47 protein-coding genes, 1 tRNA gene, 3 pseudogenes and 1 riboswitch (2 of these 52 running past the window's edge) are annotated in these 57,671 nt (G+C 64.7%); of the genes and pseudogenes, 25 read left to right on the forward strand and 26 right to left on the reverse strand.

Features of this window, described 5'->3' with window-relative positions; all coding sequences use genetic code 11:
- From PSAL_RS12195 to PSAL_RS12210, 4 genes and pseudogenes are all read left to right on the forward strand, one after another.
- Positions 1–958, forward strand: partial view of a methyl-accepting chemotaxis protein gene (locus PSAL_RS12195; RefSeq protein ID WP_196222741.1) — the final stretch only. 1,331 nt of this gene lie to the left of the window's left edge; only the last 958 of its 2,289 coding nucleotides appear in the window; the start codon falls outside the window, past its left edge; its stop codon occupies positions 956–958.
- Between the two features lie 71 nt (positions 959–1,029).
- Positions 1,030–2,180, forward strand: a pseudogene (locus tag PSAL_RS12200) (IS3 family transposase).
- A 217-nt stretch (positions 2,181–2,397) separates the two neighbouring features.
- Complete coding sequence (locus PSAL_RS12205; RefSeq protein ID WP_119838504.1) at positions 2,398–3,423, forward strand: LacI family DNA-binding transcriptional regulator; 1,026 nt, start codon at positions 2,398–2,400, stop codon at positions 3,421–3,423.
- A 41-nt stretch (positions 3,424–3,464) separates the two neighbouring features.
- Positions 3,465–4,670: a winged helix-turn-helix domain-containing protein gene (locus PSAL_RS12210; RefSeq protein WP_119838505.1), complete on the forward strand. Its 1,206-nt coding sequence runs from the start codon at positions 3,465–3,467 to the stop codon at positions 4,668–4,670.
- Here PSAL_RS12210 and PSAL_RS12215 read toward each other — a convergent pair.
- The 3 genes from PSAL_RS12215 to PSAL_RS12225 all read right to left on the reverse strand — a co-directional run bounded on the left by PSAL_RS12215 (position 4,667) and on the right by PSAL_RS12225 (position 7,817).
- Complete coding sequence (locus tag PSAL_RS12215; protein ID WP_119838506.1) at positions 4,667–5,452, reverse strand: FAD binding domain-containing protein; 786 nt, start codon at positions 5,450–5,452, stop codon at positions 4,667–4,669. The genes PSAL_RS12210 and PSAL_RS12215 overlap by 4 nt on opposite strands.
- A 153-nt stretch (positions 5,453–5,605) precedes the next feature.
- Complete coding sequence (locus PSAL_RS12220; RefSeq protein WP_196222742.1) at positions 5,606–6,871, reverse strand: glycosyltransferase family 4 protein; 1,266 nt, start codon at positions 6,869–6,871, stop codon at positions 5,606–5,608.
- Between the two features lie 31 nt (positions 6,872–6,902).
- Positions 6,903–7,817, reverse strand: coding sequence for a glycosyltransferase (locus PSAL_RS12225; RefSeq protein WP_119838508.1), 915 nt, complete (start codon positions 7,815–7,817; stop codon positions 6,903–6,905).
- A 263-nt stretch (positions 7,818–8,080) separates the two neighbouring features.
- On the opposite strand from PSAL_RS12225, the gene PSAL_RS12230 reads away from it, so the two are divergent.
- Together PSAL_RS12230 and PSAL_RS12235 are read left to right on the forward strand one after the other, a co-directional pair.
- Entirely contained in the window at positions 8,081–9,328 is a 1,248-nt protein-coding gene (locus tag PSAL_RS12230) for a glycosyltransferase (protein ID WP_196222743.1), read from the forward strand.
- Positions 9,325–10,617 carry a glycosyltransferase gene (locus tag PSAL_RS12235; RefSeq protein ID WP_119838510.1) on the forward strand — a complete coding sequence of 431 codons (1,293 nt, stop codon included), beginning with the start codon at positions 9,325–9,327 and terminating at the stop codon, positions 10,615–10,617. The genes PSAL_RS12230 and PSAL_RS12235 overlap by 4 nt, the downstream gene beginning before the upstream one ends.
- A 369-nt stretch (positions 10,618–10,986) precedes the next feature.
- On the opposite strand, the gene PSAL_RS12240 is transcribed toward PSAL_RS12235, so the two are convergent.
- Entirely contained in the window at positions 10,987–11,892 is a 906-nt protein-coding gene (locus PSAL_RS12240; RefSeq protein WP_119838511.1) for a sulfotransferase family protein, read from the reverse strand.
- Positions 11,893–12,163: 271 nt separating this feature from the next.
- Between PSAL_RS12240 and PSAL_RS12245 the strand changes: the two genes are divergently transcribed.
- Positions 12,164–14,704 carry a S8 family serine peptidase gene (locus PSAL_RS12245; protein ID WP_196222744.1) on the forward strand — a complete coding sequence of 847 codons (2,541 nt, stop codon included), beginning with the start codon at positions 12,164–12,166 and terminating at the stop codon, positions 14,702–14,704.
- Between the two features lie 329 nt (positions 14,705–15,033).
- Positions 15,034–16,653 carry a hypothetical protein gene (locus PSAL_RS12250; RefSeq protein ID WP_119838513.1) on the forward strand — a complete coding sequence of 540 codons (1,620 nt, stop codon included), beginning with the start codon at positions 15,034–15,036 and terminating at the stop codon, positions 16,651–16,653.
- A 48-nt stretch (positions 16,654–16,701) separates the two neighbouring features.
- On the opposite strand, the gene PSAL_RS12255 is transcribed toward PSAL_RS12250, so the two are convergent.
- Entirely contained in the window at positions 16,702–19,314 is a 2,613-nt protein-coding gene (locus PSAL_RS12255; protein WP_119838514.1) for a CheR family methyltransferase, read from the reverse strand.
- Positions 19,315–19,401: 87 nt separating this feature from the next.
- On the opposite strand from PSAL_RS12255, the gene PSAL_RS12260 reads away from it, so the two are divergent.
- A complete protein-coding gene (locus tag PSAL_RS12260) occupies positions 19,402–19,764 on the forward strand; it encodes a response regulator (protein WP_119838515.1) in 363 nt (120 codons plus the stop codon).
- Positions 19,761–22,157, forward strand: coding sequence for a hybrid sensor histidine kinase/response regulator (locus PSAL_RS12265; protein WP_119838516.1), 2,397 nt, complete (start codon positions 19,761–19,763; stop codon positions 22,155–22,157). Before PSAL_RS12260 ends, PSAL_RS12265 begins: the two co-directional genes overlap by 4 nt.
- A gap of 45 nt (positions 22,158–22,202) precedes the next feature.
- Here PSAL_RS12265 and PSAL_RS12270 read toward each other — a convergent pair whose 3' ends face one another.
- The 6 genes from PSAL_RS12270 to PSAL_RS12295 all read right to left on the reverse strand — a co-directional run bounded on the left by PSAL_RS12270 (position 22,203) and on the right by PSAL_RS12295 (position 29,697).
- Positions 22,203–24,161, reverse strand: coding sequence for a putative bifunctional diguanylate cyclase/phosphodiesterase (locus tag PSAL_RS12270; RefSeq protein WP_119838517.1), 1,959 nt, complete (start codon positions 24,159–24,161; stop codon positions 22,203–22,205).
- 355 nt (positions 24,162–24,516) lie between these two features.
- Positions 24,517–25,200, reverse strand: a complete 684-nt coding sequence (locus tag PSAL_RS12275) for an adenosylcobinamide amidohydrolase (protein WP_119838518.1) — start codon at positions 25,198–25,200, stop codon at positions 24,517–24,519.
- The gene (locus PSAL_RS12280; protein ID WP_119838519.1) at positions 25,197–25,949 is read right to left on the reverse strand and encodes an ABC transporter ATP-binding protein; all 753 of its coding nucleotides are present in this window, start codon (positions 25,947–25,949) and stop codon (positions 25,197–25,199) included. The genes PSAL_RS12275 and PSAL_RS12280 overlap by 4 nt, the downstream gene beginning before the upstream one ends.
- Positions 25,946–26,929 (reverse strand): FecCD family ABC transporter permease, encoded by a 984-nt coding sequence (locus PSAL_RS12285; RefSeq protein ID WP_119838520.1) that lies wholly within the window; start codon positions 26,927–26,929, stop codon positions 25,946–25,948. The genes PSAL_RS12280 and PSAL_RS12285 overlap by 4 nt, the downstream gene beginning before the upstream one ends.
- 31 nt (positions 26,930–26,960) lie before the next feature.
- Entirely contained in the window at positions 26,961–27,830 is an 870-nt protein-coding gene (locus tag PSAL_RS12290; RefSeq protein ID WP_119838521.1) for an ABC transporter substrate-binding protein, read from the reverse strand.
- Positions 27,805–29,697, reverse strand: a complete 1,893-nt coding sequence (locus PSAL_RS12295) for a TonB-dependent receptor plug domain-containing protein (RefSeq protein WP_119838522.1) — start codon at positions 29,695–29,697, stop codon at positions 27,805–27,807. Before PSAL_RS12295 ends, PSAL_RS12290 begins: the two co-directional genes overlap by 26 nt.
- 126 nt (positions 29,698–29,823) lie before the next feature.
- Positions 29,824–30,029: riboswitch (cobalamin riboswitch) on the reverse strand.
- 266 nt (positions 30,030–30,295) lie between these two features.
- Between PSAL_RS12295 and PSAL_RS12300 the strand changes: the two genes are divergently transcribed.
- The 4 genes from PSAL_RS12300 to PSAL_RS12315 all read left to right on the forward strand — a co-directional run bounded on the left by PSAL_RS12300 (position 30,296) and on the right by PSAL_RS12315 (position 33,811).
- Entirely contained in the window at positions 30,296–30,673 is a 378-nt protein-coding gene (locus PSAL_RS12300) for a hypothetical protein (RefSeq protein WP_119838523.1), read from the forward strand.
- Positions 30,674–30,760: 87 nt separating this feature from the next.
- Positions 30,761–31,741, forward strand: coding sequence for a DUF1775 domain-containing protein (locus PSAL_RS12305; protein ID WP_119838524.1), 981 nt, complete (start codon positions 30,761–30,763; stop codon positions 31,739–31,741).
- 31 nt (positions 31,742–31,772) lie between these two features.
- Complete coding sequence (locus tag PSAL_RS12310; protein ID WP_231388506.1) at positions 31,773–32,348, forward strand: SCO family protein; 576 nt, start codon at positions 31,773–31,775, stop codon at positions 32,346–32,348.
- Positions 32,349–32,857: 509 nt separating this feature from the next.
- Positions 32,858–33,811 (forward strand): isopenicillin N synthase family dioxygenase, encoded by a 954-nt coding sequence (locus PSAL_RS12315; protein WP_119838526.1) that lies wholly within the window; start codon positions 32,858–32,860, stop codon positions 33,809–33,811.
- A 24-nt stretch (positions 33,812–33,835) separates the two neighbouring features.
- On the opposite strand, the gene PSAL_RS12320 is transcribed toward PSAL_RS12315, so the two are convergent.
- The 5 genes from PSAL_RS12320 to PSAL_RS12340 all read right to left on the reverse strand — a co-directional run bounded on the left by PSAL_RS12320 (position 33,836) and on the right by PSAL_RS12340 (position 37,885).
- Entirely contained in the window at positions 33,836–34,036 is a 201-nt protein-coding gene (locus PSAL_RS12320; RefSeq protein WP_119838527.1) for a cyanase, read from the reverse strand.
- A 22-nt stretch (positions 34,037–34,058) separates the two neighbouring features.
- Positions 34,059–35,783 (reverse strand): bifunctional protein-serine/threonine kinase/phosphatase, encoded by a 1,725-nt coding sequence (locus PSAL_RS12325; RefSeq protein WP_119838528.1) that lies wholly within the window; start codon positions 35,781–35,783, stop codon positions 34,059–34,061.
- Positions 35,784–35,845: 62 nt separating this feature from the next.
- A complete protein-coding gene (locus tag PSAL_RS12330; protein WP_119838529.1) occupies positions 35,846–36,694 on the reverse strand; it encodes a formate/nitrite transporter family protein in 849 nt (282 codons plus the stop codon).
- 695 nt (positions 36,695–37,389) lie between these two features.
- Positions 37,390–37,465: transfer RNA gene (locus PSAL_RS12335), tRNA-Ala, on the reverse strand.
- A 99-nt stretch (positions 37,466–37,564) separates the two neighbouring features.
- Positions 37,565–37,885, reverse strand: coding sequence for a TIGR02300 family protein (locus PSAL_RS12340; protein ID WP_119838530.1), 321 nt, complete (start codon positions 37,883–37,885; stop codon positions 37,565–37,567).
- 136 nt (positions 37,886–38,021) lie between these two features.
- Between PSAL_RS12340 and PSAL_RS12345 the strand changes: the two genes are divergently transcribed.
- Positions 38,022–38,714 carry a M48 family metallopeptidase gene (locus PSAL_RS12345; RefSeq protein ID WP_119838531.1) on the forward strand — a complete coding sequence of 231 codons (693 nt, stop codon included), beginning with the start codon at positions 38,022–38,024 and terminating at the stop codon, positions 38,712–38,714.
- Between the two features lie 63 nt (positions 38,715–38,777).
- The gene (locus PSAL_RS12350; protein ID WP_119838532.1) at positions 38,778–39,425 is read left to right on the forward strand and encodes a GntR family transcriptional regulator; all 648 of its coding nucleotides are present in this window, start codon (positions 38,778–38,780) and stop codon (positions 39,423–39,425) included.
- On the opposite strand, the gene PSAL_RS12355 is transcribed toward PSAL_RS12350, so the two are convergent.
- The 6 genes and pseudogenes from PSAL_RS12355 to PSAL_RS12375 all read right to left on the reverse strand — a co-directional run bounded on the left by PSAL_RS12355 (position 39,422) and on the right by PSAL_RS12375 (position 43,524).
- Positions 39,422–40,069 carry an MFS transporter gene (locus tag PSAL_RS12355; RefSeq protein WP_119838533.1) on the reverse strand — a complete coding sequence of 216 codons (648 nt, stop codon included), beginning with the start codon at positions 40,067–40,069 and terminating at the stop codon, positions 39,422–39,424. The genes PSAL_RS12350 and PSAL_RS12355 overlap by 4 nt on opposite strands.
- A 244-nt stretch (positions 40,070–40,313) precedes the next feature.
- Positions 40,314–40,481: pseudogene (locus PSAL_RS19375) on the reverse strand (MFS transporter); the annotation flags it as partial.
- 16 nt (positions 40,482–40,497) lie between these two features.
- Positions 40,498–40,899 (reverse strand): annotated as a pseudogene (locus PSAL_RS19380) (MFS transporter); the annotation flags it as partial.
- A gap of 168 nt (positions 40,900–41,067) precedes the next feature.
- A complete protein-coding gene (locus PSAL_RS12365) occupies positions 41,068–42,342 on the reverse strand; it encodes a glycerate kinase type-2 family protein (protein ID WP_119840945.1) in 1,275 nt (424 codons plus the stop codon).
- A gap of 269 nt (positions 42,343–42,611) precedes the next feature.
- The gene (locus PSAL_RS12370; RefSeq protein WP_119840946.1) at positions 42,612–43,229 is read right to left on the reverse strand and encodes a DUF1523 family protein; all 618 of its coding nucleotides are present in this window, start codon (positions 43,227–43,229) and stop codon (positions 42,612–42,614) included.
- 13 nt (positions 43,230–43,242) lie between these two features.
- The gene (locus tag PSAL_RS12375) at positions 43,243–43,524 is read right to left on the reverse strand and encodes a hypothetical protein (RefSeq protein ID WP_231388507.1); all 282 of its coding nucleotides are present in this window, start codon (positions 43,522–43,524) and stop codon (positions 43,243–43,245) included.
- 303 nt (positions 43,525–43,827) lie between these two features.
- Between PSAL_RS12375 and PSAL_RS12380 the strand changes: the two genes are divergently transcribed.
- The gene (locus tag PSAL_RS12380; protein WP_231388508.1) at positions 43,828–44,397 is read left to right on the forward strand and encodes a hypothetical protein; all 570 of its coding nucleotides are present in this window, start codon (positions 43,828–43,830) and stop codon (positions 44,395–44,397) included.
- A gap of 129 nt (positions 44,398–44,526) precedes the next feature.
- On the opposite strand, the gene PSAL_RS12385 is transcribed toward PSAL_RS12380, so the two are convergent.
- Positions 44,527–45,744 (reverse strand): aminopeptidase P family protein, encoded by a 1,218-nt coding sequence (locus PSAL_RS12385; protein WP_119840947.1) that lies wholly within the window; start codon positions 45,742–45,744, stop codon positions 44,527–44,529.
- Positions 45,745–45,933: 189 nt separating this feature from the next.
- Between PSAL_RS12385 and PSAL_RS12390 the strand changes: the two genes are divergently transcribed.
- Both PSAL_RS12390 and PSAL_RS12395 read left to right on the forward strand, forming a co-directional pair.
- Positions 45,934–46,965, forward strand: a complete 1,032-nt coding sequence (locus tag PSAL_RS12390; protein ID WP_119840948.1) for a P1 family peptidase — start codon at positions 45,934–45,936, stop codon at positions 46,963–46,965.
- A 108-nt stretch (positions 46,966–47,073) separates the two neighbouring features.
- Entirely contained in the window at positions 47,074–48,549 is a 1,476-nt protein-coding gene (locus PSAL_RS12395; RefSeq protein WP_119840949.1) for an NAD-dependent succinate-semialdehyde dehydrogenase, read from the forward strand.
- Between the two features lie 194 nt (positions 48,550–48,743).
- Here PSAL_RS12395 and PSAL_RS12400 read toward each other — a convergent pair whose 3' ends face one another.
- Together PSAL_RS12400 and dapD are read right to left on the reverse strand one after the other, a co-directional pair.
- Positions 48,744–48,995 (reverse strand): GlsB/YeaQ/YmgE family stress response membrane protein, encoded by a 252-nt coding sequence (locus PSAL_RS12400; RefSeq protein WP_119840950.1) that lies wholly within the window; start codon positions 48,993–48,995, stop codon positions 48,744–48,746.
- 118 nt (positions 48,996–49,113) lie between these two features.
- Positions 49,114–49,941, reverse strand: coding sequence for a 2,3,4,5-tetrahydropyridine-2,6-dicarboxylate N-succinyltransferase (gene dapD, locus PSAL_RS12405; protein WP_119841188.1), 828 nt, complete (start codon positions 49,939–49,941; stop codon positions 49,114–49,116).
- Between the two features lie 156 nt (positions 49,942–50,097).
- Between dapD and PSAL_RS12410 the strand changes: the two genes are divergently transcribed.
- Both PSAL_RS12410 and PSAL_RS12415 read left to right on the forward strand, forming a co-directional pair.
- Complete coding sequence (locus PSAL_RS12410) at positions 50,098–50,934, forward strand: LOG family protein (protein WP_119841189.1); 837 nt, start codon at positions 50,098–50,100, stop codon at positions 50,932–50,934.
- On the forward strand, positions 50,934–52,127 hold the full coding sequence (locus PSAL_RS12415; RefSeq protein ID WP_231388509.1) for an MFS transporter: 1,194 nt from the start codon (positions 50,934–50,936) through the stop codon (positions 52,125–52,127). The genes PSAL_RS12410 and PSAL_RS12415 overlap by 1 nt, the downstream gene beginning before the upstream one ends.
- A gap of 82 nt (positions 52,128–52,209) precedes the next feature.
- Here PSAL_RS12415 and PSAL_RS12420 read toward each other — a convergent pair whose 3' ends face one another.
- Positions 52,210–53,430, reverse strand: a complete 1,221-nt coding sequence (locus PSAL_RS12420; RefSeq protein WP_119840952.1) for a DUF2235 domain-containing protein — start codon at positions 53,428–53,430, stop codon at positions 52,210–52,212.
- A 171-nt stretch (positions 53,431–53,601) separates the two neighbouring features.
- On the opposite strand from PSAL_RS12420, the gene PSAL_RS12425 reads away from it, so the two are divergent.
- The 4 genes from PSAL_RS12425 to rnr form a co-directional block, all read left to right on the forward strand.
- Positions 53,602–53,991 carry a hypothetical protein gene (locus PSAL_RS12425; RefSeq protein WP_119840953.1) on the forward strand — a complete coding sequence of 130 codons (390 nt, stop codon included), beginning with the start codon at positions 53,602–53,604 and terminating at the stop codon, positions 53,989–53,991.
- A 140-nt stretch (positions 53,992–54,131) separates the two neighbouring features.
- Entirely contained in the window at positions 54,132–55,367 is a 1,236-nt protein-coding gene (gene dapE, locus PSAL_RS12430) for a succinyl-diaminopimelate desuccinylase (RefSeq protein WP_119840954.1), read from the forward strand.
- Positions 55,348–55,776 (forward strand): GNAT family N-acetyltransferase, encoded by a 429-nt coding sequence (locus tag PSAL_RS12435; protein ID WP_119840955.1) that lies wholly within the window; start codon positions 55,348–55,350, stop codon positions 55,774–55,776. The genes dapE and PSAL_RS12435 overlap by 20 nt, the downstream gene beginning before the upstream one ends.
- Positions 55,777–55,862: 86 nt before the next feature.
- Positions 55,863–57,671 carry the 5' portion of a ribonuclease R gene (gene rnr / locus PSAL_RS12440; protein WP_119840956.1) on the forward strand. Its footprint extends 522 nt past the window's final position, so only the first 1,809 of its 2,331 coding nucleotides appear in the window; its start codon is at positions 55,863–55,865; its stop codon lies beyond the right edge, outside the window.

Genomic DNA, 57,671 nt, shown 5'->3' on the forward strand with positions numbered 1-57,671 from the left:
AATCCAGACCCAGTTTGCCAGTGACTACGAGGAACTGCGCAACGGGTTCAATGTTGCCTTGATGAAACTCAACGATACGATATCGGAGCTTGTCTCTTCGGCGCAGGAAATCGACAACAATGCCCATGACGTCGAAAACGCCTCCAACGACCTCAGCCAGCGTGCGATCGAACAGGCCGCCAGCCTGGAAGAAACCGCTGCCGCGATCACCCAGCTTTCCGCATCGGTGAAGTCCACGGCAGATTCGGCCGGCGAAGCCGACAATGTGGTGCGCAAGGCCAAGGAAGATGCTACGCGAAGCGGGGCGGTCGTCGATCAGGCCATGGTCGCAATGGACAAGATCTCGACCTCGTCCCAAAAGATCACGCAGGTAACCAGCGTGATCGAAGACCTTGCCTTCCAGACCAACCTCCTTGCGCTGAATGCCGGTGTCGAAGCGGCCAGGGCGGGCGAGGCAGGACGCGGTTTTGCAGTCGTCGCCTCAGAGGTCCGCGCCCTTGCGCAGCGCAGCTCCGAAGCCGCGAAGGAGATTAACGGACTGATCGAGGAAGCCGCCCAGAACGTGTCGGGTGGGGTCGAACTGGTTGAACGCACCGGAAAATCCTTCCAAAGCATTATCGGCGAGTTCGACAAGGTCGCCGCCTCGGTCACCTCCATAGCAACAGCCGCGCGCGAACAATCGGTTGGCCTGGAAGAGATCAATACGGCGGTCGATCAGCTTGATGGCGTGACGCAGAAAAATGCGGCGGTGGCGTCGCAAGTCCACGGCACGGGCAAGGTCATGGTCAGCGAGGCCTCCAAGCTCAGCAGGATCTCGCAAAGCTTCCATTGCGACAACAGCAAGGTCCGCCGCGCCATCGAATCCGCCCCTGCCAAGGAACAACCCGCCCGTGCCGTCGTCAACGCCCCGCCGATCGGCGGAGCGGACAATAGCTCTGACGATTGGGCCGAATTCTAAGGCGCGGTGACCTGCTCCCCTGAAAAGTCCGCAGTTTGGGGTTAGTCTGTTCCTATTGAAGGAGACAGACGATGAAGCGATCAAGGTTCACGGAGGAACAGATCATCGCTATTCTAAAGGAGCACGAGGCAGGGCTTGGCGCGAAGGATCTGTGTCGCAAGCACGGTTTCAGCGATGCGACCTTTTATAAATGGCGTGCCCGGTTTGGCGGCATGGAAGTGTCGGATGCGAAGAAGCCGAAGGCGCTGGAGGCTGAGAACGCGAAGCTCAAGAAGCTGCTGGCCGAACAGATGATGGATGTCTCGACGCTGAAGGAAATGTTGGGAATGGAGGCAGGTGAACGCCATCGGTCCGAGAGAGCCTGCCGGCCCTTCTAAGGCCTGGTGCGCGGCGAAGAGCTGTGGATTGGGCCATGACACAGAAGGGATATCGACAGCGGCGGGCCTGCGCTTTGGTCGGGATCGGTCCGCGTGTGTATCGACGACCGCCAACGCAATCGGAAAATACTGACCTCCGGGCACGTTTCAAGGACCTGTCATCTGAGCGGCGGCGGTTCGGGTATCGGCGCCTGCACGTGCTGCCGCGGCGTGAGGACTGGCAGGTGAACTGGAAGAATCTGTATCGCATTTATAAAGAAGAGGGCCTGTCCGCGTGCAAACATGGTGGCAGAAAGCGTGCCCTGGGCACCAGAGCCCCGAAGGCAGTCCCGCAGGGGCCAAACCAGCGGTGGAGCCTGGACTTCGTGTCCGACAGCCTGTCCTTTGGCCGCCGGTTCCGCATCCTGAATGTGATTGACGACTTCAACCGCGAATGCCAGGCGTCCGTAGTCGACCCATCGCTGTCGGGCATCCGGGTCGGTCGCGAACTGGACCGGATCACCGAGATGCGAGGCTATCCCTGCATGGTGGTCTCTGACAATGGGACGGAGCTAACTTCCAACGCCATCCTGAAATGGCAGGAGGACCGCAGGGTTGACTGGCACTACATCGCGCCAGGTAAGCCGATGCAGAATGGCTTCGTTGAAAGCTTCAACGGTCCCATGCGCGATGAACTGCTAAACGAGCACCTTTCAAAAAGCTTGCGCCATGCCCGCAATTCAGTGGCGGCATGGCGCGAAGACTTCAACCACCACCGCCCACATTTAAGCCTCGCTGGCATGACACCATGGGAATATGCTGACCGGCCAGACGAAGACCAAAACCTGAACAGTGCTAACTCATAAACGAGGACTCCCGAGGGAGCAGGTCAGCGGCTATCAAAGCATGATCCCGATACCAAGCAACGTGGCCGGACAAACCTTGCCAGCACTCGGGATATCGCGTCTTACTGAAAAGCCAAGTTTAGCTGGCAATACTTCGGTCATCTTGTTGGAAGGCAATGACAACTTGAAGGAAGGGCAGAGCGCAGGCTAGCATTGGGCAAATAATCAGGATCCCCTCGTGTCAAAACCTCCCAGCCGTCCCTTGACCCTCCGTGACGTTTCCGAAGCTTCCGGTGTTTCGGAAATGACGGTTAGCCGCGTTCTGCGCAATCGAGGCGATGTCTCGGATACGACGCGGCAGAAGGTGCTGACAGCCGCCAAGCGCATGGGATACGTGCCCAACAAGATCGCGGGCGCCTTGGCAAGCCAAAGGGTGAACCTTGTCGCCGTCATCATCCCATCCATGTCCAACATGGTTTTTCCCGAGGTCATGGGCGGCATTTCCCGAGTTCTGGAAACCTCTCCCCTGCAACCCGTCGTCGGGGTGACGGATTACATTCCGGAGAAAGAGGAAAAAGTCCTTTACGAAATGCTGTCTTGGCGGCCTTCCGGCGTCATCATTGCCGGGTTGGAACATTCCGACGCCTCCCGCGCCATGTTGCAGGCATCCGGCATCCCCGTGGTCGAGATCATGGATACGGATGGTACGCCGATCGATGCCGCCGTGGGCATCTCGCACCGGCGCGCGGGCCGCGAAATGGGGCGGGCGATCCTACGCGCAGGCTATCGCAAGATCGGATTTCTCGGCACCCGGCTTGGAGCCGATCACCGTGCCCGCAAACGTTTCGAAGGTTTTACCGAGGCATTGGCCAAGAGCGGCATCGAGATCTCGGATACGGAATTTTATACCGAAGGCTCGGCCCTGGGGAAGGGCCGAGAGATGACGCAGAACATCCTGAAGCGCCGCCCGGACCTTGATTGTCTTTATTATTCCAATGACATAGTCGGCGCCGGCGGTCTTCTCTGGATGATCGAGCAAGGCTATGACATCCCCGAAAAGATCGGTCTGGCCGGGTTCAACGACGTTGAACTGCTGCAAGGTCTGCCGCGCAAGCTGGCCACGATGGATTCCTGCCGGGCCGAGATCGGCCGCCGCGCCGCCGAGATTATTCTGGCCCGCGTCGAAACCCCGGAAAGCGCCTCGGCCGGCAAGGTCGAACTGTCCCCGAAAATCAATTTCGGCGACACCCTGCGCCTGAGTTAGGCCTGCAGCCGCCCTATTACAGAGTTGGGAACAAGGTTAAGATGCCCCAGGAGAGACCCGCGCCCCTGGACAACCGCAACGCCCGGAAACTGTTTCTGCATCGGCATCTGCTGGGCACTCCCCCCAAGGGGACGGGCAAGGGCGCGGATCTGACAGGTCTGATCCAGGACCTGGGCTTCGTTCAAGTGGACTCCGTCAACACCCTTGCACGCGCCCATGACATGATCCTCTTTGCACGCCGCCCGACCTACCGCACCGGCAATCTGGCCCCACTGCTTGAACGCGACCGGGATTTGTTCGAACATTGGACCCATGACGCGGCCATCCTGCCCATGGCCTTCCTGCCCCATTTGCGCCACCGTTTTGGCCGTGACGCGGAACGGTTGCGGGCCCGATGGCCACGGTGGCAAGGCGACGCCTTCTTGGGCGAACTGCGCAATGTGCAGGATCATGTGACCCGCCACGGAGAAGTATGTTCGGGTGACCTCAAATCAACTCCCGCCGCGAAATCAACGGGTTGGTGGGACTGGCATCCCTCCAAAGCCGCGCTTGAATACCTTTGGCGCAGCGGTGTCCTTGCCATCTCGCGGCGGCAGGGATTTCGGAAATACTACGACCTGGCAGAGCGGGTCTATGAGCATCCAGCAGAATGCCCGGACCTGAAAGAAAGCCTGGATTGGCTGAACGCGGCCGCGCTCGACAGGCTCGGCTTCGCCACAAGCGGCGAGATCGCGGCCTTCTGGGACATCGCGACCGCCGACGAAGCCCGGAACTGGTGCCAGGCGGAACTCGGGGAAAACCGCCTGACCGAAGCCGAAATCACCGGCGCCGACGGGCGGCCGCGCCGGGTCTTCCTGCGCCCCGGCACGATCGAGACCATTGCGTCTCTGGCCGATCCCCCCGGCCGAATACGGGTCCTCAGTCCCTTCGATCCGGTCCTGCGGGACAGAAACCGCGCCGAACGGCTTTTCGGATTTCATTACCGGATCGAGATTTTCGTGCCCGCGCCCAAGCGGCGTTATGGCTATTACGTCTTTCCCTTGCTCGAAGGCGACTGTCTTGTCGGGCGCATCGACATGAAGGCGAACCGGGAAACCGGGGCACTGGTCGTCACACGTGTCTGGCCTGAGCCCGCGATCCGTTTCGGGGCCGGACGGATCGCGCGGCTATGCGCCGAACTGGATCGAGTTGCCCGTTTCGCCGGGCTCGATTACGTGACCTGGGCCCCTGACTGGCTGGTGACCTAAGCCGCAGCCACCGCACGCCCGGTCATCACCTTCACCAAATGCGCCCGGTATTCCGCCGATCCGTGCAGGTCGCTCATCATGCCCTCTGCAGGCAGACTGAGATCGGCAATGGCCTTGCGGGAAAAGTCGGCAGACAGTGCATTTTCTGCCTCTGCCCAACGGAAAACGCCTTCTTCCGAAGCGCCGGTCACGGCCACGCGAACGCCAGAGGCGAAGCGGGCGATAAAGACACCCGTCATTGCGAAACGCGACGCGGGCTGTTCGAATTTCACATATGCAGCGCCCTCCGGGATCGGGAACCGAACCGCAGTCACGATCTCACCTTCCTCGAGGGCGGTGGTGAACATACCTTCGAAGAAATCGTCGGCCGCAATTTCACGCCGGTCCGTCACGATCACCGCAGCCGAAGCAAGCGCTGCAGCCGGGTAACAGGCCGCGGGGTCGTTGTTGGCCAGGCTGCCGCCGATCGTGCCACGGCTGCGCACGGCCGGGTCGCCGATTTGCCCCGCAAGGGCTGCAAGCGCGGGATAAGACGTGGCGGCCAAACGGGCGATTTCTGCATGCGAGGTTGCGGCTCCAACAGTGAGCAGATCACCTTCCATGCCGACATGGCGCATTTCCTCGATCCCGAGCAGGCTGACCAGAACCCCCGGAGCATTCAGCCGTTGTTTCATCGTCGGAATAAGGGTCTGCCCACCGGACAGAGGCTGCGCCTCTTCATCGGCCAGGGCAGCAACCGCTTCTTCGATGCTCGTGGGTTTGACGAATTCGAAATTGTACATGGTTTGCTTCCCTGTCCTGGCTTCGGCTCCGGCTTGCCAAAGGCAAACGCCGGGGCAGACTTTGGCCTCTACGGCGGCCATGTCAATATCCACTCCCTTCGAGAATGATCTTTGGGCAGGAGGTCTTGCGCGATGGCGGACGAAAAGGTGCGATCAGGCTCTGGGCGATCGGGCAGTGTTTTGCATGTTTCCCGATAGAGAGACTTGGGAGGGGATGACGCCTGCTGGCATCGGCTGCGGGATAATCGGCGGCAACGGAACATTGGCTGCGCCCTCTGGCGTCAGGCTCGGGTCCGGAACGGGCGGGCACATGCGGGACGCTTGCACACGCATGTCTCGCGCCCAAGCCGCAAAGGAAAATTCCTGCTGGAAAGCCCTGCGGATCTCGGTCCGGAACTGTTCCGGGGCAGCGCGGAAAGCCTCGGTCAAAGCAGTGATGCGCAAGGCATCTTCCTGGAGGTCATCCACACCCTCGCCTGCCGTGAGTTCAGTGCAAAAGGGGTGCCTTGCACTGATTTCGGCGGTGCCACCCGTCGCGCTGAGGGCCAGGGGCAACCCGGCCTCGAAGGCTTCAAGGGCCGCGATCGGCATGCCCTCGTACCGCGAGGTCAGCAGGTAGACGTCAGCTCGGGCCAGCAACGGACGGATATCAGCAACCTCGCCCAGAAAGGTGACTCGGCTCAACGGACCCGGGCCAAGAATATGCTTGGCCTTTCTTCGGAAACCTGCGGTTTCCGTACCAGCGCCACAGATGGTCAGCCGGTAAGTGCCGGGCAAGGCAGCAAAAATTGCCAAAGCGCGCGGCAGGTTCTTCTGGCGGGCCGCGCGACCCGTCATGAGCAATTGCCGCGTGGTATCATCTGGCTCTCGCCTCTTGATTTCACCGATATCCGAACAATTGGGACGCTGCGAAATCTGATGACCAAGGCAAAGGTCCTCGCCTACCGCACCACGGTACTCATGTTCCGCAGCCTTGGAAAGGAACAGCAAATGCAGCCCGGAAAGGCGGCTCAAAAACAGCTTCTCGGCCCGGATCGTCAGGGCTGAGGCCCTGTGCCCCTTTCCGAACGGCAACCCGTGAAAGGTTACCGCAATTTCCGGCCGGCCTGGCAGTACCCCACACAACGCCATCGAGCGCAGCAGGAACACGGCCATCCGTGAATGCGCCCAGACCAGAGCAGGCTGCTCCCGACCGATCAATTGTCGTAGATGACGCGCGGCGCGCAGCCATCGCAAAGGGGAAACAGAGCTTTCAAGCCCCGGCACCTCGACATGACGGGCCGGTGTGCGATCAAGCTCCTTGTAGACGCCCGCGCATTTGTCCGATGCCACGGTCAGATCGGCGATGCCGGTCAGGGCCCGGACAAGTTGCAGGATGTGGCGGGGTACTCCGCTGTGGCCGCCAGCGCCGCCGATCAACAGAATGCGCGGCCTGGGAAGAGGTGAACGATCAGACCCGGCCAAGAACCACGGCCCCCCAGAACCCGACGCAGCCCTCCCGGCTTTGCCGGTAGACGCCGGCACGCCGCATCTGGCGCAGGCGACCCCGCAATGGCGCGCGCCGCCCGTCCGAGAAAGCTTGAAGGATCTTTCGGTTCTCGGGAACCAGAAACTCCGAACACCGCTCCAGCCCGGCGAGTTGAGCCTGTATTCGTCTTGCGTATAGGCCCCGTGATACCTGAACCTTGCGTCGCACCCAATCGGTCACGCCACGCCCGGCGCCGATCACGTTGCCCTCATGTTGGCGATAAAGAACGGAAGGTTCGCAATCCATCAGACAGACCGCTCCCGCGCCGGTCAGCAATTGATAGATCCACCAGTCATGGGAATAGATACCATGGGCCAGAGGCGCCGCATCCCGCGCGATTCGAGCCGCGGCGCCATTCATGACGATTGTGTTGCCGAAGGCCACGTTTTCGACCAACGCGTTGGAAAAACCAGGCCGTCGGCGCGGTGCGCGCGAAGGCGTGAGATTGTTCGCCGTCCAATCGATCCGCCGCCCGAAGACAAAGGCCGGAACCGTCGCGGGCAGGCGGTTGAGCATGGCCACTGCGCGGCCCAGGCGTTTGGGCAGCCAGATGTCGTCCTGATCGGCCAGCGCCACATGACCCGGCAGATCCGGCAGGTCCGCCAGCATCGACAGGTAATTGGCGGCAAAGCCCGCCTCTGGCCCCTGGCGCAGGCTTACGCTGCAGGGTCCCTCGCCCAAGGCATTCGAGAACCGCTTGATCACGTCAATGCTCCGGTCCGTTGACCCATCATCGCTTGCCCAAAGTACCCAGCGTTCGCACCCACTTGCCAAAAAGCTGGCCAGTTGCGGTTCAAGGTATTTTTCACCGTTGCGCACACCCATCAGGATCAACATGAGGCTCTCTTGTTTCTGCTTGCCGTCAACCTCGCCTATGGGCCGTTAATTTTGGTCTAATCGCGCATGATCCTTCCAAGGATTTCAGAAGAAAACGGCAAATTGCAGTGTGCTTGATGGAAAACCTTGAGCGTAAACGCTTCGTTCACTGCCTCACGTCTATCAGAATGCAACGCGTTTCAGAATGGAACAGAGACATGCGATACGCCGCCCTCCCCCTTCACCTTGCCAGACGGTTTGCGCATTACACGCGGGAAGAAGGGTTGAAGAACACGCTCCGACGCTCTCTGACCTGGTGGCGGAATACCGGCCTGGGCCGACGCGGTTCGATTGCCCCGGAAGTGACCGGCGGGGTAACGGATCTGACAGGCTTCTTCCGCAGCGATAGCAGCTCCTTCTGGACCGAAAGTGCATCCAGAACGGCGTTTTCGATCCCGACCCCACCGATCCGGCGCCAACGCCCGAAGATCGCCATGATCGGCGATCTGAACCTGCCGCAATGTCGGAAATACCGGGTCGAACAATTGGCCGAGGTGTTTGCCGCTGCCGATGCCGATTACGTCTTTTCCCATTATGAGGACCTGCCGCGCTGCATGGATATTCTGCAGGACGCCACGCATCTGTTGCTTTACAGATTGCGCTCGCATCCCCATGTCACCCGCCACCTTTACGAAGCACATCGGCTGAAGCTGCCGATCCTCTATGATATTGACGATCCGCTGTTCTCGGTGCCGGCCTATGCGACCTATGGCAACATGGATGTCCTGCCGCCCGAGTTGAAAGCACATTTCATCGACGAAGCGCCACATTATGCCGAGGTGATGAACATGGCCGATGTCGTCTCTGTCTCGACCCCGGTGCTGCGGGATCATGCGTCGGAATTCACCTCGCGTCCGGTCTTCCTGCGCAGGAACTTCGCCGACCGCAGCACGCTGGAGGCACAGCCGCGCCCCGACGGTCCGCATGGCGAGGGCTTTCGCCTGTGCTTCGCCAGCGGCTCGCAAGGACATGAGGTCGATTTCGCAGTGATCGAAAAGGATGTGACCGAATTTCTGGCCCGAAAACCCGACCGGAAACTGGTGATCCTCGGCCACTTCGACACCCGCCGCCTGCCGGCCGAGATCCGGAACCAGGTCGAAACACATGCATTTACGGACTATGCGGGCTATCTGGCGCATCTTTCGGGCTGCGATGCGGCGATCATGCCGCTGGCCGATGACCTGTTCAATCGCTGCAAGAGCGGGGTTCGGGTGATCGATGCGGCCTCGGTCGGTGTGCCGAGCCTTGTCGGCACTGTTTCGGACATGCAGGCCCTTGTCCAAGACGGTCGGAATGGACGCGTGATCGACTCCGCAGGCGATTGGGGCGCCGCCCTGGAGGACCTTGCCAGCGACAGGCCCTTGGTGCGTGAAATGGGTCGCGAGGCGCGATCGGGGCTGGAAACGCGTTGGTCCGCAAGGGTCGAAGAACCGGTGATCGACCCTGAGATGATCCGTTGGATCGCCGCATGACAGCGCCCCACGTCCTGATCGCGAATATCTTCTTTGCGCCCTATACTTACGGAGGCGCGACCATTGTCGCCGAAGAAGTCGCGCGCGCGTTGGCACAGCGTCACGGCTGGCAGGTCTCGGTGCTGAGCGCCGTCAGCCGCATCGACCTGCCACCCTATGCGGTTCGCAAGATCCAGACCGGCGAGATCCCAAACTTCGTCATCAACCTGCCGCCATCGCGGCCCTATGCACAGATGTACTGCAACTCCCAGGTCGCAGAGGCCGCCGGACGGTTGATTCAATCCCTGGCGCCGGATCTTGTTCATGCGCATTGCATTCAGGAACTCGGCACTGGGGTAATCCGCGCCGCCCGGCAGGAAGGCCTGCCGGTGGTCGTCTCCGCGCATGATTTCTGGTGGATCTGCGAAAGGCAGTTCATGATCCGTCCTGATGGCCGCTATTGTGGACAGGATCCGGTCGATCTGAATGTCTGCCGTGGCTGCGTTCTGGACATGTCGCAAACACGCACCCGGCAATTGCAGTTGAAACAGTCCATGCAGGAGGTCGACCTGGTAACCTACCCCTCCGAATTTGCCCGCGATCTGTGTCATCGATCCGGCCTATTGCCGCAACGGGAAGCGGTCTGGCAAAACGGGGTCCGTCATCCGGGTCCGGGGTTCTTTCGGAACCAGGCACGGCGGCGACGGACCCATCCGACCCCGGTTTTCGGCTATTGCGGCGGGCCTTCGGATATCAAGGGCTGGCCATTGATCCGCAAGGCGTTCGAGGGTCTCGAACGTTCCGATTTCAAGGTCCTTCTGGCCGACGGCAGCATGGACGGAAGCTGGTGGAAAGACAGTGAATTCGCAGCTCTGCCGGGAACCTGGAAGGTGCATCCGCGCTACAGTCAGGACGAAATGGATGGCTTTTGGCAAAACATTGATGTGCTGTTGTTTCCCTCGCAATGGAAGGAAACCTTCGGACTGACCATCCGCGAGGCCCTGTGTCGAGGAATCCGTGTGATTCAAACCAATAGCGGCGGGACTGTCGAACATACGGGGCCGGACCGGGATCGCGTCTTCCCCATTGGTGCCCGGCCGGAGGCCTTGCGGGCTGAGATCCTGCATGCGCTGGCCCGTCTGGATCCTTGGCCCGACCCGGTTGCCGTCCCGGATTTCGACAGCCAGGCCGATCACTTCGCTGAATTGGTGCAACCTTTGCTGCACAAGACCATGGGCATGCCGACTGTCCGTCCGGTTCAACTGGCCAGGTCCCACGATCCCTCCGGCTCTGCGGCAAGAACCGCGTGACGGGGTTTGCACCCTCTCGACCAAGGGCGTGACACCGACCGGGGTATCGGAGGTGCCTGTTGGAAAGGGCGTCGGACTGCTGAGAGGTCTGCGGGGATAGCGCCTAGAGGCATTTGTCTTATGCGGCGTTGCCACCCGAGAAGCTACGCTCCGTCAGTCAAGATGGCGTCCTGCGATCGTGATCCGGTGGCGGTCCCAGCCCCCGAAAGCGCACCACCTGAGGCTCCGATGCAGGAAGGCCGAGACAGATCGTCAGGCCCCGGCCTTGGTGCAAGCTTGGATATCGCCCGACAGGCGACCACGATCCAGACTGCGGAGACCCTATGGACCTCAACACCCATGCAGGCCATGGCCGACCCTTGGTTGGAGTCAGGCCGCCTGCCCCTCTCGACGCAGATCTGCCCGCCAGCTTTCCGGAACCGTGATGCCTTCGGCCTCGACCTCAGTGATGATCCGCTCGATGTCTCCGGCGACCAGGTCGGGGAAATACTCCGGCATCGGGATCACGGCGGATTGGTTCACCTTCCGGGAAATCAGCTCTTCGGGATAGGCGTGATGGTCCAATCCCAGAAAATCCTCGATCCGGGCCAGCGTCGCACGGGGATCACTGCGCATGTCCTCATAGAACAGCGGCATCAGCGCGCCTTCAGGCAACGCTTGCTTCATTCGCCGCAGGATCAGGCCATATTCAGCATTTTCCCACATGAAGGGCTTGCGCATGAAGGCTTTCAGGTCGTCCGGCGACCATCGTTCCAGCAGATCAAGCTTGTCTGTCACCTGAAGGTGGAATTTCACATGGCTCCACAGCCGCTTTACCGGGTGGCGCATGGTGTAGATCACCCGAAGCTGGGTGCAATTGCCGAGGATATGCTCCCATGCCTCGGACGGAAGATGAGCATAGAGGTTCGAGAAATCGCAATTGTACAGCTCACCCCGCGGTCGGGTGAACAGGTTGCGATACCAAAGATCATCTACAGGCCGGGACAGGTAGTTCGCCACCCAATGCAGGTTGTGGCGGATCCGGTCCGGATTGGTCTTTTCCGGATCATAGCGCTGCAGGTAACGATCCTGCGCATTGGCAAGGCGGCGGGCATCGCAAAGCTGTCGGTCGTTCACATAGACATGGTAGAAATAGTGAATTTCCTTCTCGAGCGAGAAGTGCAGCTGCGGATGCTGCGCCAGCACCGAGTAGAGCCAGGTCGTTCCGGCCTTCATGGCCCCCGCGCTAAGGAAAAGATGGCCGAAAAGGCCGGGATGTCTGTTCGTTTCAATCATTCTGACCACCAGTTCCGACGTTCTGTCTGTCGTCGGTTTACGCAAAAACCCTCAACCATTGGTTACCATCTGGGGTTTCCGGCCCAGGCTCCGGAGCGAAAGAGTTGGCGTCAAATTTCCTAAAGCTCTTCCTAGAATGCCCCCCTGAAATGGCCCGGCCTTCTGCGGCCATTTACCCCGAATTGCTATCCCCCTTGCCAGCATCCGTTCATGGAGGATCGAAATGCCAACAGGGAGCAATCCACTTTCATCAAGCCAGTGGCACCTTCGCATGATCGGGGACCTGGATGCGATCTGGGCGGATTACACGGGCAATTCCGTCCTTGTCGGCATCTACGACGACGGTGTCGCGCAGCACGAGGATCTGATCACCAACTACAATTACAGCGCACGGGTCACCCTGATCGGATCCGATCCGCTGAACGACGACTACGCTCACGGCACAGCCGTGGCGGGGATCGTGGCAGCGGCGGACAACGACACAGGCGGTATCGGCATCGCCTTCGACGCCCAGATCACCGGGGTCAATTACCTGACAGAAGCCTTCGATCTGTCCTATGCCAACTACCTGAGCCTGATCGAGGATACGGCACGCTTCGACGTGGTCAATTTTTCCTGGGCCTCGCTGCCATATTTCAATGATTTCAACAATATAGGAGACCAAAACAGCCAAGCCTATGCCGAGGTGTCGCGCATGCAGATCGCGCTGGACACCGGGCGGGACGGACTGGGCACCATCTTCGTCAAATCTGCCGGCAATTATGCCAATGACCCGGGCTGGCTGGAGTTTGGTATCGAGGGCAACGCCAATGCCGAAGGGCTGAACGCCGCCCACGGGATCATCGTGACCGCGGCGACGGACCGAGATGGCAACGTGGAATCCTATTCCAACTGGGGCCAGAGCATCCTTGTTGCGGCCCCCGCAGCAACCGTGACCACCGATATCGAAGGCAGCGGCGGGCTTTCGACCGGAAATTACGCCGAAACCTTTGGCGGCACCTCCGCGGCGGCGCCTGTCGTGTCAGGCGTGGTCGCCCTGATGCTGGAGGCCAATCCCGACCTGCACTGGACCGATGTGCGCAACATCCTTGCGCTTTCGGCAAGCCAGACCGGGTCGGATTTCGGCAGCGAGGCGAGCGGTTACGAAATCGATTCATGGTTCGCCAATGCCGCGCAAACCTGGAACGGTGGCGGCCTGACGTTCAACGAAAGCTACGGTTATGGTCAGGTCGATGCCTTCATGGCGGTCCGCATGGCAGAGGTCTGGACCGAAATGGCGCCCGACGCGGCCGACCGGCAGGCCAGCTACATCGCGACGGCCGATATCGATGATCCGGTCACGATCCTGGATGACGACCGGACGGTCATCAGCATGGAGGTTCGGGGCGCAAAGATCGAGATCGAGCACCTGAACGTCACGATTTCCTACAAGCACAGCTGGGTCTCGGACCTGGAGCTTAGCCTGTTCACCCCGGCGGGTACCGAAATTCCACTACTGCGCAACGAAGGCTATGGCAGCTACAACGACTCCTGGACCTTTGGCGTCTCTTCCCTGATGGGCACTTCGGCCGATGGCACCTGGGAACTGGTCATCGAAGATTCCGTCGAACGTGATTCCGGGGTCGTCTACGATCTGGAACTGGAATTCCACGGCAGCCGTCAGGACAAGAACGACATCTACACCTTCACCTCGGATTTCCAGGAATTGCTGGCCGTGGAATACGAGCGTGGGCAGATCAGCGACGACAATGACGGCAATGACTGGATCAACGTGGCCGCGCTGACCGCGAATGTCAGCCTCAGCCTCAGCAATTACTCGGGCGAAATGCGCGTGGACGGTACCCGCTGGGTTTCGATCAGTGGTAAGATGGAAAATTTCGCGGGCGGGGACGGCAACGACATCGCCTCGGGCAACGACGCGGCCAATACCTTTATCGGCGGCAGGGGGAATGATTGGTTCGTCGGCAAGGCCGGCCACGACAGCCTCGTCGGCGGCGAGGGCAATGACCAGCTGGAGGGCAACGAGGGACAGGATTCCCTGTCCGGTGGCCATGGCACCGACACGCTGCGCGGCGGCGAGGGCGAGGACCGTCTGCGCGGCGATGGCGACAACGACTGGCTCTATGGCGAAGAGGCCGAGGATGTCATCAACGGAGGCACCTGGCATGACCGGATCTATGGCGGTCAGGGCGAGGACAGCCTGTTCGGGGACGCCGGCTTTGACCGGCTCGAAGGCGGGTCGGGCGATGATCATCTGGACGGCGGGCATCAGGCAGACAATCTGTACGGCGGCGTTGGGAACGATGTCCTTTACGGCAATTTCGGTCTCGACCGGCTGTTTTCGGGCAGCGGGGATGATATCGCCTATGGCGGCGACCAGCAGGACGGCATGTTCGGCGACTATGGCAACGATCACCTGTTCGGCGGCGCCGGGGGTGACAATTTCTTTGCGTCCTACGGCAATGACACCATCGAAGGGGGCTCTGGCGATGACACGATCAACGCCGGTGCCGGGTTCGACAGGATCGACGGCGGCGAGGGCAACGATATCCTGCGGGGCAATTTCAACGCCGATCTCTTTTCCTTCCGGAGCAATTTCGGTCAGGACACGATCACCGATTTCGATGCGTTCAACAGGTGGGAACGGATCGATCTGCGCGAGGTGACCGAGATAGCATCCTTCGACGATCTGGTCGCATCTCACCTGTCCCAGATCGGTTCGGACAGCATGATCACCGATGGCCAGGGCAATTCGATCCGGCTGAAGAACGTCTCGGTAGCCGACCTGGATGAGGGGGATTTCCTGTTCTGACCCTGGCCTATTCAGTCACCGTGTTCCGGCATGCGGGATACTGGCCTCTGACGGAAGCAATTTGCGCACCCGACACCCATGACGCTTTAAATAAATGTATTTTTCAGCTATCGGTTGTCGGATGTATCCCAGACCACTGAACGGCGATTTCATGCCATCAAACTGCGACGACGCCCTGCATATCACCCTTTTCGGCCCCGATCGGAGGCGTGCCGCAGCATGCCGGACGCAGGCGAAGGGCCGCCCCGAGGGAACGGTTCGCACGGCGGCTGGGCCATGCCGGTAACCGGGACGCCATTGCCGATAGATCACGGCGCAGGGCCGGTCTGATGTCCTCTGCCCGCCCCCCGGATACCTTCGCCCCGCAGCCGGATGCCCCCGAGGATCAGGCGAATTTCCGGTTGATCGCCTGCAACCCGATCACCGGACAGCAGGATTTCGAAACCCGGTTCTCGATCTTCGACGCTCATGGATTGCCGGTCCATCAGGGCGGCGGCCCCGAGGTCGCCCTGACCCTGCCCAGCGGAGCCTACCGGCTTCGGGTCGACCGCCTGGGCACCCACCGCGAAGACCACCTGGTGCATGAGGCCGAGACCCTTCTGCGGGTCGATATTCCGCTGCGGGATTCGGCCATGCCCCTGCTGGATGCCCAGCACAGCGCCGATTACCTGCCCCACGCCAGCCGTCATTTCAGCCGCAACAACACCTGCGATCCACTTGGCGCGGCAACGACCTGGCCCCGGCTGATGGTCTTTCTGCGTGGCACAGCTGGCGGGATGGCCCCGGTCGAACCGTTGGCCGGCCGGCTGGCCCTGTTCGATACCGAAGGTCGTCAGGTCACCGATTTCACCGAAGACCTGATGGCCGGGAACAGCCATCAAGGCTGGGCCGTATGGTCCGCTCAGCTTCATCCCGGCGAATACATCCTGACCGAGCTTAGCCCGCAGGGCCTGATCCTGTTGCCGCTGGCACTGTACGGCGACTGGGACATGCAGATATTCCTGCCCCACGACGGGCGGCCGCAACTGTCCCGCGCCGGGCTGACCCCTGCCCTGCGCGGCATCGGCTTCGAACCCGAGAACGAGCTGACCCAGATCGTCGACGCCACCCTGACCGGGCTTGCCGAACGGCGCGATCTGCTGCCGATGGAACTGCGCCCCCGTCTGCTTGGCGGCGCGGCCGAAGATCCGTTCCTTGCTCTTGCCGGTGCCCATACGCATTTCCTGACAACCCGCGATGGCAGCGGGCTGAACGATGCGGCGCTGAAACAGCTTTGGGCCCTGATGCCCCGGTCCACCGATGTGCTGATGCTGACGCTGGCGGCGCTGGAACGGGCGCTCGGGGGCACGTTGCCCCACAGCCTCAGCGCCCTTGTCCGCGCCGTACGGGATCGCTTTGGTCAGTCGATTGCGCCGCTTCTGCCGGTCAGCTTTCCGCCCATGCTGCGCCCCGGCCTGGCCCTGCTGGCCCGCTACAGCCAGACCCTGCCCGATCTGATCACCGCCGGTTCCTGGGCCGAGGCCGCCGCCAACAGCGCCTATGCCTCGGGCATCTGGTCAAGCTGGTCGCAACCAGGCGAGACATTGCTGATCCCACGCGACAGCGGCGCGGTCAGCAGCCGGCTGAGCGACGCGTTGCAGGTCATGCGCGCCATTCCGGCCAGGGACGAATTCGGAACGCAATTCCACCTGCCGATCAGGGAATCGGCCGGCCGCCCGGAAGAAGAAAGTTTTCTGGTCCAGCACCTGCAATCCTATGGCCAGCCCGCAATGCCCGATGGCACGCCCCGCCTGCTGCCCGAGACCCGCGTGCCCGACTGGCTGCAGCGGCTCACCGGCGAGGAGCAGCTTCGCCTTGGCAAGGCATTCGATCCGGTGGCCGTAGCCCGCGTGACCGGGATGCCCCTGACCACGGTCCTGCGCGCCCAGAAGATCGGGCCCGCATCCTAGAGCCCCCTCCCCGGGGCCCGGTGCCGAACCTCAGGAAAATGCCAACCCTCAGGAAAACACGCCCGCGCCCGTGAACAGGACCGCCACGCCGCGCGTCCGCCCGTCGTCTTCGATCCGGTCAAAGGGATGGGCCCGCACTTCCAGGTCATGGCCACCGTAGGTGCCGGACCGCACGACGGGCTCGCCGGTTTCGATCACCTGCCGGGCCATCCCGGCGAGATCGGCAAAATCAAGCCGCGGCGACACCACGTCCAGGCTTCGCTGCACATCATGCGCTTCCATCTGGAACACCCGCCCGATCAACTGCGAGAACCGGCGGATCCGCAACTGGGAATCCAGCACGATCACCCCGGTCTTCAACAACCGCAGGACCACCTCTGTGTCACGGTTCAGCTCCGACAGCATCTCGATCTGACGCTCGTGTTCGGAACTGACGGAAACAAGCTCCTCGTTTACCGCATGCAGTTCCTCGTTCGAGCTTTGCAACTCCTCGTTGGAGGCTTGCAGTTCTTCGTTGGAGGCCTGCAATTCCTCGTTGGAGGCCTGCAGTTCCTCGCCGCTGGCTTCCAGCCGTTCGGTGACATTCTGCAGGGTCTCTTCCGTCAGCCGCAGGTCGCGTTCCAACTCCTGGATACGGCGAGACAGAAAGATGTGATCCTCGCGCGTCGGACCGCCCGCCGTGTTGCCCGGCGGGGGGGCGCTGTCCTGTGGCGCGGCGGGTTCCGTTTCCCCAAGATCTTCGCGTTTCAGCCCGATCAGCAAGAAACGCGGCCGGGGCGACATATCGAGCGGTTCGATGGTGACCGCCAACTGGTGTTTTTCACCGCTCGGCAGTTCCAGCATGACGCTTCGCACATAGGCTTCCCGCAACCCATGACGAAACCGTTCCATCGCGACGTTGATCGGGAAATGCAGATCCGGGTGCACAATATCCTCGACCGTCCATTCGGCGAGGTTGTTCATCGTGTCGACATAGGTGCCTGCCTGGCCGAACCAGGCCAGAACCGCCCCATCGGCAGCCAGCAGGATCGACGAGGGCGCATAGCGTTTCAGCAGGGCATCATAGCTGCTGACCAACGTGTCGCGGTCCCGCACCGTGGCGGCGATGGCCGGTTGTCGGCTCATCCCGGGCTTGCGTTGCAGCCGCGAACTCAGGTTCGGCACCAGTTCGCTGCGCGAGGTCAGGTTGACGCTGTTGGCCAACACCGACCGGTCCAGCACCCGCCGGTCCGATGTATTGCGGAACAGACGCCAGCGTCCGTTGATCACCTCGAATTCATCGGCGTAGCGACCCAGGCTTTCGGAAGGACCAAGCAGCAGGAACCCCGCCTTGCGCAGCCCGAAAAGGAACATCGAGATCACCCGAAGCTGGGCCTCTTCGTTCAGATAAATCAGCAGGTTGCGGCAGGAAATCAAGTCAAGCTGCATGAAGGGCGGGTCGCTGAGCAGATCATGGACCGAAAAGACGATCTTCTGGCGCAGCACCGGATCGACGACATATCGATCGCGGTGACGGGTGAAATAGCGGTCCCGGATATCCTGCGAGACCCCTTCCAACGCCGATTCCGGGAAGATCCCCGAGGATGCCATATCCAGCGAGCCCCGGTGCACATCCGTTGCGATGATGCGAAAGCGTCGCTCGACACCGGCGGCGGCCAGGGCCTCGCTCAGTTCGATGGCGATCGTATAGGCCTCTTCGCCGCTGGCGCAGGCCGGCACCCAGATCCGCAACGAGCTTTCCTCGGTGGAATTCGCCACCATCTCCTCCAGGGCCTTCTTGCGCAGCACAGTGATGGCGTCCGGGTCGCGATAGAACTGCGTCACTCCGATCAGCAGATCCTGATACAATTCATCCAGCGCCGAGGCATTGTCCTGCACGAACTCCAGGTAGCTGGAGAGCGTGGCAATACCGCGAAGCTTCTGACGGCGTTCGATACGGCGCAGCACGTTGGCGGCCTTGTAGGCCGAGAAATCCACATGATGCTGTCGTTCCAGAAGCCCCAGGATCGCGCTTTCGGCACGGGAATCCTCGGCTTCCTGACGAGCATCCGTGTACACGCCCGAGTCGATATGCAGGCGGATCGCCTGGGGCATTTCCGCTGCGCCCAGCACCCGGTCCACCACGCCCGCGGTCAACGCCGCGCGGGGCATCGACGAAAACCCGGCCTCTTGCGGGGATTGGACCAGCACCGTGCCGCCCAGCTTGTGGAATTCCTGCGCGCCGCGCGATCCGTCAGAGCCCGAGCCCGACAGGATCACCGCAAAGGTCCGGTCCACGCCGCGTGACGCCAGCGTGCGGAACAACCCGTCGATGGGAAGATGCGGCAAGGGACGATCATCGACATTGCTGCGCACCCGGAACACGTCGCCATCCAGTTCCGCGTTCGTATTGGGCTGGTTCAGGTAGACCGTATTCGCGCGCAAGCGCGAGCCGTCTTCGATATGGCGGATTTCCAGCCGGGTCTGGCGGGCCAGCAATTCATGCATCATCGACCGGTAGTCCGGCGACAGGTGCTGAATGACCACGAAACACCATCCGGCGTCCGCCGGGGCGGCCTTGAAAAAATCTTCCAGCGGTTCCAGACCGCCGGCCGAAGCACCGATAGCAACCAGGGTAAGGCGCGTATCCTGGCTTTCGCCATCTGTTTCGCTGTTGTCCATACCGTCCCTGCCTTGCATACGGGAAATAGGTGTTGAAGCTACCATAGTAGTGGCGCAACCATAACCAGAAAGCCGATCGGGGGAAAAGTGGCGCGTATTCTTATCGCAGATGACGATCCGGGCTATGTTGCGGCCTTCTGCGAAGGGATGCAGGCCCTTGGCCATGACGCGCATGGTGTGGCGTCGGGGGTCGAAGCGCTGGCCCTGCTCGCGTCGGAAAAGTTCGACATCGTCTTCCTGGATGTGTTCATGAAAGGCGGCGGCGCGGTTGTGCTGCTGCATGACATCCGCAAGTCCGATGCCCATATCCCGGTGGTGGTCATCACCGGAAAGTCTGAATTCGCCGGTTCGCCGCTGTTCGAAAACGGGCTGCGACTGGCACAGGCAAAGATGCGAAAGACGGCCAGCCTGGCTGAATTGGGGCAATTGGTCACGAAGCTGACCACATGACCCGCGAACCCCTGCAGCAAAGCGGCCAGATCGGCCGCAGGTTCCCGGTAATAGCCTTGCCATTGGCGGTGGTGCTGACCTGTCTGGTGGTGCTTCTACCCGGCTGGCTGGGCGGGAACGACCTGCTGACACGCCTGCATCCGGATTTCCCGCGCATCACGCCCGGCGCGGCGATCTCGCTGATGATGGTCGCGCTGGCGCAGGTTTTGGCCCTGCGCAGCGAGGCGCAACTGTCCGACAGGGCCGCGCGGCTGTTGCGACAGGCCGGCACGATCCTGGCTGCGCTGCCGGGGTGCTACGCCGCGCTTCGCCTCGGCTTCTGGCTCGGGGTTGGCACACCGGTCTTTCTGGGCGAGGTCGATTTGCACGATACGACGCCCCCCGACACCATGGCCCTGTCGACGACGCTCTGCCTGTTGCTGGTGGCAGGCTGCGCGGCATTGCGCTGCATGCCCGGCGGCTGGTCCGACCGGGTCCTGCGCCGGCGTAGCCGCGCAGCGGCGACCCTTGGCCTTCTGATCTGCCTCATCGGGCTGAGCAATGTCCTGCTGGGCGGCAATGGTTTCGGGACCGGTGTGCTGTTCGCCACAATGGGTCCGGCAAACGGCCTCTGCCTGGTCGCGCTGCTGACCGCACATATGCATTTCAAACCCCTGGAAGGCTGGACGGCGCTGATCCTGGCGCGCAGTTCTGACAGCCGGCGGGCCCGCCGGCTGGTCGCGGCGGCCATCGCGCTGCCGGTCATGCTGGGGTTGTACCTGAGGTCGCACCCGGTGGTCAGCCCGAATGGATCGGAATTCCTGCTCGGGTTGATGACCGTGCTGCTGGCCGCACTGGGCGTGACGGTCGCCCTGCTCATCGCTTCGGCGCGCAACCGGTCCGCGCAACGGGCCGGAGCGCAGGAACGTGGCATCCGCGACATGCTGGATGCGCTGGACGCAGCCGTCTTTGCCTTCGATCCGTCGGGACGCTTGTTGCGTGTCAATGCCGCGGCCCGCAATCTGACCGCCCATGTGGACACGCCTCAGGCCTGGCTCGATCAGGCCGCCTTCTACCACCTGGAGCTGCGCGATGACCCCCTACCTGCCGAAGACCGCCCTTTCGCCCGCCTGATCCGCGGCGACAACGCCGGGGAAATGACCCTCGGCTATCTCGATCCGCTGCAGGACGAACGCATCCTGCATTTTACCTCCCGGCGGGCCGGGTCCCCGGCTCAGTGGGTCCTGAGCGTCGTGGATGAAACCGATCGCTGGAAACTGCAGTCGCAGACAGACCGGACAGAACGTCTGGATGCCATCACTCAGATGTCCGGCGGAATCGCGCATGAGATGGCCAATATCCTCGGCGTCGTGCGCCTGTCAGCCGATACCGGGCTGATCGCGGCACAGGACACACCGCTTGTCCGGTATTTCGACGCGATCCAGACGGCCTGTGACCGGGGCGCCGAACTGACCCAGCGAATTCTGGAACTGTCCGGCAAGCCCGGCGGCGGCGGGCAGGCCTTTGACGTGGCCCGCGTCGTCCGCGAGGCCGCCGCCTTTGTCCGGCGCACGACCCACAGCAGCATCAGCATGCAGGTCACCACGCCAGACGCCCCCCTGACCGCCGATTGCGACCCGCGAGAGCTTGAGAACGTGGTGATCAGCCTGCTGGTCAATGCCCAGAACGCCTTGGCCGATACCAAGCGGCGCGAAGGGCATATCCTGCTGTCGGTGGTCGCGCGGGACAACGAAATCGTGGTGACGGTCGATGACGATGGCCCCGGCATGACGCCCGAAGTCCTCGCCCGCGCCGAAGAGCCGTTCTTTACCACCCGCCAGAAGCAGGGCGGCACCGGGCTGGGCCTGACGATGGTGACCAATTTCGCCCGGCGCAACCACGGGCATTTCAAGCTGACCTCCTCACCGGGACAGGGCACGACCGCCCGTATCAGCTTTGCCGCCAGCAGCACCGAAACCATCGAAGATCCGGCAGACCCCCTGCCCGAAGCAGAGGTTGCCCAGGCCCCCAAGGCAGGCGCTCTCGCGGGGCTGAAGCTGCTGTTGATCGAGGACGATCCGCTGTTCGGGGAAATCCTGGCGGAATCCCTGCGGCACCTGGGGGCCGATCTTGCCCATGTCACCGATGGACGGGCCGCGGCCAGCCGGTTGATGGATGGCACCCATCTGGATGCGCTGATCACCGACATCGTGCTGCCGGGCGGGGTCAACGGCTTTGACCTGGCGCGGATGGGGCGTCGGAGTCAGCCCGATCTGCCAGTCATCTACATCAGCGGCTATGCCGGCAGCCATCCCGATGATGCCGACCACCCCCCCGGCATCCATTTGCGCAAACCGATGAAGGTCGACGAACTGACCCGCAGCATCCTGCGCCTGTGCCGCCGACCGGGCTGACCTTGCACCCTGCAACGCCGGCGGCAAGGCGCGCCACGCCACGGATCATTCGCTTGCCAGCGCGCGCGGCGAAGATCCGACAGGCGCCAGCGGCCGCCCGAAATTGTACCCCTGACCCATGTCGCATCCCATTTCCAGAAGCAGGCGGGCCTGGTCTTCGGTCTCGATCCCTTCGGCGATCACCCGAAAGCCGAGGTCCTTGGCCAATTGCACGATTGACCCCACAATCGCCCGGTCCCGGTAATCCGAACAGAGATCCTTGACGAAGGACTTGTCGATTTTCACGATATCGACCGGCCAGTTCTTCAGATGGCGCAGGCCGGAATAGCCGGTGCCGAAATCGTCCAGCGCGATCTTCGCGCCCCGGCGGCGCAGTTCCTCGAGCGTGCGAAACACCTGACCGGTGGATTCCCCCATGACGACAGTTTCCTGCACCTCGATGATGATGGACCCCCAATCGACGCCGGAATCACTCAGGGCCGATTGGAAATCGAAGACGAATTCGCGGTCCATCAGATCGAAATAGGTCAGGTTCAGGGACAGCTTGACCGGGCTTTCCATGCTGGCGACGACATCGACGTACTGCTTCAGAGAGGCCTGGATGATGTGGCGTGTCAGCTGTGTCGCCAGCCCGTGATCGGTGAAGATGGATGGAAAACTTGCCGGCGACAGCAGTCCGTGACGTGGGCTTTCCCAGCGGCAGAGGACCTCGTAGGCGGTCACCTGCCGCGAGGCGAGGTCCACCAACGGCTGAAAATAGGGCACGACCTCTCCGGCATGGCAGGCCGCCTGGAATGTCTTGGCAAGCTGGGCGTGATCGAACCGTTCGGCCACGTCCTGACTGTAGACCGTCGCGGTGCCGCGCCCAGACTCCTTGGAGGCATAGAGCGCCAGATCCGCGCTGTGATAGAGTTTCTCGTAAGCCTTCCCGTGATCCGGCGTGAAGGAGGCCCCGATGCTGACCCGCCCCAGATCCGGCTTGTTCAAAAAGGCCGAAGCTCGCAGAATCGTCATCCGACAGGTGGTCATCAGCGCGCGCAGGTAATTCCCGCTTCGTTTCGGCAGATCGGTGAACATCGCAAATTCATCACCGCCGACCCGGCCCACGATGGCCCGCGCCGGAGAGGCATCCATGATCGCCTGGGACACGGTCTTCAGGTAATTGTCCCCGAACTGGTGGCCATACATGTCGTTGACGGTCTTGAAGTGATCGACGTCGATCAGGATGAAGGCCCCCGGTTCGACGGAACTGTCCAGCCGTTCGCGCACCTTGCCCTCGAATGTTGCGATATTTTCCAGCCCGGTCAGCGGGTCCAGTTCGGAAACCCGTTGCAGGCGCAGGGCACGGGACCGGCTGGCCGCCAGATCACGCTCAAGGTCGATCCGGTCCCACCAGGCACCGATCATGAATTCAAGGGTTTCGGCGAGTTTCCCGAGCACGGCAATGGTTTCGGGCGACGTCGCCTCCGTCGGACCGGCCTCTGTCGCCTCGCCCGGCGCGGGGCCCGCCGCCGAAAAGCCCAGCCCAAGGACCCCGGCACAATCGCCGTTGCGCAGGAACAGCGCCCAGGTCAGCCCGTGCTGGTGCCCGGCCTGGCCCAGGTTGCCCGTGACCGCCATGGCGGCCGGCCTTTCGCCGGGCTCGTCGGAATGCAGACGCGTCCGGGACCTGCCGAGCAGCACAAGCCGATCCCAGGTCCTTTCCCGCAGGCTGCGCGCCTCTGCCTCCGGGCCGTGGGTAAAAAGCACCGGGCTGAAGGCATCGCCGCCCACCTCCGGCGCCGCAGGCGGCAAAAGCCCGGCCGAAGGCGCGGGCAGCTCCGCGCCCCTGATCAGCGCCGGGTTCAGCAGCAGTACCACGGACCGCGCCCCGGTCGTGGATTGTGCCAGTTGCGCAACCGCGCACAGCTTTTGTGTCAGATCCTCCAGCGCGTTGTCGCCGGGCTCCGCAGCGCGCGCTGGCCCGCCATCGCCCGTCACCGGACCGAATTCCGCCGGGCTCATCCTGGGGTCTCCGGGCCGCGACCGGTCGGCGCGCCAGGACACGGGCCGGGACCGGTCATCTGGTTTGCCGGCACTGAGACCTCTTCGTTCATTCCCACTCCCGCGCAATGGATCCTGCACCGCCTGTCCTTGCAATTGCACCGGCGCGCCCCGAAGGCTCGGCACGATATGGATTCGTTCGCCCCCTGCTGGACGAATGTCAGGGGGATACCTTAACGAGTTGTTAAGAAATCCGGGACGGACACAGGCAAGTCATTCGGCAAGAAAACCACGACAAGGGCTGCCCTGTACAGGGACTTGCGCCCAATGTTGGCCCCAAACGGGCAACGAAGCCCTGCGCCCGTGCGACGGGCACCTAGGGTGTGCCGTCGGGCAAACCCGCCTCCGTGGTGATCGGTCGCCAGCCCGCGACACCGGCGCGCATCGCCGAGAGGACAGCCGCCCCGGCGGCTTCGCCGATGGCCGTGTGCAGACCGGCAAAACGCCCAGCCCCTGCAGGTGCGGCCACGGCGATGCAATCGGTCCCGGTCCCGGTGGCCAGCCCCGTGGACAGGTGCAAACCGGCTTCGGTGATCGCAAGCGTCCGGGCCTCGGCCACCAGCGACAGCAGTTCGATCAGGGCTTCGGGGCGCAAACCACAATTCAGGCGCAGCGCGATGTTTACTGTTCCCCAGCCCGTTCGGAGCGCGGGCCCGGACGGGGGTACCCCGAGGCGGCGGCCGATGCTTTCGGCATTGGACAGCCCCACCGTGGCAACCGCGTCGGCCCGGATGCCGTCAACCTCGACCATAGCATGTTCGGCGGCAGCCAGATCCCGGCTGGTCAGGAAACAGACCGCGTCTTCGGCCCGCCGGTTGCGCAATTCACCGTCGAGCCAGGCGAGGGCGTCACGCTCGGGGCCGAGGTCGGCATTGCGCACCTCGCGCCACAGGATGCGGGCCGCGCTGACCAACCCGGGCCGGTGCGGCGCCCAGCTGAGCACCTGCATTGGCGCGCCAAGGTCGAAATCCAGCCAGGGGCCGCGCTGCGTCAGGGTCATTTCAGCACGCGCAGCGCCTGAAAGACCGGGCCGTCGGGGGTCTGTTCGTGAAAGGCCGAGATCTGGAAGGCGCGGGCCAGCAGGTCCGGCGTCAGCACCTCGGCCGGGGGACCATCGGCCAGGATCGTCGCCTCGGCCAGCAGGATCAGCCGGTCGCAATGGCGCGCGGCCAGACCGAGGTCGTGCAAGGAGACAAGCACGCCATGGCCATCACGGGCGAGATCGGAAAAGACCTCCATCACCGCGATCTGATGCGCCGGGTCGAGACCGGCAATCGGTTCATCCGCCAGCAACAGCGGGGATTCCTGAGCCAGGGCACGGGCGATCAGGGCGCGGGCCTGTTCGCCGCCCGACAGCCGGGTCGCGTCGCGGTCACGCAGCGGCCCCAGCGCCATGCGTTCCAGCGCGGATTCCACCGCCTTGCGATCCACGGCGCCGATGCCGTCCCCGCCATGGGGCAGGCGGCCAAGCGCCACAAGATCCGCCACGCTGACCGGCCAGGCGATTTCGCGTTGCTGGGGCAGCCAGGCGGCCGCGCGGGCGCGGGCCAGAGGCGCCATGCGCGCAAGAGAGCTTTCGCCCAGGGCCGGCAACAGGCCCAGGGCCGCGCGCATCAGGGTCGTCTTGCCCGCGCCGTTCGGCCCGATCAGGCCGACCATCTCGCCCGGACGGATATCCAGCGACAGCTTTGAAAAGACCGGGCGGCCGCCCAGCTCCACGCTCAGTTCCTCGATCCGCAGCAGGCTCATGCGCGTTCCTTTCGCAATTGCCAGAGCAGGCGCAGGAAGAACGGCGCGCCGATGAGGGCCGTCAGCACACCCAGCTTCAGGTCGCGGTCCGGCGCGATCACCCGCACCGAGATATCGGCCATCAGCAGCATCGCCGCCCCGCCAAGGGCCGAGACGCCCAGCAAGCGGCCCGGTCGCCCACCAATCAGAGGGCGCAACAGATGCGGGACCACCAATCCGATGAAGCCGATGACCCCGGCCACCGCCGTCGCCGCCCCGATCGCCGCCGCCGTGCCCAGCACCACCTGCCAGCGCAGCCGGGTCAGGTCGATACCCAGCCCTTCGGCAGCATCTTCGCCCAGGGTCAGCGCCTCGAGCCCGCGGGCCGAACGGGCCAGCAGAAGCCATCCGAGCAATGTGAAGGGCAGCGCCAGCCAGACATGGGTCATCGACCTGTCGGCAAGGGATCCCATCATCCAGAACACGATCTCTCCGGCGGCATAGGGATTGGGCGACAGGTTCAGCACCAGCGATGTCAGCGCCCCCGACATGGCCGAAATCGCGATTCCGGCAAGGATCAGTGTCAGTGACCCGCCGCGCGGCCCGGCCAGCGTCACCAGCAGCAGCACCGCCACCAGCGCCCCAGCCAGCGCGGTCAGCGGCAGGGCCAGCGCGAACAGACCCGCAAAGCCGGTCTGCAGGGCCAGTACTGCCCCGAAGGCGGCCGAGCCGGACACCCCGATGATCCCAGGCTCGGCCAGCGGATTGCGCAGGAACCCCTGCATCGCCGCCCCCGACAGCCCCAGCGAGGCGCCGATCATCACCGCCAGCAGCACCCGTGGCAGGCGGATTTCGCGCATCACCATGACCGCCGGGCCATCGCCACCCAGGACCAGCGCGCGCAGGCTTTCCCCCAGCCCGAGCCCCGCCGGCCCCAGGCTGAGCGAGACCAGCGCCAACAGGATCACCAGCGGCAGCAGCAGCCGCACGGGGGCCTTCACGGAAGGCTCCGGGTCATGGCAGGGCGCCGCATCATGGGACCTGCTTTCGGAATTCGGCCAGGGCCGCAACCGCCTTCAGCACATGCGGCGTGCCGCATAGCCAGTCGCGGTCGGCCACGACACGCAGCGCGCTTTGATCGCGCAGGGCGGCAACCGCCGGATGCCGCAGGATTTCTTCGGAGCGCGAGGCACCGGGGTAGGGTGAACCGGTGATCAGCGCCTCCGGACGGGCCATGACAAGGCGTTCCAGCGGCAGATGCCCGCCGCCCATGTCCCCGGCGATGTTTTCGAACCCGGCGGCCATCAGGATCTGCCCCGCAAGCGTGCGGTCGCCGGTGGTATAGCCATTGGCGTAATAGATCGCCGCCGTTGGATTCCGGGTGGTCTGCACCCGCAGGGCGTCGAGCCGGGCATCGAAATCGGCAATCAGGTCTGCCGCCGCCGCGTCGCGCCCAAGCGCTGCCCCGACCTGTGTGATGCGATCCCGGATGTCGTCCAGACTGTAGGCCGGCCGCACCTCGACCACCTCCCGGCCAAGGCGACGCAGCATGGAGACCGTGGCGCGGGAGGTATAGGAGCCGGCCAGCACAAGATCGGGCTGCAGGAGCCAGATTTCCTCGGCGCCGGCATGGTTGATCGGATAGTCCAGCGCCTGCTGCGCCATGGCGGAACTGCGCGGTTCCCGCGACAGGTCCGACACCGAAACCAGCTGCCCCGGTGCCGCCAGCAGCATGGCCAGCTGATCGGTGCAGAGGTTGATCGACACGACCCGCGCAGGTGCCTCTGCCGCCGCCGGGACGGCATGGGACGCCAGCAAAGCCGCCAGAACGACGGTCAGAGCGGCGGTGCCCCTGGACACCGCCGCCCTCAATGGCCTAGAAATTGCCGCGAATGCCGACATAGAACGCCCTGTCGCTTTGCCCATAGCCGCGCACGGTCTGGTATTCCTCGTCCAGCAGGTTGACGATGCGCAGGTAGATCTCTCTGTCCTTTGCAATATCGTAACCAAGCGTCACGTCCACAAGCGTGTAGTCCGGCAACGGCGTACCGCTGTCCAGGTGATCCGACACCCGGCGCACGACCAGCCCGCCGCGCAGTTGCGGCGTCAGGTCCGCCGCCAGCCGCAGCGCCAGTTCATTGCGCGGCACCCGGTCAAGGCGCGCGCCAGAGGCATCTTCGGCATCGGTGTAGGTATAGCTGGTATCAAGGCGCAGCGTCTCGCTCAGCCGCCAGCCCCCCGACAGTTCAACCCCCTGCATGGTGCTTTCGCCTTCCACCTGGGTATAGCCGCTGCCGACCCAGTCGATCAGGTTGGTTATCTCCATCCGGAACAGCGTCGCCTTGACGAAACCGCTTTCGCCCAGCCGTTTTTCCACGCCCAGGTCGTAGCTTTTCGAGGTTTCGGGCTGCAGGTCGCTGTTGCCGTACCAGGGATCGTAGAGTTCATAAAGCGACGGGGTGCGGAACCCGGTGCCCGCCGAAGCCCGCAGGGTCACGTCGGACCGGGGACGCCAGGCTGCCGCCAGCCGGCCAGTGGTTTCGCCGCCAAAGACCGAATGATCGTCGTGCCGGACCGAGGCCACCAGGTCGAAGGTTTCGCTCGGGGCCCATTGGCCTTCGGCGTAGGCGCCCAGCTGGTCGGTTTCGGCCACGAAGGTATCGCCGTCATAGGTTTCCCGCGTCGCATCCGCACCGAAGGCCAGGGTGAAGGCATTGCTGAGATCCATCGAGGCCGCATAGGCCAGCGACTTGCGGATGCCGAGGTTGGGGTAATAGGAGGCGCCCCAGGTATTGGTGCCCCGGCTTTCCCGGTCGATCCGGTAATACTGCGCCGAGATTTCCTGTTCCAGGATCGCCCCGTCGAACCGCAGGAAGCCGCGCAACCCGTAAGAGGTCGCCTTGGTCACCTCGTCCGGGCTGCCGTCGACCGGGCCGCTGGTGTATTCGTCGTATTCCGTCTCGGTCTTCTGCCAGAAGGCCGCGCCGCCGAAGGTCAGCGCATCGGTCAGGTCATATTCGCCGGTCAGGTTCAGCCGCGTGCCTTCATGCCCGTCGGCTTCGGTATTGCCGTCGTTCTCGTCCGCCGAGGAATAGCCGTCTGTTTCGATATGCGACAGGGACAGCGCATAGGTGCCACGCGTGCCCATGTAGCTTTGATTGAGAGACAACTGCCGGGTGTTGTAGCTGCCATATTCCAGCGCGTAGCTCTGGCTCAGGCCCGGTTCGGTGGCCCGGTTGGTGCTGATCGAGATCACGCCGGCAATCGCTTCGGAGCCATACAGCGCCGATTGCGCGCCCTTCAGCACCTCGACCCGCGAAATATCGGCGGTGGTCAGCGAGCCGAAGTTGAACGAGATCTGCGCCGCCGAGGGGTCGTTCACGTCGATCCCGTCGACATAGACGCCGAAATAGGCCCCGCCCGCGCCGCGGATGCGCAGGGTGGTGGCATTGCCGATGCCCCCGGCGGTGGTCAGGCTGAGCCCCGGCAGCGTGGCCAGGTAATCGACAAGGCGGATGTCGCCGGCTTGTTCAAGGTCGTCCTGCGAGACGATCTCGACGGTGGCGCCGCTGCGGGCGGTCTCGGTTTCGCCGCGGTTGGCGGTGACCGTGATCGGGGCCAGCGGGGTGACCTCCTGCGCGGCGGCGGGCACGGCCAGAAGGCAGGCCAGAACCGGAAGCGTGGCCGCTACAGGCCGCCGCGATGCAACAGCAAAAACCGGGATGAATCGAGGGCAGCCGGGCAGGGCTGCCGGGAAATGTCGTGTCATAGCTATCCTTCCCGCGCCCACAAACAGGCGCGACAGTCACAGGAAGCCCGGCGGGTAATCCCCGGCCGGACGGTTGGCTGTCACCACGACGGAAGGTCCGTTGCCCCTGACGCTCCCCGCGCCCGGAACGGGTGATCGGCTTCGGCAGGTCTCCTGACTTGCGGGTCGATGCTTGGCCGGGTCTTCCCACCACGCAGGGGTCTGCGGGCAGTGACATTGTCCGGCTTCGCTCTCCGCCTACAGTTGCGGGGGCAGTCGCGGAATTGGGGTTCCCCCCTTACCGCGTTCCCTATTCACCGGGCTGAGCCCGGACCGAAGCGCACCGAGGATTAGTGGAGTTCCGCACCGGAGGCAAGCCATGCGGCAGGTCGCGACGCAGGCCCCCCGCAGGTCGGGCCATTCGGCCACAGTCCCCATCGCAGTCCCGCCACCCCCCGAAACAGACCCAAACCGGCCGGGCTGCGCCGCGACGTCGCCATTCTGTTGCCCGACGTCGGCGCGACGCGGGATCGACCCCGGCCAGATGGGCTGCGGCAATTGCGCACCTGACCTTCGAGGGGGCTTTGCCTCTTCGGGGTGGGGCGGGTAGAAGGGCGCCATGATCCGCGCCCTGCCCCTTCGCCTGATCCGCATCGTCCCGGCCCCGGTCGTGACGATGATGCTCGCATTGGTGGTGGCGCTGGCGGGCTTTGCCTCGGCCCGGCAGATGGCGCCCGATCCCGCAATGCTGGTCTGGGAACAGACCGCCTATGTGCTGGGCGTCCCGGTCGATGACATCTGCGGCGACGCCGCTCATGACCACGCCAGTCACTGCCCCTTCTGTCACCTGCTGCCCGAAGCCCCCGAAGTCGGGCATATGGGCCGCGCAGGGATCTGTGCGCGCGACATGGGGCTTGCCCCGCTGGGTGACCTGACCATCGCGCCATCGGCGCGGCGCGCGCATCGGTTGGCCCGTGCACCTCCGGCGCTGGCCTGAAACCACCGAACCGTTTTCAGAACAGATGCCGCGGCCAAAGGGCCGCATCGGCGCCGGGTCAGACCCGCGCCGCACCGGAGAGACAAGATGAAACCCCAATTCACCCTTCTGCCGCTTATCGGCCTGCTTGGCATGGCCAGCGGAGCCTCGGCCCACTCCACGCTGGAACAGAAGACCGCCACGATCGGCGCCTGGACCAAGATCACCCTGCGCGTGCCCCATGGCTGCGACGGCCAGGCGACCGAGACGGTCCGCATCACCCTGCCCGAAGGCTTCTATGCCGCCAAGCCGATGCCCAAGGCCGGCTGGGATCTTGAGGTCGTGACCGGCCCCTACGCGACACCATATGACAACCACGGCACCGAGATGACCGAGGGTCTGCGCGAAGTCAGCTGGTCCGGCGGCAATCTGGAAGACGGCTGGTACGACGAATTCACCGTGGCCGGGTCCTTCGGGCCGGATCTTGCAACGGGAGATGTCCTGTATTTCCCCGCCCTGCAGGAATGCGCCGATGGCACCGCCGACTGGACCGACACCTCGGGCGCGGCCGGTGTGGCCAACCCCGCCCCCAAGCTGACGCTGATCGCCGGGGACATGGTCCAGGGACATGACCACGGCGCCATGGCGGGCGGCGATCACGCCATGGGCAACACGGTAGAGGCCGGGGACCTGACCCTGTCGGGCGGCTTTGCCCGCGCCACCCTGCCCAATGCGCCCGTCGGCGGCGGCTTCCTGACGATCGAGAACACCGGCGCCGAGGCCGACCGCCTTCTGTCGGTCGAGATGCCCCTGGCCGGGCACAGCGAGATCCACGAGATGGTCATGCAGGGCGATGTCATGCAGATGGGCCCACTGCCCGACGGGCTGGAAATCCCCGCCGGTGAAACCGTCAGCCTGAAACCCGGCAGCTTTCACCTGATGTTCATGGACCTCACCGGCCCGCTGACCGAAGGCGATACCGTCACCGCCACCCTGACCTTCGAAAAGGCCGGGACCGTTGAACTGCCGCTGGAAATCCGCAAGATCAACGCCGGGGCGGCACATTCCCACAGCGGCCATACGGAGTAACACAATGCAATTGAGCACCCGGAAAATCATCATGATCGCCTCCTGGGCCCTGGCCCTGCTGGCGGTGCTTGCCCTGCTCTGGGTCCGGGTGATCGAACCCCGGATCACCCGCGATGTCGCGGGTGAACTGGGCCACGGCGATTACACCCTGGTCGCCGCCGATGGCACCACCTTTACCGAAGACAGCCTGAAGGGAGCGCCAACGGCGATCTTCTTCGGCTTCACCCATTGCCCCGAGGTCTGCCCGACCACCCTGGGCGATATCGCCACCTGGCAGGAGGAACTGATCGGCGCGGGCGAAGAGCCCCTGCGCACGGCCTTCATCACCGTCGATCCCGAACGCGACACGCCGGAACTGATCGACGAATATGTCTCCTGGGCGCCGGGCCTGACCGGTTTCAGCGGCAGCCGCGAAGAAGTCGACAAGGCGATCCGGTCCTTCCGGATCTACGCCAGCCAGGTCCCGCTGGAGAATGGCGACTACACCATGAGCCATTCGACCTCGATCCTGCTGTTCGACAGCAATGGCGACTACTACGGCGTGATCGGCTACCAGGAGGAATACGAGCGCGTCATGGACAAGATCCACAGCCTGCGCGCCTCCTGACCGGCGACTACGCGCGCCAACTGAACCGGCCGCCAGGCCCCGGAAAACATAAAAGGCCCGCCTCCGTTGGGATGCGGGCCTTTCTGCATCCCGAGGGTGCCGCGTCACGGGGCCAAGGTCCCAGTTGACGATTTACAGCCCTGAGAGGTCTCCTTGCGTAAAGATACGTCCGATATTTGAGGGCACGGTCATGAAGAAGTAACTTGCAGCACAACTTTTCGGCACGTTCTGACTTGTCTTCAGGGGCGGCGGCAGCGCGATTTTCGCGGCCGGGACCCCGGTCTCGGGATCGGGTTCGTCGGGGTGGCGCTGGCCTGGAATTACTTCGGCGAAGACGATCCCGCGCCGCTGATGAGCGATGCGATCCTGCCTGAAACCAATGGCACCATCGGCCCGGGGCCGGGCACCTGAACGACGCAATTTCCGATACATGGGCCGGCGGCCCGGCCGATTGACTTGTTCGCCCGCCTGCCCGACCTTGGCGCAATCTTAAAGAAGGAACCGCGCCAATGGCTGAAACCGATTTCCCCCTGATCGACCTCGGGGCGTTCCTTGCCGCAGACGCCCCGACGCGTGCCCGCATCGGGGCCGAGGTCGACCGCGCCTGCCGCGAAACCGGGTTCCTGGCGGTCACCAATCACGGTGTACCCGACACCGCGATCCGGGGCATCTGGACCTGCCTTCAGGCCTTCTTCGATCAGGGCGTCGCGGAAAAGCAGGCACTGGCCCCGGCGCCGGGCGCGCCCTATGGCTATCTCGGTCCCGGCACGGAAGCGCTGGCAAAATCGCGCGGCGAGGACACGCCCCCCGACCTGAAGGAAAGCTTCAACGGCGGGCCGCTGACGATCCCACCCGGCGAAACCGACCCCGATGCGCTGGCCTTCTGCTATGCGCCCACCCCCTGGCCCGCCGCGCCAGAAGGGTTCCGCGCCGCCTGGGAAGCCTATTACTCCGAGATGGAGCAGCTCGCCGCGCGGATCATGCAGGTCTTTGCCGTGGCGCTGGACCTGCCCGAAGACCACTTTGCCGGGGTCATCGACCAGCCGATTTCGGCGCTGCGGGCCCTGAATTATCCGGGTCAGGACAGGCCGCCGCAGGCTGGCCAACTGCGCGCCGGGGCACATACCGACTACGGATCGCTGACTATCCTGCTGCCCGAACCCGGCTCACGCGGGCTCGAGATCCTGACGCCGCAACAGGTCTGGCGCCCGGTCCCGCCGGTCGAAGGGGCCTTCGTGATCAATATCGGCGACCTGATGACGCTCTGGACCGGGGGGCAATGGGTTTCGACCCTGCACCGCGTGGTGACCCCGCCGGAACAGGCCCGGCAGCGGCGTATGTCGCTGGCCTTCTTCCACCAGCCGAACTGGCACGCAGAAATCCGTCCCCTGGCCGGGGATGGCGCGGAAACGGCGGTGTCGGGCCCCTACCTGATGGGCAAGTTCGCTGCCGCGAACAGCTGACAGGCGGCCGGGACTTGAAAGCCCTTACCAGGAATTGAAGGCCAGATACTTGCCCGACATTGTCACCTGCACCCGGTCGCCCTTGGGGCTGGGCACGCGGGTGACCGACATGCCGATTGCCTCGGCAATCCCCGCCCGGGTCAGGCCCGCCGCCCGTTTGGAGGCGATGATCAGCGCGGTGACGTCTTCCTTTTCCAGCAAGGTGATCTCGGCAAGGTCCTTCATGGGTCGTCTCCCTGTTTGGTGGTCATTGCGAAGCGAGTTGGATCGCCAGGATCAGGCAAAGTATCGCCAGCACCGCAGACAGCCCCTGCCAGAAACGCAAAGGATGGCGTTCGATCAGCGGCCGGTGTGCCTGTGCGGTCCAGCCGGCGCCGGGGCGGGCGAGGTCGGCACAGAATTCAGACAGCGCATCGTAGCGGCGCAGGGGATCGGGATGCAGCGCACGGCGCAACGCCAAGTCGATCCAGTCGGGCACGCTGCTGTCGTCATCCCGCGCCGGGCGATAGCGCAGGCGGCGCTGATCGGCGCGGCTGGTGACCCGGGACGCCTGCGCGCCGTAGGGCAGCCGACCGGTCAACATTTCATAGGCGATGACGCCAAGCGCGAACTGGTCCGACCGCCAGCTGACCACATCGCCGCTCAGGTATTCGGGGGCGGTATATTGCAGTGTGCCGGGCATCTCGCCCAGAGTGCCGGGCGCGGCCTCTTCCACCCCTGCAACGGTGGCAGAGCCGAGGTCGATGATCTTCACCAGCCCCTCGCGGTCGATCATGATGTTCTCGGGGCGGATGTCCTGATGGATCATCTGGCGGCGATGCAGCGCGCGCAGCCCGGCGGCGATCTGCCCCAGCAGGTCGCGCACGACGCCAAGCGAGGGGGCCGGCGTGTCGGTCATCCACTGCCGCAGGGTCTGGCCGTCGACATATTCCGTGACCACGTAAAGCGACGAGCGCGGCGCGGTGCGCTCCGGCACCGCCAGCACATGCGGCGAGGTCACCCGGCGGGCGATCCATTCCTCCAGAACGAAACGGCGCCGGGTCTCGGCATCGGCGGCAAGCTCGCCCGCCGGGATCTTCAGGGCAAAACGGCGCCCGTCGGCATCGCTGGCAAGAAAGACATGGCTGCGGTCGCTGGCGTGGATCTGGCGCAGGACCCGGTAGCCGTCGATCTGCCCGCCGGGCTGCGGCAACGGCGGCACCGGCAGGCGCGCCTCCTCTGGCACGAGCGGCGCGTCCTCGGGCGGCAGCGCATCGACACGCAAGACCTGCACCGTTACATTGTCGGGGCTGCCATTGGCCAGCGCCCGCGCCAGCAGGTCCGCAGCCGCATCATCGGGCGGGGCGGCAAGGGCGGCGGTGATCTCGGCCTGTGTCAGGTAATCATGCACGCCGTCGCTGCTGAGCACAAAGATATCGCCGGGTTCCAGCGCGATCCGGCGATAGTCGATTTCGACATGCGCGGCACTGCCAATGGCCCGCGACAGGTAGATTTCGCCCGAAGCAAGCCGGGTCTGGTGATCTTCGGTCAGCACTTCGATCGCGCCGCCGCGCAGCAAGGTCACGCGGCTGTCCCCCACATGCAGCACATGGGCCTCGCGCCCCTTCAGGATCAGCACCGACAGGGTGCAGACCCGCCCCCGGTCGATATCGTCAAGGTCGCTGTTCTGCCCGAACAGCCAGGCATTGGTCGCCGCGATCACCCGGCAGGCAGCCACCCGCGCGGTCCAGGCGTCGGGCGTGGCGTAGTAATCGCCGAGCAGGCTCTTGACGGTGGTCTCGGCGGCCTCGGCGCTGACGGCGCTGGAACTGATGCCATCGGCCAGCGCCAGGGTGATGCCCTTCAGGTCCAGTTCGGCCCCAGTAGGGATCATCGCCCCGTGGAAGTCCTGATTTACCGCCTTGCGCCCGGCATCGGACCCCTGGCCAAGCGTCACCGCAAACCGTTGGCGAATATCAGCATCCTTGAGCATGTTGGAAACTCGTTCCTTGGTCAGATGGGGCCCCGCCGCGACGGGACCCCGTGGATCGGGCCCTATTCGGCCGGTATCTTTTCGATATCGTCATTGCGGGCGACCGCGTTGCGCTTGGGGCTTTCGCGGAAATGGGTGGCGTAGATCATGCCGCCCACGAAGGTCAGGCCCCCGACAAGGTTGCCGACCACAACCGGGATCTCGTTGTAGATGAAGTAATCCGCCCAGGTGAATTCGCCGCCCAGGATGATGCCGCTGGGGAACAGGAACATGTTGACGATGGAATGTTCGAAACCAAGGTAGAAGAAGATCAGGATCGGCATCCACATCGCCATGATCTTGCCCGAAACCGAGGTCGACATCATCGCGGCGACGACGCCCGTGGACACCATCCAGTTGCACATCACGGCGCGGATGAAGACCGTCAGCAGCCCCGCGCCACCGGCGGCGGCATAGCCAAGGGTCCGAGCCTCGCCGATCTGGCCGATCTTCTGGCCGATCGCGTCGGGTTCCTGGCTGAAGCCCATGGTAAAGATGATCGCCATGAAGACCGCCACCGTCAGCGCGCCGGCGAAATTCCCGACAAAGACCAGCCCCCAGTTGCGCAGCACGCCGCCCCAGGTACAGCCCGGCCGTTTGGCCAGCAGCGCCAGCGGCGCAAGGGTGAAGACGCCGGTCAGCAGGTCGAAGCCCAGCAGGTAGAGAATGCAGAAACCGACCGGGAACAGCAGCGCGCCGATCAGCGGATTGCCCGTGTTCACGGTGACGGTAACTGCAAAGGCCGCCGCCAGCGCCAGGATGGCACCCGCCATATAGGCCCGGATCAGCGTGTCCTTGGTCGCCATGAAGATCTTGGATTCGCCGGCATCGACCATTTTCGCCGCGAATTCCTTGGGCTGAACATAAGCCATTGGATTTCCTTTCAGAAACAGCGCCTGGGGATCAGGTGCCGGGGGGCAGTTGCAATTGAAGAACCCGCCCCTTCAGGCAGGTCGGACCGGGAGTTCAGACCGGCATCAGGAGAGCGATCGCGACGGGGTCGATGGGATCGACCCCCTGGGCGATAAGGATGTGCGTCTGGCTGGACATGAAGATCTCCGGTGGTCGCCTGGATCTGCGGACCGGGATGCGCCGGGGCCGCGGTGATTTCGGTCAGGAGCGCGCACGGGCGCACAAAGGCGGTCCTCGCAAGAGAGGAGCGGTCCTGCAGCGCCATTGCTGCCTGCCCCGTTGGGGCGTCTTGACGGAAATTACCGCGTCGTTGCGGCGGCAGGTGCAATCGTGGCACCTGTGATGTTTTCCCGGATAACGCGAGGATTTTCGACCGGGCAAGCCTTATCTTCACGAAACCGTGCGCAAGGCGATGAACCGCCCTTTCCAGGCCCGCATTCGCCCATGCTTTGTGCGTTTTCAGGGAAAAGGGTCCCTTGCGCGTCGGCCAGAAACAGATCCGGGGGAATCACCCCGCAGGGCGCGGTTGACAGCGCAAGACGGCGCGCAAAGCACGCCGAGGCGGTGCTGCCGTTTGCGGAAATCCAGCCGCACGGCAAAGGCAAATCCTCTGGCGTATCGGCAAAAGCTATTTTCGACTTTCTTGGGGGGGGAATGGTGGAGCCTAGGGGGATCGAACCCCTGACCTCTTGCATGCCATGCAAGCGCTCTCCCAGCTGAGCTAAGGCCCCATTCCGCAAGGCCGTTTGGCCCTGTGCGGCGTTCTCTATGGGAAGCCCGGGGCGGGATCAAGCGAAAAATCGCGCCCCCGGCAGATCGTTTTCGCGACGTTATTCTTCGTCGCTGGCGACGTCCGCGATCTCGTCCAGAGACACGTCATCGTCGTCATCGTCGTCGTCCAGGACATCATCGCCCAGGTCCACGTCGACCTCTTCATCGTCTTCCAGCACGACATCATCGGATTCTTTTTCCGAGGAGGCTTTCTTGCTGGCTGCATCGGCGGCATCGGCAGCGATCATCCGGCTCTTGCCGGTATCAAGCTCGACCACTTCGCCCGTGTAGGGGCTGATGGCAGGATTCTGGTTCAGATCGTAGAACCGTTTGCCTGTGGTCGGGCATAGGCGCTTGGTGCCCCATTCTTCCTTGGGCATATCAGTTCCCTTTTTCAGTTGAGACTCTTGTCCACAATCCGCGCCACCTGCCATAAGTGCAGGGAGGTGTCAAAACCTTTTGCGCCGGTTTGCCAGGCGTGGTTACCCCGGACCCGCAATCGAGACAGGAGAGCATATGGGCCAGCACGTCCTGCCGGGCAACCCCCCGGTTCCCGTGACCCTGCGGCGTTCCCCGCGGGCCAAGCGGATTTCGCTGCGGATCTCGGCGTTGGACGGCAAGGTGACCCTGACCCTTCCGGCGCATGTGTCGGAACGCAAGGCAATGGAATTCGCCGCCGAGAAGGAAGACTGGCTGCGCCATCACTTGTCGACCCGTGGCGCCGATGTCATGGTGCAACCGGGCGCGCACATTCCCATCGAAGGCCTGTTGCGCGTGGTCGCGCCCGGCGCCGGGCGGTCGGTGCGCCTGTTCCCCGATCGGGTCGAGGTGCCGGGCGATCCCGACCGGATGGGTCGCCGCCTTGGCGCCTGGCTGCGCGAACTGGCCCGTGACCGGCTGGCGGGGGCCTCGGATCTCTATGCCGCGCGTCTGGGCAGGACCTATGACCGGTTGACCCTGCGCGACACCCGCAGTCGCTGGGGTTCCTGCACCCATGACGGCGGGCTGATGTATTCCTGGCGGCTGATCCTGGCCCCGCCAGAGGTCCTGTCCTATGTCGCTGCGCACGAGGTCGCGCATCTGGCGCAGATGAACCATTCGCCCGCCTTCTGGGCCGGCGTCGAGGCGATCCACGGCCCCTATGCCCCGCCCCGCAAATGGTTGCGCGAAAACAGCAGCGACCTGCATCGCTATCGCTTCGAAGGCTAGGTTTCGGGCAAGGCGGGCGCGGGCAGGCTTGACCTTCCGCATCGCTGTGATCACAAGCGTCCCATGTTGATGCAAACCCGCCCCGATCCGTCGCCCCCCGCCCATGACCGCACCTATCGTGGCCTGCGGTCGCGGATCATGCACGGAGAGGTCGCGCCCGGTCAGGCCATGACCCTGCGCGGCATCGGCAAGGAATTCGGTGTCTCGATGACCCCGGCGCGCGAAGCGGTGCGACGCCTGGTCGCCGAGGGTGCGCTGCAATTGTCGGCCTCGGGCCGGGTATCCACCCCGGACCTGTCCAACGAACGGATCGAGGAACTGGCCGCCCTGCGGTCCCTGATCGAGGTCGAGCTGGCCTCGCGCGCCCTGCCCCGGGCGCATATGGCGCTGATCGACCGGCTGCAGACGATCAACGGCACGATCTCGGACATGGTGCAGGCCCATGACAGCGTCGGCTACATCCGCACCAACCTCGAATTCCACCGCACGCTGTATCTGCGGGCGCAGGCCCCGGCGATGCTGGCGATGGCGGAAACGGTCTGGCTGCAGCTGGGTCCGACGATGCGCAAGCTCTATGGCAAGATGCGCCGCAACGAGGCCCCGCATTTCCACCGCCACATCATCGCCGCCCTGAAGGCCGGGGATGAACCGGGGCTGCGGCTGGCGGTACGCTCGGACGTGACGCAGGGGCTGAAGATGCTGGTGGCCTAACGGGCCCGCCGGCCCTGGCGCACCACTTCGCCCGCGTCCCTCGGCAGCTTGCGGATGTCGATCAGCGCCAGCAGCGACAGCACCCCCAGCACCACGAAGGCGAAATGGAACCCGGCCGCCGCGTCATTGGGGAACAGCGCCTCGCCCATCCGCCAGCAGATCGCGCCGATCGCCACGCCCAGACCACGGCCCAACTGGCCGACGGTGGTAAACAGGACATTGGCGTCCGACATTTCGGCCTGTGGCACATCCGCGAAGGCCAGAGTGGCAAGGGCGGTGAATTGCAGCGACCGCACCAGGCCAGAGGCAAACAGCAGCGTGATCAGCACGGAATAGGGCATCCCCGGCCCGACAAAGGCCAGCGCCAGAATGGCCAGCGCATTCAACACCGTGCCCCATAGCAGCACCGCGCGAAACCCGAAGCGCCGCAGGATTGGCGAGGTCCAGGGCTTCATCACGATATTGCCGGCAAAGATCGCGGTCAGCATGATCCCGGCGTGAAAGGCGCTCCATCCAAAGGCAAGCTGGAACAGCAGCGGCAACAGGAACGGCGTGGCATTGATCGCCACCCGGAAGGCCGAGCCGCCCAGCACCGGCACCCGGAAGGTCGGATAGCGCAGCGCGGTGAAGGTCAGCATCGGCATGGCCGCCCGCCTCAGGTGGCGATACCCCAGTCCCAGCAACCCGGCCCCCGCCCCCGCCAGCAAGGCCACCAGCCCCCATTGCGGCGCGCCCCGAGCCCAGCGTTTCGGCCGCAAACAGCACGCAGAACAGCGCCGGAGCGATGATCGCGAAGCCCAGCCAGTCGAACCGGCGCGTGCGGTCGCGACCAAGGCGCGGCAACAGGCGCAGGGCGGCGAGAATGGCGATGGCACCCAACGGCAGGTTCAACCAGAAGATCCAGCGCCAGCTGGCCGTGTCGACCACCAGCCCGCCGATCGGTGGCCCCAGTACCGGCGCCAGCAGCCCCGGCCAGGTCAGCAGCGCGATGACCCCCATCAGCCGGTCCTTCGGCGTCAGATGCAGCACCACGTAGCGCCCGACCGGCACCATCATCGCGCCCCCCCAGCCCCTGCAGGGCACGCGCCGCGATGAATTGCGGCAGGCTCTGGCTAAGCCCGCACAGCATCGAGGCAAAGGTGAACAGACAGATCGAGATAAGAAAGATCCGTCGCGCCCCGAACCGCTGCGCCGCCCAGCCCGAGGCGGGGATAAAGATCGCCACGGTCAGCATGTAGACACTGATGCCGACGTTCATGTCGACCGGCACCACGCCAAAGCTTTGCGCCATGGCCGGGATCGCCGGGGTGATCACCGAGGCGTCGAGATTTTGCATGAACAGCGTGCCCGCGACCAGCAGCGGCAGCCCGGCTTCGCCCGGCTCGAAGCCCAGCCGTTGGCCAAGCGCCCGAAGGCCCTTCGGGGCTTGAGGCGTCGTCATTTGGTCCGGCCGGTCTTCCTGCGGTCTTGTCATGCTGCGGGGGGCCTTTCTGCGGCAGCGCTCGCTCGGCCTTCCGGTTACCCCGATGCGCAGGGCGGGAAAAGACCCGCCCCCGCAAAGAGGCCATGGGAAAACTGCACGCCCGGCTTTTCGCCCCGCTGCCCGAAGGCCGGGGGGAGGAAGGCTGGGGGAACCCCCTGCCTATTCGACCAGAATTGCGCGGAAATCGTTCACGTTGGTGCCTGTCGGCCCCGGCGCGAAGATCAGCCCGGCGGCCTCGAAGGCGCTATAGGCGTCGTTGCGCCCCAGCGCCTCGGCTGGGTCGACGCCCGCGTGGCGGATCGCCCCGGCGCTGAGCCCATCGGCAAAGGCCCCGGCGTTGTCCTCGGACCCGTCGATGCCATCGGTATCCGCCGCAAGGGCGGAAATCCCCGGCTGGCCGTCGATTTCCAACGCGAAGGACAGCAGGAATTCCGAATTGCGCCCGCCGCGTCCCTTGCCGCGCAGGGTGACCGTGGTCTCGCCCCCCGACAGGATCAGCACGGGCCGCTTGAAAGGCCGGTCGCGCAGCTGCACTTCGCGCGCGATGGCGGCAAGGACGCGGCCGACTTCACGCGCCTCGCCCTCCATCGCATCGGACAGGATCACCGCCGGCAGGCCTTCGGCCTCGGCGAGAGCCGCAGCCGCCTCCAGCGACCGCGCGGCCGAGGCGATGACCGTCACACGGTTCTCTGCGAACAGGGGCGCCGCCGGGTCCGGCGCATCCTCGGGCGCGGTCTCAAGGAAGGCGCGAATCCGGTCGGGCAGCGCAATGTCGTGACGCCGCACCGCCTGCAACGCATCGGCCCGCGTCTTTCCGCAGGGCACCGTCGGGCCCGAAGCAACCTCGGCCGGGTCATCCCCGGGCACATCCGACACGATAAAGCTGGTAACCTTCGCGGGCGCGGCCAGCGCCGCCAGCCGCCCACCCTTGACCCGGCTGACCTGCTTGCGGATGGCATTCATCGCCCCGATCGGCGCACCGGAGGCCAGCAGCGCCTGGTTCAGCGCCTGCTCATCCTCCAGCGTCAGCCCCTCGGGCGGCGCCGCCAGCAGAGCCGAGCCGCCGCCGGTGATCAGGGCGATCACCTGGTCGTCCGGGCTAAGCCCTTCGAGCAGAGCAAGGATCTTGTCCGTCGCGGCAATCCCGGCGGCATCGGGCACGGGGTGGCTGGCCTCCAGCACCTCAAGCCCGTCGCAGGGCACCGCATAGCCGTAGCGCGTCACCACGACCCCTTCCAGCGGGCCATGCCCGGCGGCGGCCCAGGCCGTTTCGAAGGCCTGGGCAAGCTGCGCGGCCCCCTTGCCGGCCCCGATGACCACCGTGCGCCCCGGCACCGGCCCCGGCAGCCGCCCGCGAAGCGCCTCTGCCGGGTCGGCCGCCGCAACGGCGGCCTCAAAGAGACGGGTGAACAGCGCGCGCTTGCTTTCGTCCATGGGACTTCGGCCTTTCCAATCTTGAATTCGCCCCAACATAGGCAGGTCCGCCGGGCGGGTCCAAGCCCCGATCCCCCCGAAGCACGCCAAGCCGCAACCAACTGCCCACTGCCGCGCCACTCGGACGCGCTCAGGCAGTCACCAATCGCTTCATCCTGTCACAAATACTCTGGGGGAAGGTCCGCCCAAAGGGCGGAACGGGGGCAAAGCCCCCATGTCGGCGGCCATCAATACACGCCCAAGGCCTTGGCGCAGCGCGTCTTTCCCGCTCAGGACTTGCCGCCGCCCAGCCAGCGATGCAGCTTGCCTTCGGTCCGGTCCAGCCGCGCTTCGGTGCGGTCCCACATCGGGTCGATCCGACGTTCCCGGAACCGGATCCAGCGCACGCGGATCGCCCAGAAGATCGCGATGGCCAGCAGAATGATGATGATGTTCAACCAGGGGATGACCGTTACGTCCGGCCCCGAGACGGGCTTGATCGCCACTGCGTTGGGGAAGATCGATATGAATTCGTTGCGCCAGCCATAATGGGTAACAATGACCCATTGCGGCGCCGCGGCGGTAGAGGTCAGGTCCGCGGCCTCGGTCTGCAGGTTGGTGGTGTCGAACTTGAAATAGGGCGGCCAGCCCCAGCCGGTGTCTTCATTGCGATAGACGATGGGCTTGCCGTTCTCGCGGATCGCCTGGATGAAGAAGATGTCCTGCGTGCCACCGCTGGTCGCGGCGCTATCGGGATGGGACCAGAAGATCGCGCTGTTGCCCGCGTCGATCCGGCGCGACTGCGTGTCGGCGATCCGCACCACGTCGCGATCTGGCAGCGTGTAGTGGAAGACCGCCGCGACAAAGGCGAAGAGGATCGTCCAGATTGTCCATTTCACGTAGCGCATGCAGCGGCCTCCTTCACATGTAGTTCACGGCGTAGATGATAAAGCCGACAATCGCCAGCGGCACGATGTAGATCAGCAGGATCAGCTTGCGACGGAAACTGTCGTCGTAGTCCTGCAGGCCGGCATGGACGTAATCCTCGCGCTTTCCGGGCAGGCCCTCTTCTTCCCATTCCCGTTCCAGGCGCCGGCGTCTTTGCCGACGCGACCAGAGCGACACGACCACGTAGGCCACCGTCATCAGAAGGAAAAGAATCAGGCCGAGGCGCAGGAAGGCGCTCATGTCGCGCGTGGCCATGGCAAGCGAAATCCGGAAGGCGCTGCCGCCTGACGCCCCGTTGCACCACCATTTTGCCGCATCTGCCACCCCCCGTTGTCGATGAAACCGGCTCGCACGATCCGTATCACCCGGTCTTCATATGGACCCTGTAGACACCATTTTCATCCCAGGGCGCAATTCCGGGGTCAGGTTTACCTGACTTGGCGTCAGGGGGAGACTCGGCAAAGGATGCGGAACGTTCCGCCGCCCATTATTTCAACATGGCCCCAGATAGGCCACCTTTCCAAGAGGTCTCAGGATATGTCCCTGTCGATTGCCCGAATGTCCCTTTCTGGCCACGTCCTTTTGACGGCCGCGCTGTTTGCAACCGCCCTTCCCCTCCGCCCGGCTCAGGCGGACGAGATCACCGATACCCTGGAAAGCGCGCGGGAGGCCTACGAGCAAGGCGATCTGAGCTATGCGCTGGACGAGCTCGACTTCGCCCGCCAGAAAATGCTGGCGATGCGCACCGATGTGCTGCTGGACCTGCTGCCGCCCGCCCCCGACGGCTGGGAGCGGCAGGTGAACGACGAAATGGGCGCCGGCATGGCCATGATGGGTGGCGGCCTTGGGGCCGAGGCCGATTATATCGGTCCGGAGGAAAGCGTCACGGTCACGATCATGGCACAGAACCCGCTGATCGCCTCGATCTCGGCCATGGTGTCCAATGCCGCGGCCTTCGGCGCCAGGATCGAACGTGTGGGGCGCGAGAAATTCATGCTGCAGGACGATGTGCTGCAGGGCATGGTCGGTGGCAACGTGCTGGTGAAAGCCGAAGGCGGCACGCCCGGGCAGATGATCGCCCTGCTCGAATCCATGGACTTCCGGGCCTTGCAGGATTTCGGCCGCTAGGCTCTGCCTGAGCCGTTGCGCCATAGGCGGGCGGCGCGCCGGGGGCTCTGCCCCCATGCGCGGGGGCGGCTCGACGCCGCCCCCGCGCATTCCCCCGGAGTATTTCCGGCCAGATGAAAGAGCCGGTTTCTAGCCGAGGATGTTGTGCTCCGGGCCATAGGGGTAACCGGTGATGTTTTCGGCACCCTCTTCGGTGATGATCAGGATGTCGTGTTCGCGGTAGCCCCCCGCGCCCGGCGTGCCTTCGGGCAGGGTCAGCATCGGTTCCATCGAGATCACCATTCCCGGTTGCAGCACCGTGTCGATGTCTTCGCGCAGTTCCAGCCCGGCTTCGCGCCCGTAGTAATGGGACAGGACGCCGAAGCTGTGGCCATAGCCGAAGGTCCGGTATTGCAGCAGGTCCTGTTCAGCCAGGAAAGCATTCACCCCGGCGGTGACACCGGCGCAGGAGGCGCCCGGTTTCAGCAGCGACATGCCCAGATCGTGGGCCGCGACATTGGCCTCCCAGATCTTGCGCGCGGCGGGATCGGGCTCGCCAAGGAACAGGGTGCGTTCCAGCGCCGTGTAATAGCCCGAGATCATCGGGAAGGTGTTCAGCGACAGGATATCCCCCACCGCCAGCTTGCGGGCGGTGACCGGGTTATGGGCGCCATCGGTGTTCAGTCCGGATTGGAACCAGACCCAGGTGTCGCGGTATTCGGCATCGGGGAAGGCCTCGGCGATCGCCAGTTCCATCGCGTTGCGCCCCGCCATGGCCACGTCGATTTCGCGGGTGCCTTCGCGGATTGCCGCGCGGATGGCATAGCCGCCGATATCGGCGATACGCGCGCCTTCGCGGATCAGGGCGATTTCCGCCGGGCTCTTGAACATGCGTTGGCGCATCGTGGCCGGGGCCATGTCGAGCATCGCCAGCGGATCGAGGAATTCTTCGGCCAGGTCGCGTTGAGTCAGCGTCAGGTGATCGCCCTCGTAGCCGAGCACCTTGCCCTTGCCTGCCACGTGAGCCACGGCGCGCCAGAAGTTGTTTCGCGACCAGTCGGTATAGGTCAGGCTGTCGGTGGCGCTGCGCCGCCAGGGCTGGCCCGCGTCGATCCCGGCCGAGATCGTCACCGCCTTGTCTTCGGTCACCACCAGCGCATAGGGGCGTCCGAAGCTGCAATAGAGGAAGCCCGAATAATAGGCGATGTTCTGCATCGAGGTCAGGACGGTGGCGGTGACGCCCGCCTCTTCCATCGCGTAGCGCAGCCCGTCGAGGCGGGTTTCGTATTCTTCGGCACTGAAGGGCAGCGCGGTCCTGGCGCCATTATGCATCGGGTGGAAGGCGGGGCGGATCGGGGTATCGGTCATGGTGACCTCCTTCGCAAGAGGTCCCGGCGTACAGGACGGCAATGGCCCGCTCGGGTGTCGGGGGCGCACCCCCGCAAGCACTGACCGAGTCGCGACGCCATCGCCCGGGCCGCTTCCTGTCTTGCCCATCGCGCGGGTTCTGGCAAGATGCCACCGTCGGCGCCCGCAAGGCCCGGCCAGGGAGACAACATGACTGCCAATCAAATACGCCCCTGGGGGCCCGGCCCGCGCAACGCGATTACCGATGTGGCGGGGCTGATGGTCGGCCAGGCCTCGGACGCACGGGTGAAATCCGGTGTCACGGTGCTGAGCGCCGATGCCCCCTTTACCGCCGCCGTCCACGTCATGGGCGGCGCGCCGGGGACCCGGGAAACCGATCTGCTGGCCTCTGACAAGACCGTGCAGAAGGTCGATGCCCTGGTGCTGTCGGGTGGCTCGGCCTATGGGCTGGACGCTGCGGGCGGGGTCACGGATGCGCTGCGGGCCGCGGGCCGCGGCTATCGCGCCGGGCCGGTGCGGGTGCCCATCGTGCCGGCGGCGATCCTGTTCGATCTGCTGAACGGGGGCGACAAGGACTGGATTACCAACCCCTACAAGGCGCTTGGTCAGACCGCTTACGAGGCCCTCGGCGAGACGGTCGAGATCGGATCCGTCGGGGCCGGGACCGGGGCCTTCACCGCCGGATTGAAGGGCGGGCTGGGCACTGCCTCGGTCACCCTGCCCTCGGGCCATGTGGTGGGCGCGCTGGTTGCGGTCAATGCCCTTGGCACGGCGACCGTCGGGGCGGGGCCGCATTTCTGGGCCGCCCCCTGGGAGCTGGGCACGGAATTCGGCGGGCGCGGCGTGGCGCAGGATTTCCCCGAGCCGCATGAGCCGCTTACCAAGATGACGATGCTGGAACGCATGGCCCTGCGCGGCAATACCACCATCGGGATCGTTGCCACCGATGCCGATCTTTCCCAGGCGCAATGCACCCGGCTGGCGACCGCGGCCCACGATGGCTTTGCCCGCGCGCTGGTGCCCAGCCATACCCCCGCCGATGGCGACCTGATCTTTGCCGCCGCGACCGGCGCCAAACCCCTGCGGGACGCCGAGGCCGATGCGCTGATCCTGTGTCATGCCGCCGCCACGGTGATGGCGCGGGCGATCTCGCGCGGGGTTCATGCCGCGCGTCCCGCAGCCGAGGATCCCTTTCCCTGCTGGCAGGACCGCTTTGGCTGAACCCTTCTGGCGGCGGGTGCCGGGGCTGGACCCTGCGCCGGTATCGGGGCTGGCATTCCGGTCGGAATCCCTTACATCTTCTGCATGGTATTCCGAGGGAGGCACTACATGCTGGACACTGCAACCAATCTGAAATCGCTGCTCAAGGACCCCTCTCTGCTGGTCGACAAGGCCTATGTGGCAGGCGAATGGGTCGAGGGCGACGACGGCACCTTCGAGGTCACCAACCCGGCGCGGGGCGATGTGATCGCCAATGTGGCGGACCTGAGCCGGGCGCAGATCGGCCAGGCCATCGATGCCGCCTACAGCGCTCAAAAGGACTGGGCCAGCTGGACCGGCAAGGAACGCGCCCAGGTCCTGCGCAAGTGGTTCGACCTGATGATGGCGGCGCAGGAGGATCTGGGGATCATCCTGACCGCCGAACAGGGCAAGCCGCTGGCCGAGGCCAAGGGCGAGATCGCCTATGGCGCAAGCTTTATCGAATTCTTCGCCGAAGAGGCCAAGCGCGTCTACGGCGAGACCATTCCCGGCCACCAGCGCGACAAGCGCATCACCGTGATCAAGCAGCCCATCGGTGTCGCCGCCAGCATCACGCCGTGGAATTTCCCCAATGCGATGATCACCCGCAAGGCCGCGCCCGCGCTGGCCGCAGGCTGCGCCTTTGTCGGGCGGCCCGCCTCGGAAACCCCGCTGTCGGCGCTGGCGCTTGCCGTGCTGGCGGAACGGGCGGGTATCCCGAAGGGGGTCTTTTCGATCCTGCCGAGCGCCTCGGCCTCGGAAGTCGGCAAGGAATTCTGCGAGAATGAGAAGGTGCGCAAGCTGACCTTCACCGGCTCGACCCCCGTGGGGCGGACGCTGCTGCGGCAGGCGGCGGATCAGGTGATGAAATGCTCGATGGAGCTGGGCGGCAATGCGCCCTTCATCGTCTTTGATGACGCGGATCTGGACGCAGCCGTGGAAGGCGCGATCATGTGCAAGTTCCGCAACAACGGTCAGACCTGCGTCTGTGCCAACCGGATCTACGTGCAGGCCGGAGTCTATGACGCCTTTGCCGAAAAGCTGAAGCTGCGCGTGGCCGAGATGAAGGTCGGGGACGGCCTGGAAGAGGGCACGGAGCTGGGCCCGCTGATCACCGCCAAGGCGGTCGAGAAGGTCCAGGAACATATCCGCGACGCCAAGGCCAAGGGCGGCAAGGTGATCCTGGGCGGCGAGGCGCAGGATCTGTCGGGCACCTTCTTTGCCCCGACCATCGTGACCGGCGCCACGAAGGAGATGCTGTTCTCGACCGACGAGACCTTCGGCCCGCTGGCGCCGCTGTTCAGGTTCGAGGACGAGGACGAAGTGATCGATCTGGCCAACGACACGATTTTCGGCCTTGCCAGCTATTTCTACGCCAAGGATCTGAGCCGGGTCTACAAGGTCGCCGAAGCGCTGGAATACGGGATCGTGGGGGTCAACACGGGCATCATCTCGACCGAGATGGCACCCTTTGGCGGGGTCAAGCAATCGGGCCTTGGCCGCGAAGGCAGCCACCACGGGATCGAAGATTACCTCGAGATGAAATACATCTGCATGTCTGTCTGAGACCATCGGGCATGAGTGACAAGCGAAGGGCCGGGGGAAATCCCCGGCCCTTTTGCCATTGTCGGTTTCGTCAGGTCTCGGTCTGTTCGGGCGACCACCATTTGGGGCTCTGCCCCGCCTCCCTGCGGGAGGCTCCCCGGGATATTTGGAACAGGGAAACTTGGGGCTAGAGCGCGAAACGGAGCGTGACTCGATCAGGCGCGGCGCAGCATGCGGGCGCCGGCGATCAAGATGCAGGCACCGAGGATACCGACCACGAGCTGACCGATCCAGCCGCCGAGTGTTGCACCGAGCAGGGTGACGAGCAGGAAGTTCATCAGGAGCGCGCCGACGATGCCGAGCACGATGTTCAGGATCAGGCTGTGATCCGATTTCATGATCTTTTCCGCGATCCAGCCCGCGAGGGCCCCTACGATGATGGCGGCGAGCCAACCTAGTCCTTGCATTGCGTATCTCCTGTTTTGGAGCGCGCCGAGGCGCGCTTATGCAAGCCTAACAGGGAAAAGGCCCCGGCGGTTCCGAAACCACCGGGGCCTTTTGCAGATTTCAGCAATGCGGGCGCGGTCAGTCGCGCAGCAATTCGTTGACGCCGGTTTTCGACCGGGTGCGTTCGTCGACCCGTTTGACGATCACCGCGCAGTAGAGGTTCACGCCGTTCTTGGACGGCATGGTGCCCGAGACGACGACGGAATAGGGCGGGACCTCGCCGTAGGTGACTTCGCCGGTTTCGCGGTCGACGATCTTGGTCGACTGGCCGATGTAGACGCCCATGCCGAGGACCGAGCCTTCGCGGACGATGACGCCTTCGACCACTTCGGAGCGCGCGCCGATGAAGCAATTGTCCTCGATGATGGTCGGGCCGGCCTGCATGGGCTCCAGCACGCCACCGATGCCGACGCCGCCGGACAGGTGGACGTTCTTGCCGATCTGCGCGCAGGAGCCGACGGTGGCCCAGGCATCGACCATGGTGCCGCTGTCGACATAGGCGCCGAGGTTCACGAAGCTGGGCATCAGCACCACGCCGGGCGCGATGAAGGCGGATTTGCGCACCACGCAGTTTGGCACGGCGCGGAAGCCGGCGGTCTTGAAGTCCTCGGCGCCCCAGCCCTTGAACTTGCTGTCGACCTTGTCCCACCAGGTGCCGTCCTGGGGACCGCCGGTCTGGATCTCCATGTCCTTCAGGCGGAAGCCCAGCAGCACGGCCTTCTTGGCCCACTGGTTGACGAACCATGTGCCGTCGGCCTGTTTCTCGGCGACGCGCAGGGTGCCTCCGTCCAGCGCGGCCAGCGTGGTTTCGATGGCGTCGCGGGTTTCGCCGGTGGTGGCGGGCGTGATCGTGTCACGCGCCTCCCAGGCGGCTTCGATGGCGGCTTCAAGCTGGGCGTTCGACATCTGCGGGCTCCTGTCGGTCATATCCTTGTGACGCGCCAGATAGCCCGCTTGCCGCCCGTTCGCAATCACCAAGGGCCCGAGGCACCCCACCGGCCCGCAATGGACAATGGCCGCGCCGCCTGCCATCACTTGCCGGTCACGACCGGAAAGAACCCCATGCAGGACGACGACCACCAGAACCGCTTTCGCCAGAGCCGCGAAGATCGCGAGACCCAGCGCCAGCAACCGCATACTCCCCAGACCGTCTCGCCCAGCTACCGCCTGGCCTTCACGGACGAGGATTTCCTCTGCCGCGACGACCTGCGACCAGTGCGCCTGCAGCTGGAGCTGCTGAAGCCGCAGCTGGCCATGGACGAGGCCGGGATCGAAAGCACGGTGGTCCTGTTCGGCGGCGCGCGGATCCGCGAGAACCCGACCGGAAGCGGCATCGACAGCCTGTCGCATTTCTACGACGAGGCACGGGAATTCGCCCGCCGGGTAACCGAACATTCGCAGGCCTCGGGCGGCAAGCGATGGGTCATCGCCACCGGCGGCGGCCCCGGTGTGATGGAGGCGGGCAACCGCGGCGCTTCGGATGCGGGCGGGCGGTCGCTTGGCCTCAACATCGTTTTGCCGCATGAACAGGCGCCCAACGCCTATGTCACGCCCGAGCTATGCTTCAACTTCCACTATTTCGCCATCCGCAAGATGCACTTCCTGATGCGCGCCCGCGCCATCTGCGTCTTTCCCGGCGGCTTCGGCACCCTGGACGAAACCTTCGAGGCGATCACCCTGATCCAGACCGGCCGGATGGAGCAGGTGCCGATCCTGCTCTTCGGTCGCGCCTTCTGGGACAAGGTAGTGAATTTCGACGCCCTGGCCGAAATGGGCACGATTTCTGCCGCGGATCTCGACCTGTTCCGCTTTGTCGAAACCGCTGACGAGGCCATCGAGGCCATCAAGACCTGGCCCGGCACCGGCGAAAAACGCCAGCATATTCCCGGCCGCACCTGATGCCAGGGGTGACGACCCTGGTGCGGGTTCTGGTGATCTTCGTCGCCGGGCTCGGCGCCTCGGGGCAATTCGCCAAGATCGCGGTGCTCTTCCCGGCCTGGGCGGCAGCCTATCCGCAGGCCGGGGCGGGGCTTGGCTTCCTGCTGTCACTGATCTCGCTGCTCGGGGTCGTGCTGGGGCTGGTCGCGGGCATGGTGGTAGCCCGCGCAGGCTTTCGCCGCGCGCTGATCTGGTCGCTGCTGCTGGGTGCGCTGCTCTCGGGGCTGGAATCTCTGATGCCCCCGCTGCCGGTCATGATGGGCCTGCGCGCCATGGAAGGCCTGTCCCACCTTGTCCTGGTGGTGGCCTGCCCGACGATGATGGCCGAAATTACCTCGGACCGCGCCCGCCCCCTGGCCATGACCCTGTGGAGCACCTATTTCGGCGTTTCCTTCGTGTTGTTCGCTCTTGCCGGGCCGCCGCTACTGTCCCTGGCGGGCATCCCGGCGGTGCTGCTGGCCCATGCCGGATGGATGTTGGCCATGGCGCTGCTGGTGCGGATCGCCCTGCCCGATGACCGGGCCACGGCGCAGACCGATGGCACCACGGCTCACCCTGGCGCGCCGCTCTCGCTTGGGCTGGTGCTGAAACGTCATGCGCAGGCCTATAGCTCGCCCTTCATTGCGGCACCCGGCATCGGCTGGTTCTGCTATGCGGTCAGCTATGTCGCCTACCTGACCGTGATCCCGCCCTTTCTGCCCGAAGCCTACCGCACGACCCTGATCGCGATCCTGCCGATCCTGGGCATCCTGGTCTCGCTCACCCTCAGTGCCGCACTGCTGCGGCGGCTTTCGGCGGTCACGGTGGCGGTGATGGGCTTCGCCGGTGCGGCGCTCTCGCTGCTCTGCCTCGCCGCCTGGCCGGGCGCGGCCTGGCCTTCGGTGGCCCTGTTCTGCACCATGGGACTGATGCAAAGCGGTGGCTTCGCCTCGGTGCCACAGATCAACCACGCGCTCGCCGACCGCGCGCTGTCGAATGGCAGCCTCGCCCAGATGGGCAATCTCGGCAACCTCATCGGCACCCCGGTCCTGCTCGCCCTGACGGCCAGCTTCGGCCAGTCCGGCCTCATCTGGTTCGGCCTATGCGCCTATGGCGCTGGCATCGTCACCCACCTCATCGCCGCCCGCATGCGCGCCCGCCGCCAAATGGCCTGACTCAAAGGTTTCCCTGTTCCAAATATCCCGGGGGAGCGCGCAGCGCGGGGGCAGAGCCCCCCACGCTCCCTGCAAACGCCGATTACCCAACCGACACCCCTTCGTCCTGCACGACCTCCTCCGCAGGGACCGAAGCCGCCCCCAGATCCCCCGGCAGGTTGGGCGGGCGGTATTCGGGGCGCTGCCGCATCCGCTCCGCCACCGAAGGGTGGAATGCCGCGCCGTCCGGGATTGGGCGATAAGCGCCAAGGGGGAAAGTCATCCCCAGCACCCGTCGCCCCGGCGTGGCGGCGTCACGGCCGAAGCTCGGGAACACCTCAAGGATCCACCATGGCCAGCTCAGGGACACATGCTGATCGGCGCCCGCAACGGGGGGCACGTACTTGCTGTCCTCACCGGTACCCAGCACGATTGCATTCACCGTCCGCGTGTTGAACGCCAGCCCCAGCGCGGCGGTTTCCCGGATCAGCCAGTCCAGCGGCAGTTTGCCCAGCTGGCTTTCCGCCTCCGGGTAACCGCCGCCGATATCGCCATGCACCCCGGCAAACCACAGCTCCTTCACATCCTGCGGTTCACCGGACCCCGGCGGGGCGAAGGGCTTGCGATATTCCCGTTCCTCGCCCCACAGACGCGCGTGATACATGCAGCGTCGCTCGTCGATCGCGACCGCATGGCGCAGCGCCCGGACCGAAGGATTGTTGTTCGAATAGGCATGCGAGGCCAGCCGAGGACCAAAGCGCCCCGGTTCGATCACCGAGGCCACAGTGTCCATCAGTCCCATGCCCTCGATCGACACCCTTTGGGGCTGCAGCGCGCGCTCGTGCAGGCGGATCTCGGCAAAGGCCGCGTCTCCGCTGCGCTCGCCGATGGCCTTGTAGGCGCGATAGGCGTAATCCAGCAGGTTGAACTGCACCGGGCGGATCAGTCCGAAGGCATGGACGAACCCGGCCAGCACCCGCGCCGCATAGGCGCCGCGCGAAAAGCCGAAGATCCAGATCCGGTCGCTGTCCCGGTTTCCGTCGGCATCCTTTTCGCCATGCTCGTAGGTCTCGCACAGAAACCGGTAGGCCTCTTTCACGTTCTGATCCATGCCGTGGCCGGTCGCCATGCCCCAGACCTCGCTGATCTTGCGGCGCACCCGCGACCAGGCATTGGCATCCCCGAAGGTCCCGACACCGGGATCGTACCAGACGACCTGGCTGTCCCCCTTGGCAAGACAACCGTAAAGCCGCAGCACGTTCGACCGCTTGCGCGCGATCTCGTTCGATGTCCCGTCCAGCAGGATAACGATATCCTTCGCCAAATGCCCTCTCCCTCTGCCGACCCGCACCGCGCGGCTTCCCTTGGGTCAAGACCCTAGCACAGAAACCCCGTGCGGGAATCCCCCTGTCGCGCCCCGGCGCAGCGGCCTTTACTCGCCCGCGCCTTTCTGACAGGCACCGCGGAGGCACAGGATCACGGCGCGGAGGCCGCAATGGGCAAGGACAGCAAGGCAAACGGCGACAAGCCCGCAAAGCGGCAGCAGGTCTATACGCTGCTGGTCGAGGTCGGGCGCAAATCCGGCGACGGCCTGCCCGACAAGAGCACCGGCGCCGCACTGATGTGCTATGCCTCGGGGATCGACGAAGCCGAAGCGGTGCGCGAAACCGTGGCGATCCTGAAACAGGCCGACCTCGCGCCGCTGGATGTCTCGGGCTATGGCACGCTGGAGGAACGGCTGGCCGAAGGCCACGACATTCCGGACGAGGAACGCGCGCTGATGGGGCGTGCGCTGGACGAAAATTCCGTCATCGTGGCGCAGATGACCCCCTTCTACGACGACCCTGCCAAGCGTCGCGACGCCGAAGACGGCCACGAAAACTGACGCCGCGACGGCGCGGCCCTGTCGCGGCGCATCCACGCCGGTCCCGTCTATTGAACATTGCACAGGCCACGAAAACCTGTAGCCATGCGGGCTCTGTTGTCGCGCCTCAGGGGCGTGACCCCCAGCCAGCAGGAGCCCCGATGCCCGACAGCCCCCAGATCGACAGCCCCCAGATCGACAGCCCCCAGATCCCCGTCCGCACGCCGGTCGATCCGGTCGACCTGACCGCCCGGCTGATCCGCTGCGAGACCGTCACCCCCGCCGAGGGCGGCGCGCTGAGCCTGCTGCAGGACCTGCTGACCACCGCCGGTTTCACCTGCACCCGCGTCAGCCGCAACGGGATCGAGAACCTCTTTGCCCGCTGGGGCGACAAGGGTCATGCGAAGACATTCGGCTTCAACGGCCACACGGACGTGGTGCCGGTCGGCGATGCGAATGCCTGGAAACACGCGCCCTTCAGCGGCGATATCGAAGACGGCGTGCTGTGGGGACGCGGCGCGCAGGACATGAAATCCGGCGTTGCCGCCTTTGCCGCCGCCGCCGTCGATTTCGTCACCGACACGCCGCCCGATGGCGCGGTCGTGCTGGCCATCACCGGCGACGAGGAAGGCGATGCCCAGGACGGCACCCGCGCCCTGCTCGACTGGATGAAGGACAACGACGAACCCCTGTCCTGCTGCATCGTCGGCGAACCGACCTGCCCGAAAACCATGGGCGAGATGATCAAGATCGGTCGGCGCGGGTCGATGACCGCCTGGTTCGCCGCCACCGGCGTGCAGGGCCATTCGGCCTATCCGCATCTGGCAAAGAACCCCCTGCCCGCCATGGCGCGGCTGGTCGACCGGCTGGCCGGGCACGAGCTGGACCAGGGCACCGACCACTTTGGCGCCTCGACCCTGGCCGTGGTGCAGTTCGACACCGGCAACACCGCCACAAACGTGATCCCGGCGCGCTGCACCGCCGCCGTGAACATCCGTTTCAACGACCTGCACAGCGGCGCGGCGCTGGACCAGTGGCTGCGCCGCGAGGCTCAGGACGTCAGCCGCATGTTCGACATCGTGATCGAGACCGAGGTGAAGATCAGCGGCGAAAGCTTCCTGACCCCGCCCGGTGATCTGAGCGACCTGGTCGCCGCGGCCGTCGAAGCCGAAACCGGGCTGGTCCCCGCGCTGTCGACCACGGGCGGCACCTCGGACGCGCGCTTCGTCAAGGATCTCTGCCCGGTGGTGGAATTCGGCCTTGTCGGCGATGCCATGCACCAGACGGACGAGCGCGTGCCAACGGTCCAGATCGACCAGTTGAAGGCGATCTACACCCGCATCCTTACGGACTATTTCAGCCAGAGCGACGACAGCGATGACGACGCCACAGCCTGACATTCAGCTGGTCACCGATCCCGCCCCCTGTTTCGCGCTGCGGCAGGCGGTCTTCGTCGACGAACAGGGCTTTGACGCCGAAGCCGAGTTCGACGCGCTGGACGCGCAGGCCGAGCATCTGCTGGCGCGCCTCGACGGTCGCCCCGTCGGCACCGCCCGCCTGCTGGTGGACGGCGACGCGGGACGGATCGGGCGCATCTGCGTGTCCCGCGACTGCCGCGGCACCGGGCTGGGCGCGGCGCTGGTCGAAGCCGGGGCGGCCCGCCTGCAGGCGCGTGGCTTCACCCGTATCGTGCTGGGCGCACAGGTCCGCGCAATGGGCTTTTACGAAACCCTCGGCTTTACCGCCTGCGGGTCGGAATACGACGACGAAGGCGTGCCACACCGCGAGATGGAACGCCGGGTCTGAACCGCCTGTCCCGGTACCGACAGACCGCCCGAGCACCCGACGCTTTTCGCAATGACCTTCCCCCGCTTGCATGGTAGATCTGGCCCATGTCACAGCTTCCCTCAAAGCCCGAGATCCTCGACTGGATCGCCGCGCATCCCACCCAGACCGCCAAACGCGACATCGCCAAGGCCTTCGGTATCAAGGGCGCCGCCCGGATCGACCTCAAGCGCCTGCTGAAGGAGCTTGAAGAAGAAGGTCATCTGGAAAAGCGCAAGAAGACCTACCGCGATCCCGACAGCCTGCCGCCGGTGTCGGTGGTCATGGTCAATGCGCCGGACAGCGATGGCGATCTGAGCGCCCGCCCCCTTGAATGGCAGGGCGAGGGCCCCGAGCCCCATATCGCGCTGATCCTGCGCGACAGCGATCCGGCCCTTGGCGAAGGCGACCGCATCCTGGCCAAGCTGACGCGTGTGGGGAATGAAAATGCCTATCAGGGCCGGTTGATCCGCAAGATCGGCACCAATCCGACGCGTATTCTGGGCGTCTTCCGCAAGACCTCGGAAGGCGGGCGTATCCTGCCGATCGACAAGGGCAGCGACAAGGAATGGACAGTGCCCGAAGGGGCGCTGCACGGCGCCAAGGACGGCGAGTTGGTCGAGGCCGAACAAAGCGGGCCGCGCGCCCGCATGGGCCTGCCCCGTGCCCGCGTCGTGGCGCGCCTCGGCGACCCGAGCGCGCCGCGTGCGGTCAGCCTGATCGCCATCCACCAGCACGGCATCCCCGATGCCTTTCCCGATACGGTCGTGGCCGAAGCCGACGGCATGAAACCCGCTGGCCTTTCGGGCCGTGAAGATCTGCGCGACCTTCCGCTGGTCACCATCGACCCGGCCGATGCCCGCGACCACGACGACGCCTGTTTTGCCGAAGCCGACACCGACCCCAAGAACCCCGACGGTCATATCCTCTGGGTCGCGATTGCCGATGTAGCGCATTACGTGACGCCCGGTTCGGCGCTCGACAACGAAGCGCGGCGGCGCGGCAATTCCAGCTATTTCCCCGACCGGGTCGTGCCGATGCTGCCCGACCGTCTGTCGGGCGACCTGTGTTCGCTGCACGAAGGCGTGCCGCGCGCCTGTATCGCCGTGAGGATGCAGCTGGACGCGCGCGGCAACAAGATCGCCCACAGCTTTCACCGCGGGCTGATGCGCTCTGCCGCGTCGCTGACCTACGGACAGGTGCAGGCGGCGATGGATGGCAAACCCGACGACCAGTGCGGCCCGCTGCTTGATGACGTGATCCGGCCGCTTTATGCCGCCTATGAGGCGCTCAAGATCGCGCGCGAAGCGCGCCAGCCGCTGGACCTCGACCTGCCCGAACGGCGGATCGAGCTTGGCGACGATGGCCGCGTCGCTTCGGTCAATTTCCGCGAACGGCTGGATGCGCACAAGCTGATCGAGGAATTCATGGTGCTGGCCAATGTCGCCGCCGCCGAGACCCTGATCAAGAAGAAATCCCCGCTGCTGTTCCGGGTCCACGAGGAACCGAGCAAGGAAAAGCTGGAAGCACTGCGCGAAACCGCCGACAGCGCCGGGTTCCAGGTGGCCAAGGGGCAGGTCCTGAAGACCGCGCACCTGAACCGCCTGCTGGATCAGGCCGCCGGTACCGATCAGGCCGAGCTGATCAACATGGCGACCCTGCGGTCGATGATGCAGGCCTACTACGCGCCGTTCAACTTCGGCCACTTCGGCCTTGCCTTGCAGAACTACGCGCATTTCACCTCGCCCATCCGGCGCTATGCCGACCTCGTGGTGCATCGGTCGCTGGTCAGCGTGCATGGCTGGGGCAAGGACGGTCTCAGTCCGCAGGAGATCGAGAACCTCGAGGCGACGGCGGGCCATATCTCGGAAACCGAG

Source organism: Pseudooceanicola algae (assembly GCF_003590145.2).
Classification (GTDB): Bacteria; Pseudomonadota; Alphaproteobacteria; order Rhodobacterales; family Rhodobacteraceae; genus Pseudooceanicola; species Pseudooceanicola algae.

Bases quoted from the DNA above. Each gene is read 5' to 3' on its own strand.
- PSAL_RS12210 (WP_119838505.1), top strand. From the start codon at position 3,465: ATGCCCCAGGAGAGACCCGCGCCCCTGGACAACCGCAACGCCCGGAAA.
- PSAL_RS12215 (WP_119838506.1), bottom strand. From the start codon at position 5,452: ATGTACAATTTCGAATTCGTCAAACCCACGAGCATCGAAGAAGCGGTT.
- PSAL_RS12225 (WP_119838508.1), bottom strand. From the start codon at position 7,817: ATGTTGATCCTGATGGGTGTGCGCAACGGTGAAAAATACCTTGAACCG.
- PSAL_RS12235 (WP_119838510.1), top strand. From the start codon at position 9,325: ATGACAGCGCCCCACGTCCTGATCGCGAATATCTTCTTTGCGCCCTAT.
- PSAL_RS12240 (WP_119838511.1), bottom strand. From the start codon at position 11,892: ATGATTGAAACGAACAGACATCCCGGCCTTTTCGGCCATCTTTTCCTT.
- PSAL_RS12245 (WP_196222744.1), top strand. From the start codon at position 12,164: ATGATCGGGGACCTGGATGCGATCTGGGCGGATTACACGGGCAATTCC.
- PSAL_RS12250 (WP_119838513.1), top strand. From the start codon at position 15,034: ATGTCCTCTGCCCGCCCCCCGGATACCTTCGCCCCGCAGCCGGATGCC.
- PSAL_RS12255 (WP_119838514.1), bottom strand. From the start codon at position 19,314: ATGGACAACAGCGAAACAGATGGCGAAAGCCAGGATACGCGCCTTACC.
- PSAL_RS12265 (WP_119838516.1), top strand. From the start codon at position 19,761: ATGACCCGCGAACCCCTGCAGCAAAGCGGCCAGATCGGCCGCAGGTTC.
- PSAL_RS12270 (WP_119838517.1), bottom strand. From the start codon at position 24,161: ATGAGCCCGGCGGAATTCGGTCCGGTGACGGGCGATGGCGGGCCAGCG.
- PSAL_RS12275 (WP_119838518.1), bottom strand. From the start codon at position 25,200: ATGACCCTGACGCAGCGCGGCCCCTGGCTGGATTTCGACCTTGGCGCG.
- PSAL_RS12280 (WP_119838519.1), bottom strand. From the start codon at position 25,949: ATGAGCCTGCTGCGGATCGAGGAACTGAGCGTGGAGCTGGGCGGCCGC.
- PSAL_RS12290 (WP_119838521.1), bottom strand. From the start codon at position 27,830: ATGTCGGCATTCGCGGCAATTTCTAGGCCATTGAGGGCGGCGGTGTCC.
- PSAL_RS12295 (WP_119838522.1), bottom strand. From the start codon at position 29,697: ATGACACGACATTTCCCGGCAGCCCTGCCCGGCTGCCCTCGATTCATC.
- PSAL_RS12300 (WP_119838523.1), top strand. From the start codon at position 30,296: ATGATCCGCGCCCTGCCCCTTCGCCTGATCCGCATCGTCCCGGCCCCG.
- PSAL_RS12305 (WP_119838524.1), top strand. From the start codon at position 30,761: ATGAAACCCCAATTCACCCTTCTGCCGCTTATCGGCCTGCTTGGCATG.
- PSAL_RS12310 (WP_231388506.1), top strand. From the start codon at position 31,773: ATGATCGCCTCCTGGGCCCTGGCCCTGCTGGCGGTGCTTGCCCTGCTC.
- PSAL_RS12315 (WP_119838526.1), top strand. From the start codon at position 32,858: ATGGCTGAAACCGATTTCCCCCTGATCGACCTCGGGGCGTTCCTTGCC.
- PSAL_RS12320 (WP_119838527.1), bottom strand. From the start codon at position 34,036: ATGAAGGACCTTGCCGAGATCACCTTGCTGGAAAAGGAAGACGTCACC.
- PSAL_RS12325 (WP_119838528.1), bottom strand. From the start codon at position 35,783: ATGCTCAAGGATGCTGATATTCGCCAACGGTTTGCGGTGACGCTTGGC.
- PSAL_RS12330 (WP_119838529.1), bottom strand. From the start codon at position 36,694: ATGGCTTATGTTCAGCCCAAGGAATTCGCGGCGAAAATGGTCGATGCC.
- PSAL_RS12340 (WP_119838530.1), bottom strand. From the start codon at position 37,885: ATGCCCAAGGAAGAATGGGGCACCAAGCGCCTATGCCCGACCACAGGC.
- PSAL_RS12345 (WP_119838531.1), top strand. From the start codon at position 38,022: ATGGGCCAGCACGTCCTGCCGGGCAACCCCCCGGTTCCCGTGACCCTG.
- PSAL_RS12350 (WP_119838532.1), top strand. From the start codon at position 38,778: ATGTTGATGCAAACCCGCCCCGATCCGTCGCCCCCCGCCCATGACCGC.
- PSAL_RS12355 (WP_119838533.1), bottom strand. From the start codon at position 40,069: ATGCCGATGCTGACCTTCACCGCGCTGCGCTATCCGACCTTCCGGGTG.
- PSAL_RS12365 (WP_119840945.1), bottom strand. From the start codon at position 42,342: ATGGACGAAAGCAAGCGCGCGCTGTTCACCCGTCTCTTTGAGGCCGCC.
- PSAL_RS12370 (WP_119840946.1), bottom strand. From the start codon at position 43,229: ATGCGCTACGTGAAATGGACAATCTGGACGATCCTCTTCGCCTTTGTC.
- PSAL_RS12375 (WP_231388507.1), bottom strand. From the start codon at position 43,524: ATGGCCACGCGCGACATGAGCGCCTTCCTGCGCCTCGGCCTGATTCTT.
- PSAL_RS12380 (WP_231388508.1), top strand. From the start codon at position 43,828: ATGTCCCTTTCTGGCCACGTCCTTTTGACGGCCGCGCTGTTTGCAACC.
- PSAL_RS12385 (WP_119840947.1), bottom strand. From the start codon at position 45,744: ATGACCGATACCCCGATCCGCCCCGCCTTCCACCCGATGCATAATGGC.
- PSAL_RS12390 (WP_119840948.1), top strand. From the start codon at position 45,934: ATGACTGCCAATCAAATACGCCCCTGGGGGCCCGGCCCGCGCAACGCG.
- PSAL_RS12395 (WP_119840949.1), top strand. From the start codon at position 47,074: ATGCTGGACACTGCAACCAATCTGAAATCGCTGCTCAAGGACCCCTCT.
- PSAL_RS12400 (WP_119840950.1), bottom strand. From the start codon at position 48,995: ATGCAAGGACTAGGTTGGCTCGCCGCCATCATCGTAGGGGCCCTCGCG.
- dapD (WP_119841188.1), bottom strand. From the start codon at position 49,941: ATGTCGAACGCCCAGCTTGAAGCCGCCATCGAAGCCGCCTGGGAGGCG.
- PSAL_RS12410 (WP_119841189.1), top strand. From the start codon at position 50,098: ATGCAGGACGACGACCACCAGAACCGCTTTCGCCAGAGCCGCGAAGAT.
- PSAL_RS12415 (WP_231388509.1), top strand. From the start codon at position 50,934: ATGCCAGGGGTGACGACCCTGGTGCGGGTTCTGGTGATCTTCGTCGCC.
- PSAL_RS12425 (WP_119840953.1), top strand. From the start codon at position 53,602: ATGGGCAAGGACAGCAAGGCAAACGGCGACAAGCCCGCAAAGCGGCAG.
- dapE (WP_119840954.1), top strand. From the start codon at position 54,132: ATGCCCGACAGCCCCCAGATCGACAGCCCCCAGATCGACAGCCCCCAG.
- PSAL_RS12435 (WP_119840955.1), top strand. From the start codon at position 55,348: ATGACGACGCCACAGCCTGACATTCAGCTGGTCACCGATCCCGCCCCC.